The 56,806-nt window shown below is 33.4% G+C and carries 62 protein-coding genes (2 of these 62 only partly in view); 42 read left to right on the top strand and 20 right to left on the bottom strand.

The window, feature by feature from the left end; translation table 11 throughout:
* The 6 genes from AC2A1C_RS03790 to AC2A1C_RS03765 form a co-directional block, all read left to right on the top strand.
* Positions 1-325, top strand: partial view of a CDP-alcohol phosphatidyltransferase family protein gene (locus AC2A1C_RS03790; RefSeq protein WP_484023608.1) — the final stretch only. 389 nt of this gene lie to the left of the window's left edge; only the last 325 of its 714 coding nucleotides appear in the window; its start codon lies beyond the left edge, outside the window; its stop codon occupies positions 323-325.
* Between the two features lie 5 nt (positions 326-330).
* Positions 331-738, top strand: a complete 408-nt coding sequence (locus AC2A1C_RS03785) for a hypothetical protein (RefSeq protein WP_484023607.1) — start codon at positions 331-333, stop codon at positions 736-738.
* 3 nt (positions 739-741) lie between these two features.
* Positions 742-1,506 (top strand): exonuclease domain-containing protein, encoded by a 765-nt coding sequence (locus AC2A1C_RS03780; protein WP_484023605.1) that lies wholly within the window; start codon positions 742-744, stop codon positions 1,504-1,506.
* A gap of 18 nt (positions 1,507-1,524) precedes the next feature.
* On the top strand, positions 1,525-1,896 hold the full coding sequence (locus AC2A1C_RS03775; protein ID WP_484023603.1) for a putative signal transducing protein: 372 nt from the start codon (positions 1,525-1,527) through the stop codon (positions 1,894-1,896).
* An 11-nt stretch (positions 1,897-1,907) separates the two neighbouring features.
* The gene (locus tag AC2A1C_RS03770) at positions 1,908-2,513 is read left to right on the top strand and encodes a fumarylacetoacetate hydrolase family protein (RefSeq protein ID WP_484023601.1); all 606 of its coding nucleotides are present in this window, start codon (positions 1,908-1,910) and stop codon (positions 2,511-2,513) included.
* Between the two features lie 71 nt (positions 2,514-2,584).
* On the top strand, positions 2,585-3,022 hold the full coding sequence (locus AC2A1C_RS03765) for a universal stress protein (protein ID WP_484023599.1): 438 nt from the start codon (positions 2,585-2,587) through the stop codon (positions 3,020-3,022).
* A 54-nt stretch (positions 3,023-3,076) separates the two neighbouring features.
* On the opposite strand, the gene AC2A1C_RS03760 is transcribed toward AC2A1C_RS03765, so the two are convergent.
* Entirely contained in the window at positions 3,077-3,310 is a 234-nt protein-coding gene (locus AC2A1C_RS03760; RefSeq protein WP_484023598.1) for a hypothetical protein, read from the bottom strand.
* Between the two features lie 42 nt (positions 3,311-3,352).
* Here AC2A1C_RS03760 and AC2A1C_RS03755 point away from each other — a divergent pair, with 42 nt between their 5' ends.
* Genes AC2A1C_RS03755 through AC2A1C_RS03745 form a run of 3 tightly spaced genes read left to right on the top strand, consistent with a single transcriptional unit; the run spans position 3,353 to position 5,528 of the window.
* Positions 3,353-4,258, top strand: a complete 906-nt coding sequence (locus AC2A1C_RS03755; RefSeq protein ID WP_484023596.1) for a DUF6427 family protein — start codon at positions 3,353-3,355, stop codon at positions 4,256-4,258.
* Positions 4,259-4,271: 13 nt separating this feature from the next.
* Complete coding sequence (locus AC2A1C_RS03750) at positions 4,272-4,856, top strand: DUF3109 family protein (protein WP_484023594.1); 585 nt, start codon at positions 4,272-4,274, stop codon at positions 4,854-4,856.
* Between the two features lie 18 nt (positions 4,857-4,874).
* The gene (locus tag AC2A1C_RS03745) at positions 4,875-5,528 is read left to right on the top strand and encodes an MgtC/SapB family protein (protein ID WP_484023593.1); all 654 of its coding nucleotides are present in this window, start codon (positions 4,875-4,877) and stop codon (positions 5,526-5,528) included.
* Between the two features lie 54 nt (positions 5,529-5,582).
* On the opposite strand, the gene AC2A1C_RS03740 is transcribed toward AC2A1C_RS03745, so the two are convergent.
* The 4 genes from AC2A1C_RS03740 to AC2A1C_RS03725 form a co-directional block, all read right to left on the bottom strand.
* A complete protein-coding gene (locus AC2A1C_RS03740; RefSeq protein WP_484023591.1) occupies positions 5,583-6,917 on the bottom strand; it encodes a trigger factor in 1,335 nt (444 codons plus the stop codon).
* A 180-nt stretch (positions 6,918-7,097) separates the two neighbouring features.
* Complete coding sequence (locus AC2A1C_RS03735; RefSeq protein WP_484023589.1) at positions 7,098-7,664, bottom strand: hypothetical protein; 567 nt, start codon at positions 7,662-7,664, stop codon at positions 7,098-7,100.
* Between the two features lie 84 nt (positions 7,665-7,748).
* Positions 7,749-10,133: a TonB-dependent receptor gene (locus tag AC2A1C_RS03730; protein ID WP_484023588.1), complete on the bottom strand. Its 2,385-nt coding sequence runs from the start codon at positions 10,131-10,133 to the stop codon at positions 7,749-7,751.
* Positions 10,134-10,220: 87 nt separating this feature from the next.
* The gene (locus AC2A1C_RS03725; RefSeq protein WP_484023586.1) at positions 10,221-10,577 is read right to left on the bottom strand and encodes a hypothetical protein; all 357 of its coding nucleotides are present in this window, start codon (positions 10,575-10,577) and stop codon (positions 10,221-10,223) included.
* Positions 10,578-10,685: 108 nt separating this feature from the next.
* On the opposite strand from AC2A1C_RS03725, the gene pfkA reads away from it, so the two are divergent.
* Positions 10,686-11,672 (top strand): 6-phosphofructokinase, encoded by a 987-nt coding sequence (pfkA, locus tag AC2A1C_RS03720; protein ID WP_484023584.1) that lies wholly within the window; start codon positions 10,686-10,688, stop codon positions 11,670-11,672.
* 24 nt (positions 11,673-11,696) lie between these two features.
* The gene (gene gap / locus AC2A1C_RS03715) at positions 11,697-12,701 is read left to right on the top strand and encodes a type I glyceraldehyde-3-phosphate dehydrogenase (RefSeq protein WP_484023582.1); all 1,005 of its coding nucleotides are present in this window, start codon (positions 11,697-11,699) and stop codon (positions 12,699-12,701) included.
* A 74-nt stretch (positions 12,702-12,775) separates the two neighbouring features.
* On the opposite strand, the gene AC2A1C_RS03710 is transcribed toward gap, so the two are convergent.
* Positions 12,776-13,177, bottom strand: a complete 402-nt coding sequence (locus AC2A1C_RS03710; protein ID WP_484023581.1) for a thiol-disulfide oxidoreductase DCC family protein — start codon at positions 13,175-13,177, stop codon at positions 12,776-12,778.
* Positions 13,178-13,431: 254 nt separating this feature from the next.
* On the opposite strand from AC2A1C_RS03710, the gene der reads away from it, so the two are divergent.
* Positions 13,432-14,742, top strand: a complete 1,311-nt coding sequence (der, locus tag AC2A1C_RS03705; RefSeq protein WP_484023579.1) for a ribosome biogenesis GTPase Der — start codon at positions 13,432-13,434, stop codon at positions 14,740-14,742.
* A gap of 83 nt (positions 14,743-14,825) precedes the next feature.
* The gene (upp, locus tag AC2A1C_RS03700) at positions 14,826-15,476 is read left to right on the top strand and encodes a uracil phosphoribosyltransferase (protein WP_484023577.1); all 651 of its coding nucleotides are present in this window, start codon (positions 14,826-14,828) and stop codon (positions 15,474-15,476) included.
* Positions 15,477-15,585: 109 nt separating this feature from the next.
* Here upp and AC2A1C_RS03695 read toward each other — a convergent pair whose 3' ends face one another.
* Positions 15,586-16,239: a ComF family protein gene (locus AC2A1C_RS03695; RefSeq protein ID WP_484023575.1), complete on the bottom strand. Its 654-nt coding sequence runs from the start codon at positions 16,237-16,239 to the stop codon at positions 15,586-15,588.
* Between the two features lie 298 nt (positions 16,240-16,537).
* Between AC2A1C_RS03695 and queD the strand changes: the two genes are divergently transcribed.
* The 5 genes from queD to AC2A1C_RS03670 all read left to right on the top strand — a co-directional run bounded on the left by queD (position 16,538) and on the right by AC2A1C_RS03670 (position 20,235).
* Positions 16,538-16,981 (top strand): 6-carboxytetrahydropterin synthase QueD, encoded by a 444-nt coding sequence (gene queD, locus AC2A1C_RS03690; protein ID WP_484023573.1) that lies wholly within the window; start codon positions 16,538-16,540, stop codon positions 16,979-16,981.
* A 157-nt stretch (positions 16,982-17,138) separates the two neighbouring features.
* A complete protein-coding gene (locus tag AC2A1C_RS03685; protein ID WP_484023571.1) occupies positions 17,139-17,897 on the top strand; it encodes a UDP-2,3-diacylglucosamine diphosphatase in 759 nt (252 codons plus the stop codon).
* A gap of 76 nt (positions 17,898-17,973) precedes the next feature.
* Positions 17,974-18,354 carry a GxxExxY protein gene (locus tag AC2A1C_RS03680; RefSeq protein ID WP_484023569.1) on the top strand — a complete coding sequence of 127 codons (381 nt, stop codon included), beginning with the start codon at positions 17,974-17,976 and terminating at the stop codon, positions 18,352-18,354.
* An 88-nt stretch (positions 18,355-18,442) separates the two neighbouring features.
* Positions 18,443-19,459: a LuxE/PaaK family acyltransferase gene (locus tag AC2A1C_RS03675; RefSeq protein ID WP_484023648.1), complete on the top strand. Its 1,017-nt coding sequence runs from the start codon at positions 18,443-18,445 to the stop codon at positions 19,457-19,459.
* Positions 19,460-19,689: 230 nt separating this feature from the next.
* Positions 19,690-20,235, top strand: coding sequence for a hypothetical protein (locus AC2A1C_RS03670; protein WP_484023567.1), 546 nt, complete (start codon positions 19,690-19,692; stop codon positions 20,233-20,235).
* Between the two features lie 47 nt (positions 20,236-20,282).
* Here AC2A1C_RS03670 and aqpZ read toward each other — a convergent pair whose 3' ends face one another.
* The gene (gene aqpZ, locus AC2A1C_RS03665; RefSeq protein WP_484023565.1) at positions 20,283-21,008 is read right to left on the bottom strand and encodes an aquaporin Z; all 726 of its coding nucleotides are present in this window, start codon (positions 21,006-21,008) and stop codon (positions 20,283-20,285) included.
* Positions 21,009-21,163: 155 nt separating this feature from the next.
* Here aqpZ and AC2A1C_RS03660 point away from each other — a divergent pair, with 155 nt between their 5' ends.
* The 3 genes from AC2A1C_RS03660 (at position 21,164) to AC2A1C_RS03650 (ending at position 24,917) form a co-directional block, all read left to right on the top strand.
* Complete coding sequence (locus AC2A1C_RS03660) at positions 21,164-21,886, top strand: DUF4230 domain-containing protein (protein WP_484023563.1); 723 nt, start codon at positions 21,164-21,166, stop codon at positions 21,884-21,886.
* Between the two features lie 62 nt (positions 21,887-21,948).
* Positions 21,949-22,566 (top strand): DUF5715 family protein, encoded by a 618-nt coding sequence (locus tag AC2A1C_RS03655; protein ID WP_484023562.1) that lies wholly within the window; start codon positions 21,949-21,951, stop codon positions 22,564-22,566.
* Positions 22,567-22,754: 188 nt separating this feature from the next.
* On the top strand, positions 22,755-24,917 hold the full coding sequence (locus AC2A1C_RS03650; protein ID WP_484023560.1) for a chitobiase/beta-hexosaminidase C-terminal domain-containing protein: 2,163 nt from the start codon (positions 22,755-22,757) through the stop codon (positions 24,915-24,917).
* A gap of 75 nt (positions 24,918-24,992) precedes the next feature.
* Here the strand turns inward: AC2A1C_RS03650 and AC2A1C_RS03645 are convergent, their stop codons facing one another.
* Positions 24,993-26,423, bottom strand: coding sequence for an alpha-amylase (locus tag AC2A1C_RS03645; protein ID WP_484023559.1), 1,431 nt, complete (start codon positions 26,421-26,423; stop codon positions 24,993-24,995).
* 196 nt (positions 26,424-26,619) lie between these two features.
* On the opposite strand from AC2A1C_RS03645, the gene AC2A1C_RS03640 reads away from it, so the two are divergent.
* Together AC2A1C_RS03640 and murA are read left to right on the top strand one after the other, a co-directional pair.
* A complete protein-coding gene (locus AC2A1C_RS03640; protein WP_484023558.1) occupies positions 26,620-27,246 on the top strand; it encodes a DUF4290 domain-containing protein in 627 nt (208 codons plus the stop codon).
* A complete protein-coding gene (gene murA / locus AC2A1C_RS03635) occupies positions 27,246-28,553 on the top strand; it encodes a UDP-N-acetylglucosamine 1-carboxyvinyltransferase (RefSeq protein ID WP_484023556.1) in 1,308 nt (435 codons plus the stop codon). The genes AC2A1C_RS03640 and murA overlap by 1 nt, the downstream gene beginning before the upstream one ends.
* A 134-nt stretch (positions 28,554-28,687) precedes the next feature.
* On the opposite strand, the gene AC2A1C_RS03630 is transcribed toward murA, so the two are convergent.
* Entirely contained in the window at positions 28,688-29,143 is a 456-nt protein-coding gene (locus tag AC2A1C_RS03630; RefSeq protein WP_484023555.1) for a DUF1801 domain-containing protein, read from the bottom strand.
* 119 nt (positions 29,144-29,262) lie between these two features.
* On the opposite strand from AC2A1C_RS03630, the gene AC2A1C_RS03625 reads away from it, so the two are divergent.
* The 7 genes from AC2A1C_RS03625 to AC2A1C_RS03595 all read left to right on the top strand — a co-directional run bounded on the left by AC2A1C_RS03625 (position 29,263) and on the right by AC2A1C_RS03595 (position 35,201).
* Positions 29,263-30,471, top strand: a complete 1,209-nt coding sequence (locus AC2A1C_RS03625) for a pyridoxal phosphate-dependent aminotransferase (RefSeq protein WP_484023554.1) — start codon at positions 29,263-29,265, stop codon at positions 30,469-30,471.
* Positions 30,472-30,486: 15 nt separating this feature from the next.
* Entirely contained in the window at positions 30,487-30,957 is a 471-nt protein-coding gene (locus AC2A1C_RS03620; protein ID WP_484023552.1) for a hypothetical protein, read from the top strand.
* The gene (murB, locus tag AC2A1C_RS03615) at positions 30,957-31,970 is read left to right on the top strand and encodes a UDP-N-acetylmuramate dehydrogenase (RefSeq protein ID WP_484023551.1); all 1,014 of its coding nucleotides are present in this window, start codon (positions 30,957-30,959) and stop codon (positions 31,968-31,970) included. Before AC2A1C_RS03620 ends, murB begins: the two co-directional genes overlap by 1 nt.
* A 119-nt stretch (positions 31,971-32,089) precedes the next feature.
* Positions 32,090-32,893, top strand: coding sequence for a pyrroline-5-carboxylate reductase (gene proC / locus AC2A1C_RS03610; RefSeq protein ID WP_484023549.1), 804 nt, complete (start codon positions 32,090-32,092; stop codon positions 32,891-32,893).
* A gap of 10 nt (positions 32,894-32,903) precedes the next feature.
* Entirely contained in the window at positions 32,904-33,359 is a 456-nt protein-coding gene (locus AC2A1C_RS03605) for a GNAT family N-acetyltransferase (protein WP_484023548.1), read from the top strand.
* 197 nt (positions 33,360-33,556) lie between these two features.
* Complete coding sequence (gene ribB / locus AC2A1C_RS03600) at positions 33,557-34,681, top strand: 3,4-dihydroxy-2-butanone-4-phosphate synthase (RefSeq protein ID WP_484023647.1); 1,125 nt, start codon at positions 33,557-33,559, stop codon at positions 34,679-34,681.
* A 19-nt stretch (positions 34,682-34,700) separates the two neighbouring features.
* A complete protein-coding gene (locus tag AC2A1C_RS03595; RefSeq protein ID WP_484023546.1) occupies positions 34,701-35,201 on the top strand; it encodes a TPM domain-containing protein in 501 nt (166 codons plus the stop codon).
* A gap of 14 nt (positions 35,202-35,215) precedes the next feature.
* Here AC2A1C_RS03595 and fmt read toward each other — a convergent pair whose 3' ends face one another.
* Positions 35,216-36,163, bottom strand: a complete 948-nt coding sequence (gene fmt, locus AC2A1C_RS03590) for a methionyl-tRNA formyltransferase (protein ID WP_484023544.1) — start codon at positions 36,161-36,163, stop codon at positions 35,216-35,218.
* A gap of 108 nt (positions 36,164-36,271) precedes the next feature.
* Complete coding sequence (locus tag AC2A1C_RS03585; RefSeq protein ID WP_484023542.1) at positions 36,272-36,727, bottom strand: VanZ family protein; 456 nt, start codon at positions 36,725-36,727, stop codon at positions 36,272-36,274.
* 56 nt (positions 36,728-36,783) lie between these two features.
* On the opposite strand from AC2A1C_RS03585, the gene lnt reads away from it, so the two are divergent.
* From lnt to AC2A1C_RS03545, 8 genes are all read left to right on the top strand, one after another.
* Positions 36,784-38,442 (top strand): apolipoprotein N-acyltransferase, encoded by a 1,659-nt coding sequence (gene lnt / locus AC2A1C_RS03580; protein WP_484023540.1) that lies wholly within the window; start codon positions 36,784-36,786, stop codon positions 38,440-38,442.
* Positions 38,443-38,611: 169 nt separating this feature from the next.
* On the top strand, positions 38,612-39,445 hold the full coding sequence (locus tag AC2A1C_RS03575) for a sulfite exporter TauE/SafE family protein (RefSeq protein WP_484023538.1): 834 nt from the start codon (positions 38,612-38,614) through the stop codon (positions 39,443-39,445).
* Positions 39,442-39,819 carry a DUF1634 domain-containing protein gene (locus AC2A1C_RS03570; protein WP_484023536.1) on the top strand — a complete coding sequence of 126 codons (378 nt, stop codon included), beginning with the start codon at positions 39,442-39,444 and terminating at the stop codon, positions 39,817-39,819. Before AC2A1C_RS03575 ends, AC2A1C_RS03570 begins: the two co-directional genes overlap by 4 nt.
* Positions 39,820-39,920: 101 nt before the next feature.
* Positions 39,921-40,157 carry a 50S ribosomal protein L28 gene (gene rpmB / locus AC2A1C_RS03565; protein ID WP_484023535.1) on the top strand — a complete coding sequence of 79 codons (237 nt, stop codon included), beginning with the start codon at positions 39,921-39,923 and terminating at the stop codon, positions 40,155-40,157.
* Positions 40,158-40,169: 12 nt separating this feature from the next.
* A complete protein-coding gene (gene rpmG / locus AC2A1C_RS03560) occupies positions 40,170-40,352 on the top strand; it encodes a 50S ribosomal protein L33 (protein WP_484023533.1) in 183 nt (60 codons plus the stop codon).
* A 22-nt stretch (positions 40,353-40,374) separates the two neighbouring features.
* Positions 40,375-40,527: a DUF4295 domain-containing protein gene (locus AC2A1C_RS03555; protein ID WP_484023531.1), complete on the top strand. Its 153-nt coding sequence runs from the start codon at positions 40,375-40,377 to the stop codon at positions 40,525-40,527.
* Between the two features lie 116 nt (positions 40,528-40,643).
* Positions 40,644-41,597: a signal recognition particle-docking protein FtsY gene (gene ftsY / locus AC2A1C_RS03550; protein ID WP_484023529.1), complete on the top strand. Its 954-nt coding sequence runs from the start codon at positions 40,644-40,646 to the stop codon at positions 41,595-41,597.
* Between the two features lie 108 nt (positions 41,598-41,705).
* Positions 41,706-41,966 (top strand): GlsB/YeaQ/YmgE family stress response membrane protein, encoded by a 261-nt coding sequence (locus tag AC2A1C_RS03545; RefSeq protein ID WP_484023527.1) that lies wholly within the window; start codon positions 41,706-41,708, stop codon positions 41,964-41,966.
* Between the two features lie 66 nt (positions 41,967-42,032).
* On the opposite strand, the gene sppA is transcribed toward AC2A1C_RS03545, so the two are convergent.
* Positions 42,033-43,787 carry a signal peptide peptidase SppA gene (gene sppA / locus AC2A1C_RS03540; protein WP_484023525.1) on the bottom strand — a complete coding sequence of 585 codons (1,755 nt, stop codon included), beginning with the start codon at positions 43,785-43,787 and terminating at the stop codon, positions 42,033-42,035.
* A gap of 21 nt (positions 43,788-43,808) precedes the next feature.
* Here sppA and folK point away from each other — a divergent pair, with 21 nt between their 5' ends.
* The 4 genes from folK to AC2A1C_RS03520 all read left to right on the top strand — a co-directional run bounded on the left by folK (position 43,809) and on the right by AC2A1C_RS03520 (position 49,252).
* On the top strand, positions 43,809-44,237 hold the full coding sequence (gene folK / locus AC2A1C_RS03535; RefSeq protein WP_484023524.1) for a 2-amino-4-hydroxy-6-hydroxymethyldihydropteridine diphosphokinase: 429 nt from the start codon (positions 43,809-43,811) through the stop codon (positions 44,235-44,237).
* A 15-nt stretch (positions 44,238-44,252) separates the two neighbouring features.
* Positions 44,253-45,749 (top strand): OmpA family protein, encoded by a 1,497-nt coding sequence (locus AC2A1C_RS03530; protein WP_484023522.1) that lies wholly within the window; start codon positions 44,253-44,255, stop codon positions 45,747-45,749.
* 51 nt (positions 45,750-45,800) lie between these two features.
* Positions 45,801-47,279 (top strand): OmpA family protein, encoded by a 1,479-nt coding sequence (locus tag AC2A1C_RS03525; RefSeq protein ID WP_484023520.1) that lies wholly within the window; start codon positions 45,801-45,803, stop codon positions 47,277-47,279.
* Positions 47,280-47,350: 71 nt separating this feature from the next.
* Entirely contained in the window at positions 47,351-49,252 is a 1,902-nt protein-coding gene (locus AC2A1C_RS03520) for a RecQ family ATP-dependent DNA helicase (RefSeq protein WP_484023518.1), read from the top strand.
* Between the two features lie 30 nt (positions 49,253-49,282).
* Here AC2A1C_RS03520 and AC2A1C_RS03515 read toward each other — a convergent pair whose 3' ends face one another.
* The 7 genes from AC2A1C_RS03515 to rpoC form a co-directional block, all read right to left on the bottom strand.
* A complete protein-coding gene (locus AC2A1C_RS03515; protein ID WP_484023516.1) occupies positions 49,283-50,029 on the bottom strand; it encodes a T9SS type A sorting domain-containing protein in 747 nt (248 codons plus the stop codon).
* A gap of 3 nt (positions 50,030-50,032) precedes the next feature.
* On the bottom strand, positions 50,033-50,560 hold the full coding sequence (locus AC2A1C_RS03510) for an ankyrin repeat domain-containing protein (protein ID WP_484023514.1): 528 nt from the start codon (positions 50,558-50,560) through the stop codon (positions 50,033-50,035).
* A complete protein-coding gene (locus AC2A1C_RS03505) occupies positions 50,557-51,102 on the bottom strand; it encodes a YceI family protein (protein WP_484023512.1) in 546 nt (181 codons plus the stop codon). The genes AC2A1C_RS03510 and AC2A1C_RS03505 overlap by 4 nt, the downstream gene beginning before the upstream one ends.
* An 11-nt stretch (positions 51,103-51,113) precedes the next feature.
* Positions 51,114-51,470, bottom strand: a complete 357-nt coding sequence (locus tag AC2A1C_RS03500; RefSeq protein WP_484023510.1) for a c-type cytochrome — start codon at positions 51,468-51,470, stop codon at positions 51,114-51,116.
* Between the two features lies 1 nt (position 51,471).
* Complete coding sequence (locus AC2A1C_RS03495; protein ID WP_484023508.1) at positions 51,472-52,311, bottom strand: DUF5777 family beta-barrel protein; 840 nt, start codon at positions 52,309-52,311, stop codon at positions 51,472-51,474.
* 344 nt (positions 52,312-52,655) lie between these two features.
* Complete coding sequence (locus AC2A1C_RS03490; RefSeq protein ID WP_484023506.1) at positions 52,656-52,961, bottom strand: DUF3467 domain-containing protein; 306 nt, start codon at positions 52,959-52,961, stop codon at positions 52,656-52,658.
* Between the two features lie 90 nt (positions 52,962-53,051).
* A protein-coding gene (gene rpoC, locus AC2A1C_RS03485; RefSeq protein WP_484023504.1) for a DNA-directed RNA polymerase subunit beta' crosses the window boundary here: on the bottom strand, positions 53,052-56,806 show its 3' portion. It continues 511 nt past the right edge of the window; only the last 3,755 of its 4,266 coding nucleotides appear in the window; the start codon falls outside the window, past its right edge; its stop codon occupies positions 53,052-53,054.

Genomic DNA, 56,806 nt, shown 5'->3' with positions numbered 1-56,806 from the left:
TTTCAAAGGATTGAATACACCAACCAATACAGTTCTTATTTTCGGAATTTTTTATGTAACAAAAGTTTTGGGCGAATTTAATTTTTTGATGACTAACGTTCCGTTTTTAATTGGCCTTACCATCATAAGTTCTTGGTTATTGATCAGTCCAATAAAAATGATTGCGATGAAATTCAAATCAAAAAAATTGAAAGACAATTATCCGAAAATTGTTTTATTGTTGGGCGGAATTGCAATTCTTATTATTTTCAAACTTACTGGTATTCCATTACTTGTCGTTTATTATATTTTGGTTTCAATTTTGTTTCAAAAACAATTAAATTAATTGTTATGAAGAAAAAAATTAATCTTTTTTTAGTTCTTATATTTTGTTTTTCCTCTTATTCTTGTGAAGGTATTTTGAGTGATATTTTGTTTCCCGAAGATGATAAAGAACAGGAACAAGATGTTTCACCTTATAAAGGCGTTTGGAAAGGCAGCTATGGTGGCGCAGAAATCGGTTTTTTAACAGTATTTATATACGAATCAGGAAGAATTGAGGTAAACCGAACCATACTTAATACTGATTATCAGGAAACTTTCTATGGAAATGTCTCAGATATTGGAGATTTAAGTTCTGTAAAATCCGAAGAATCCAATTTTGAAATTTTGGGAAATCTTAATTCGCAAAACAATAATCCTTCCGGAGAATGGAAAAAAAATGAAACATTCGGAACCTGGAAATTAAAAAAACAATAAAAAATGAATTTAAAACTCCATAAACCTCTCTGTATCTTTGATCTGGAAACTACCGGAATTAATATTGGCAAGGATAGAATTGTAGAAATATGTATTCTAAAAGTAAATCCCGATGCTTCCCGTGAAAGCAGGACCTGGCTGGTAAATCCCGAAATGTATATTCCGAAAGAATCTACGGAAATTCATGGGATTTCAGATGAAGATGTGAAGGATGCTCCCACTTTTAAAGAAATTGCTCCAAAAATTATGGAAATGATTTCCGGAAGCGATTTGGGAGGATTCAATTCTAATCGTTTTGATGTTCCACTTTTGGCAGAAGAACTTTTGAGAGCAGGTTTTGATTTTGATTTGAATAAATTTAAACTAGTAGATGCGCAAACTATTTTCCATAAAAAAGAACCTCGACATTTAGTTGCTGCCTATAATTTCTATTGCGGAAAAACACTGGAAAATGCTCATTCTGCGGAAGCAGATGTTTTAGCCACTTTTGAAGTTCTGGATGCGCAGGTTGGTCATTATGAAGATCTACCGAATGATATTGCAAGTTTAAGCGAATTTTCTTTTCACAATAAATTTGCAGATTTGGCAGGTTTTATAGGTTTTGACGAAGATCAACATGAGATTTTCACCTTTGGGAAATACAAAGGTCAGAGAGTGAAAGATATTTTTCAGAAAGATTTGGGCTATTACGGATGGTTGCAAAATGCTGATTTTCCGCTATATTCCAAAAAAGTCTGGACAGCTATACAACTTAGAAGCAGGTTTTAAAATTTAAAAACCATTCATATGGATAATCTTGTTCTTTTAAAAAATTATCAAAGTAATATTGAAGCTGGTCTTTATCAACAGATTTTGGCAGAAAATAATATAAAAAGTTTTATTTGTAATGAGTTTTCATCTTTAGTTTTCCCTTTTCAAGGAACCAATTTGATGGTTTTTGAGAATGATTTACAGAAAGCGTCTGAAGTATTGGAAAATTTTCAAAAAGAAAGCGTTGAGCTTGAGGTGGAACATACGATAGACTCTTATCTATATATATTATGTCCAAAATGTAATTCAAATAATATTTATACTTCCATCGGTGGTCAATATATTTGTTACTATTGTTCAAACGAATGGTATATTAAATCGGATCCTTATTATACTACTGGAATTTAAACAAAAACTCAATGAAAATCATCTGCATCGGAAGAAACTACAGCGAACACGCAAAAGAATTGGGAAACGAAATCCCTGAAAATCCGGTTATTTTTATGAAACCGGACACCGCATTACTAAAAGGAAATGATTTTTACATTCCGGAATTTTCAAACGAAATCCATTACGAAACAGAAGTCGTTCTGAAAATTTCCAAAGGCGGAAAATACATCCAAAAAGAAAATGCTCATAAACACTATGAAGAAATAGGTTTGGGAATAGATTTCACAGCGAGAGATCTACAAAACAAATTGAAATCCAAAGGTTTGCCTTGGGAATTGGCAAAAGGTTTTGATGGTTCTGCAATTGTGAGTCCGTTTTTTAGCAAAAATCTTTATCATCTTGAAAACCTGAATTTTTCCTTACTAAAGAATAGCGTAAAAGTACAAAACGGATTTACCAAAAATATGATATTCAGTTTTGACGAAATTATCACTTTTGTTTCGCAATATTTCACATTGAGAGTCGGAGATCTTATTTTCACCGGAACTCCTGAAGGTGTAGCCAAAGTGGAAGAAAATGATATTCTGCAAGGTTTTCTGGAAGATCAGAAAGTTTTTGATATACGAATTATGTAAAAAATCATAAAAACATACAAAAATGATTAATGATAATTTTGTAACTTTAAAAGACAAAAAAATCAGAAATCATGTCAAATATTGTTCTTCCCGTAGATTTTGGTGAATCTACAGATGTTTTGGTAGATGCAGCAATAAAGTTTGCAAAAGAAATAAATGGAAAAATTTGTCTGATACATGTAGCTCCTACTGATATAGGATTTGCAATTGGCGATATGGGATTTCAATATTTTCCGGAAGTGGAGCAAAATGAAATTCGACAGGAGCTTATCCAACTTAATAATATCCATCAAAGGATTCTTGCTTATGGTATAGAATGCGAGCATCTTTTGAAGCAAGGAATTGCTGGTGATACAATTTTAGATTATGCTAAAGAAAAAAAGGCAGACTATATAGTTTTAGGCTCACATGGAAGGAGCGGAATTTATGATGTTTTTGTGGGAAGTCTTACAAAGGAAATCACGCGAAGATCTAAAATTCCGGTGCTTGTAATTCCGGTTCATGAATAAAAAAATAAAACCCTGACCATAATTCAGGGTTTTACTTTATATAAATATCAATTATTAACCTTCCTTTTTATAGATTTTAGGATCATAATATGGATGCTTTCCTTCTGTTGGAGAGAAGTATTCATTATCTTTGTCACCACCTAAATCTACTACCAATACATAACACCAATAAATGAATAAAGCCGTTGCTACTAAAAACAAAACCCAGTTTAGATAATCTCCCAAAATATCAAAAAACTGGAAAGACCATTTGAAAACTTTACTCAACAATAACCAGAATCCCGTCATTATTTTCCCTTTTTAAATTAACTTTGCACAAATTTATAAAAAATGTTTAAATTACTTTCAAAAGAAAGCAATATTTTTTCAATTCCGGTATATTTAGGTTTTCTTTTATTTATCGTAATATCTTTTAATATATTCAATTTCAATACTTTAAGTGTAATTTCTGCAATTATTACATTTTCAGGCATTGCATTGGGATATTTTCTTTTCAATAAAATTAATCTCACCTATCAGACTCATTTGCCTTTATTTCTTTATACATTTTTTGTATTTGGAATCTATCCCGGATATTTAGATATTGGAATTGCGGTTTCGCTACTTACCAATTCATTTTTGCTGTTATTATTGACCGATCAGGATAATGCTTCCAAAAACAGCTCTTATCTTTTGGTAGGCTCTATTCTTGCGATTAATTTTATTTTTCTTCCCACTACTTTTCCATTAACTGTTTTTGTGATCCTCCATATCATAAGTACTGCTGAAAGAATTGCTTTGAATATTTTCAGGCTTTTTTATGGCATGTTTCTCATAGGAATTACATATTTCAGTATTGCTTATTTTTTAAATCTCAATAGCTGGAATCCTAATTATTTGCCGATTGTAGATCTAAAACCCATGACTGATCTTCATCAGCTTTATTTTTTAATACCTGTTTTTTTAATGATGATCTATGCTGTTTTCGATCATTTCAGTAATTATAATAAAAAAAGTCCGGCTAGCCGATATAAGTATACATTCCTTCTCATATTTACATTATCACAATTTGTAACTCTATTTTTGTACATGGGAAAAAATTATGAATATCTTTTGCTGATGACATTTCCTGCAAGTATCATTCTCAGCAGAATGCTTCGCTTCCTTCCCAAATACTGGATGAGTGAGGCTTGTTTATGGATATGCTTTTTCTCATTAGTATTATACAAAATTTCCGGCTACTTCGGTTTTTTATAACTAACTTTGAATTATGATTCAGATTGATGACAAATTAGTCTCCGAAGAGATTTTTTCCGAAGAATTCGTTTGCAATCTTAGCAAATGTAAAGGAGCATGTTGTGTAGAAGGCGATGTAGGTGCACCTCTTGATAAAAGTGAAACCGAAATTCTAGAAAAGTTGTATCCAAAGATAAAACCCTATCTCACAGAAGATGGTATAAAATCTATTGAAAAACATGGGACTTGGACTACAGATCCAATAGACGGAGATTTCGTAACACCAATGGTGGAAAACAGAGAATGTGTATATGTAACGTTTGATGAAAAGGGAATCACCAAATGCGGAATTGAAAAAGCATACGAAGATGGCGCTATTGATTGGCAAAAACCTATTTCCTGTCATCTTTATCCAATCCGCGTTACAGAATACAGAACTTTTACAGCCTTAAATTACCATGAATGGCCTATTTGCAATGATGCCTGTGTTTTAGGAAAAGAACTGAAAGTTCCCGTTTATAAATTTTTGAAAACACCGCTCATCCGTAAATATGGAGAAGAATTTTATCAGGTACTTTCCGATGCCGCGGATGAATGGAAAAAGGAATTCGGGAAATAATTTTTAAACTATTTTCCTATGGAATTTGCTGAGCATTTAGAAATTTCAGATGTATATAAAGTTTTGTTTTCATTACTTGCAGGACTTATTTTAGGTTTTGAGAGGGAAATGAAAGTAAAATCCGCAGGTCTGAAAACCATTACCATCATTTGTCTTGGCTCTACCCTTTTCACTTTGCTGTCTTACAAATTTGTCGGAAATTCCGGAGATCCTACAAGAATTGCTTCTTATATTGTAAGCGGAATAGGATTTTTAGGAGCTGGTGTCATTTTTAAAGAAGGTTTTACGGTTCATGGTCTCACTACTGCCGGAATTATCTGGATGGCTGCAGCAATAGGAATGTCGATAGGATATGGAGAAATTGCTCTTGGTTTTATCTTTCTTGCGGTCTCGCTGATTGTGATCTACACAGGTCAGTTTGCCAATAATCTTTTCCTTCCTCAAAGTATGAGTAAAATTCTAAAATATGAAGTCAATATTGAGGAAAAAGAAATACGGGAAGAAATTTTTTCAAACGTGACAAAAATTGCCAAAGAAGTACACAAAGTGATTACCGAAAAAAAGGGAAATCAACTTTTCATAACGTTAGACATCCACATTAGTGGAAAAAAAATAAAAGAACTGGAAGATTATTTTCTTAATAATCCTAGTATAAAATCTTTTACTTTATAAAAAATCCGCTGAATTAATTTTCAGCGGATTTTTAGTTTATAACTTCAAGAAAAACTACTTTTTAAGCTCTTCCAAAAATTCGTCGTGAGAGATTTTAGTTTCCTTTTTTGTAGCTTTTTCCAAGATTACGTCTTTTAATTTTGCCATTGCTACTTCAGAAGAAATTTGTCTTACTTGCTCCTGATCTTTCAGCATTTCTACAGCATATTTCTGGATTTCTTCATCAGATAAATGGTGAATTCCGTACATTGCCAATTGATTTCTTACCAATTGTTCCGCTTGAGCCAAAACATCTGAATAATCCAATTTTATTTCGTTATCATTCATCAATTTTCCTTCGATGATCTGATACTTCAATTGGCTTTTCTCAGCTTCAAGAACTTGTTTTGCCTGTTCTTCGCTCTGGATATTTTGGTTGGAAAATACTAACCATTTTGTAAGGAAAGTCTCCGGAAGTTTCACTTCTTCTTTTTCAGTGATTTGTTCCAAAACTTTGTTCACGAAATGTACATCAGCATTTTGCTGGAAATATTCATCCAATTCAGATTTTACTTTTTCTTTAAGTTCTTCTTCTGATTTGATGTTTCCTTCTCCGTAAACTTTATCGAATAATTCCTGATTAAGCTCATGAAGATTCAGTCCATAGATTTCTTTTACAGAAACTTCTACTTCATTATGGTGAAGATGTTCAGCTTCAGCTTTTGAAAAGCCTAACTGTTTTGCCAATTCTTCACTTCCCTGAATATCTTCTTTAGAAACTTTTACAGATTCTCCGTTTTTAAGTTTTTTAACTAAATCGTATGCTTCTTTTTGCTCTTTAGAAACTACTACATTTTTTGGATGATGATGGTGTTCTCCTTCTGCATCTTCTTCTACGACCTGAGAAACCTGAAGCGCTACATAAGAATCTTTTCCTATTTTTTCCTGAGCTTCTTTTTCTGCAAATCTTTTTTGCATATTCTCAATAGACTGGCTGATTTCTTTATCAGAAGCCTCTACTTTATAATGTGGAGCTTCATATTTTGCAAGATCAATTGTGAAATTTGGTTCATATCCAACTTCAAAAGCCACAGAAAGTTGTTCTGCATTATGATTGAAATCATCAACAGGTTGAGGAACCGGCTGTCCTACCAATCTTAATTTATTTTCATTGACATAATTGTTCAAAGCATCAGAAACCTGTCTATTAATTTCCTCAAAAGCAATTCCTGCTTCATATTGTCTTCTTACCATGCTCAATGGCACTTTTCCTTTTCTGAAACCTGGAACTTGTGCATTTTTAGCATAATTCAAAAGTTGTTTTTCTACTTTGTCTTTGTAGTCCGACTTATCTAAAGTTACTGTAAGTAGTGCACTTACATCATCATGGTTTTGCGCTGTAACGTTCATTAATTGAAAATTTTAGGTTGCAAAAATAGAAAATTTTAAACAATTGAAAAAATTAAATACATCATAAATATTCATAAAAAATATCTTCCGTCATAAGGATAAAACTTTGTCAAAGATTTTCAACTTTGACAAAGCTGAGTCCCATATTTTTAAAACTCCGGATTTTTTTTTCAAAAAAAATTAATTACTCAGTCCGAAAACAGCTTCTGCATCAGTTTCTCCACCTGTTACTTTCCCCCAAACTGTACCATCCAATTCTTCACTGGCTGTAGCAGGCTCATGAACCAGAGTAATTTTTAAAAGTGGAGATGATGAATTTTCAACTTTAGTTACATCCCATTTTGTAATCAAGCCTACTTTTCCAAGCACTCCGGTAGATTCACTGGTATCCAATCTTGTGAGAGCGATAGTAGATTTTGGAAAGTCAAAAAGTAAGAAATGTTCGTCTTTGGCATCTTTTATTTCCTGCGTTACATCTTCATCTCCATTCATAAAAACAGTACGTACTTCATACGATTTACCATTTTCAAGTTTAATAACAGGAGAACTTCCTGCTCCGACACTGTAGTCGTAGGAAAATGTTTCGCCGGTTTCCAGATTTTTTACATTCAAAACAACATTGGTAAGTTCTTCTTGAGGAAGATCGTCTTCCGCAGAATCATCTCTTTGACAAGAAGATACAGCAATACTTAAAGTGATTAGAATAAAAAATAAAACAGATAATTTTAGGTTAAATATATTTTTCATTTTGATTTAAATTTAAATTTTGTTATTAATTAATTGATTATTAAATTCTTAAATAAAAATTAAGAATATGATTGAAATACAGTTTTAAAATTTGTATCTGAAATTTACAATGATATTGGTTCCGAGATCTTGTGCAAAAAACCTCATTCTGTTCAGATAATCCCGATAAGAAATATTGAATATATTACTTACCGTAATTCCGGCGGATAGATTTTTTGCAACATCCATTCCTGCCTGCAAATTCCATAAAGAATATCCTTTTGGCGGTGTGCTGAAGTCTACTGTTTTTTCCACTTCTACACCATTTTCATAAAACGTAACTGTCGCATTATAAATAGGATATCTTTCCTGATACAGAAAAATTCTATTTTCTACATTCAGGTAAAATCCTTTCCATGATTTGATATCCAGTTGCAAAGCATTGGAAAAATTGATCGGCATCATTAGAATCAGTGGTTCATCATGCGTTCTATCTTGTCCATAAACATAACTTCCCCTTCCTTTATAGCTTACAAAATCGTTGATTTTGAAATGAACATCTATGTCCGCCCCAAAAATTAAAGCATCAATTTGCTGATATTTCCAAACCGGAAATACTCCACGAATGGTATTTTGGACACCAACAGGAATTTGGTTGATAAAATTTTTGTTGATGGAAAAATATGGATTTAAAGAAACCTGAAGTCCACCCAAAACATCCATCTTTGCATCAGAAATTAAATTAAATTGATGACTTGTCTCATTTTTCAGGCTCAAATCTCCGATCTCAATAACGGCTGCAGAATGGTGCAATCCATCAGAAAATAATTCTGCAATATTGGGAGTTCTTGAGGCTTTCGAATAATTGAATTTCAAATTAAAATTTTCGGAAGGATGATATTCCAATCCTGCATTAAATGAGAAATTCTGAAAATCCAGCTTCGGCCTTGTTAAAACTCTGTTTGCATTGGTTCTTCTGTAAAATTGAGGATACAAATCTGCATAACGGTTTTCCCAATCACTTTTGTCGTACCATTTGGTGACATCATAATAATGATAATCAAATCTTGCTCCGGTTTCGGCAGTTAATGACGGCGTCAGCTTGTATTTGAAAATGGAATAAGCTCCCACAGAATATTTATCGTAATTCGGGATCAGCCTTCTTGCTTTGGTTTCCGGATCGGAATAATTATTTTGAAAACCGGCATCTATACCTGTCTCCAAAGAAAATTTACCTCTTTCCAGCAAATCATTGATATTGAACTGATGAGTCATCAAAGTCAGATCTAATGAAGGAATCTCTCTAAGTGTACCTCTTCTAATATCATATTCCTGACGATGATTGTACTGAAAGCTATATATTGCCGATAATTTACCAATACTTTCAAAACGCCTGAATCCCGATATTTTTGCTATATGATGTTGTATAACTTGTTTAGGATTATCTATTTCATACGAAAAATTTCCGGTGTATGCAGGAATTTGAGCATTGATGGCATCGTAAAAATCCTGTGTATTTCCAATGTGGGAACCTCTGTAAATTCCTATATTCTGATCCGTAAGATAATAATCGAACGAAAACCCATTTTTGAAGGAGTTTTTCTGCACTGTAAAATTAAAAGAAGAAAAATCGATTCCCGTATTCATTAGGTTATAATCAGGAGTATGTTGGTCGCCAAGTTTTTTAATACTTCCTCCTGATTTTACCGCCCATCCGTTTTTCCAAGTTTTGGCAAGTTCCATATCTATTCCTAAACCTCGTCCATTGGAGATTCCTGAAAGATTAACAGAACCTTTCAATGTATCTTTTTTTGCAAAAATTTCCGGTTCCATTACAATTACTCCGCCAATTCCGTCGCTTCCGTATTTCAAGGCAGAAGCTCCTTTTATTACATCAATATGTTCAAAATTATTGATGTCTACATTCGGAGAGTGTTCTACTCCCCATTCCTGTTCAGCAAGTTTCACTCCATTGTTCAGAATGGAAATCCGGCTTCCGTATAATCCGTGGATAATAGGTTTTGCGATATTATTGCCCGTTTTTAGAGCTGCAACTCCGGAAATATTGGATAGTATATTTCCAAGATTTTCTGTGGCATTTCTTTCAATTTCAGATTTATCAAGAGTTTTCACCACCATTGATCCGTTATTTTTATGGCTTCCGTGGATGGTAACCGTTTCAATATCATGAGCATGATGCTCCAATTGTACGGTGAGTTCCATATTTTTTTCCACATCCAATTGTTCCGAAAAAGGCTCACAATCAGGATGGGAGATTACTAATATATAGCTTCCTTTTTTTACATTTTTTAGTATGAAACTTCCTTTATTATCTGAAACTGTGGAGTAACTTCCAAGTTGCACTTTAGCATTATTGAGCATTGTTTTATCATGAAAATCCTGAACAGTTCCGGAAATGGTAAAACTATTTTGTGCATGAATGAATGTAATTCCCAAAAGGAAAAACATTACTTTAAACATTGATTTCATTAAAGTTTTGAGATTACAAAGCAGAAACGATTCTAATTTTCAAAAAACAGAATTTGCTGCCTGAAATTATACATTATTTAAATTGATTTAAATAAAGTTTTGAGGTGGTCCCCGAAGAAATGAAATCTGAAACTGCGATGAGACAAAATCGAAATGATACCCGAAAGTTTTTTCGATTTCAGATTGAAAATTTTTAAAATCAAAACTGAATTCCTGAGAAACCAGAGAATTTCCGGTATAGAAAAAATGACAGGAAAGACAATTGGATTTATCTAACTTAAAATTCGATTTGGAAACTTTTTTTTCAGTTTTTTCCGAACTGAAATTTTTAAGCAAAGCAATACTTCCGTGGCTATGAAAATCCTGAGAAAATAAAACCACGAAAAGATATAACGCCGAAAGAAACGTTGAAAAAAACTTCTTAAAAGTATTTTTACGAAACATCGGAACAAAGGTAAAAATTTATATTTAAAAATTAATTATATACATCGCATAAAATCATTATTAAATTAACTGATATTTTGTAAATTTGCATTTGAAAATTTTTAATGTATGAAAGAAAGTGCGGTTAAAAGAATTGCAGTTTTCACATCAGGAGGCGATTCTCCGGGAATGAATGCGGCCTTAAGAGCTGTAGTAAGAACAGCAAATTTCTATAACATCGAATGTTACGGAGTACGAGAAGGGTACAATGGACTTATCAATGATGATTTTCTAAAAATGGGACCTCGTTCCGTAAAAAATATTATCACTCAGGGTGGAACAATTCTAAAATCTGCCCGTTCCAAAGAATTCATGACCAAAGAAGGACGACAAAAAGCATACAACAATTGTATAAAATACGGCATTGATGCTTTGGTTTGTATTGGTGGTGACGGAACTTTTACCGGAGCAAAAATTTTTAACGAAGAATTTGGAATAAAAGTAATCGGTGTACCGGGAACTATCGACAATGATATTTTCGGAACCGACAATACTATCGGATATGACACCGCTCTAAATACAGCAATGGAAGCCATTGATAAAATCCGCGATACCGCTACTTCTCATAATCGAGTATTCTTTGTAGAAGTAATGGGAAGAGATGCAGGATTTATAGCCTTAAACAGTGGACTTGCTGCAGGAGCTTTGGATATTTTGATCCCTGAAAGAAAAGACAGTCTTGATGAACTTTTTACTACTTTCAGAAAAGCTGAAAAAGCCGGAAAATCTTCCAGCATTGTAGTGGTAGCAGAAGGCGAACAATTGGGAGGAATATACGATCTTGCAAAAGCTACTAAAGCTGAATTTCCGGATTTTGATATCCGTGTTGCTATTTTGGGACATATCCAAAGAGGAGGTTCTCCAAGCTGTGCAGACAGAGTATTGGCAAGCAGATTAGGTTATGGTGCAGTAATAGGATTAATGGATGGACAAAACTGCGTAATGGCAGGACTTCGCTCCAACAAGCTCGTTTATACTCCTATTGAAGAGGCCATTAAAAAACATAACGAAATTGACAAAGATCTATTGGCAATTTCAGAAATTTTAGCAATTTAAACTAAACTTAATAAAGAAAATATTATGTCAACAATCAAAGTAGGTATCAACGGATTTGGTAGAATCGGAAGTCTAGTATTCAATGCTATGCTTGAAAGAGACAATATCGAAATCGTTGGAATCAATGACCTTATCAATGCAGAATATATGGCTTACATGATGAAGTATGATTCTGTACATGGAAAATTCAATGGTGAGGTAAAAATAGAAGGTAATAATCTTGTAGTAAATGGAAAAACAATCCGTATAACTTCTGAGAGAGATCCTAACAATTTAAAATGGAATGAAGTAGGCGCTGATTATATTGTAGAATCTACAGGTTTATTCCTTGATAAAGAATCTGCTTCTTCCCACCTAAATGCTGGTGCTAAAAAAGTTATTCTTTCCGCTCCTTCCAAAGATGATACTCCAATGTTTGTAATGGGAGTGAATCATAAAACTTTGACAGACGATGTTAAAATTTTGTCTAATGCTTCATGTACTACCAACTGTCTTGCTCCATTAGCAAAAGTAGTTCATGATAATTTTGGAATTGTAGAAGGTTTGATGACGACGGTTCATGCTACTACAGCTACACAAAGAACAGTTGATGGTCCTTCCATGAAAGACTGGAGAGGTGGACGTTCTGCTTTATTGAACATCATTCCTTCCTCTACTGGTGCTGCAAAAGCGGTAGGAAAAGTAATTCCTTCATTGAACGGAAAATTGACAGGTATGTCTTTCAGAGTACCTACTGCTGATGTTTCTGTAGTAGATCTTACGGTAAGATTAGAAAAAGGAACTTCTTACGATGAAATTTGTGCTGCTATTAAAGCTGCTTCAGAAGGTGAATTAAAAGGAATTCTTGGATATACTGAAGATCTTGTAGTTTCTCAGGATTTTGTAGGAGATAAGAGAACTTCTATCTTTGATAAAGATGCTGGTATTATGCTTTCTCCAAATTTTGTGAAATTAGTTTCTTGGTATGATAATGAAACCGGTTATTCTAATAAATTAACTGACATGTTAATTCACGCCGCTTCTTTATAATCAGATAGATATCTTTCAAAAATAAAAAACCTTCCAACTAATTTGGGAGGTTTTTGCTTTAATACAACTCATTCTTATTGTATAAATTTCTTTCGTTCTTCAGGAGTTGGCAAAAGGCAATTTTGAGGTGCCAAACTCAATCTTCTTGCTGCAATCTGATCGTAAATTTTATCGGAAATAAATCGTGGGAAAATATTGAAATTGCTCAACAAACAATACTTTCCACCTAAAAGTTTGGCAATCTTAGTAATTGCTTTAGATTTGATAAAATAAAACTCTTTTGGCTTCCATAGATAAATAGTATTGAACTGATCTGTTTTCAGGCCTCTCTCTTTCAGAAAATTTTGCCCAAATTCTGATTGCAATGCAGCAAAACGGAACAAATCTTTTTTGTCATTCTTCAAAATCCATTGTACCCAGTGGTTGCAAAATCCGCAATCGCCGTCATAAAAAACATAATATTTAGAATTGTCCATTATTGTTTTTATCGTTTTTCTTTCCCGGAAGAAGTTGATCTGAAATTCCGGTTTCTTACTTTATTTTTTTAATAACCCATTTTTATACAAATCAATTTGCTTACTGTACAAGGTCAATATTTCAATTATAAAAATACTACTTTTTTTACTAAATTTCAAAAACCTATCTTTGCAAAAAAATTGGGCTCCAAAAGTTGGAGATACTCATTAATAAATTTATCCTGAGCAAGACGAAGGATTATTAAACATTTTTTATGTCAAATATTGTTGCAATTGTTGGTCGCCCCAACGTAGGAAAATCCACACTATTTAATCGTTTATTGGAAAGAAGGGAAGCTATTGTAGATTCCACAGCCGGAGTTACTCGTGACCGTCATTACGGAAAATCGGAATGGAACGGAGTAGAATTTACCGTAATTGATACCGGTGGTTATGATGTAGGAACGGATGATATTTTTGAAGAAGAAATCCGTAAGCAGGTTCAGCTTGCAGTAGATGAAGCCACTTCCGTTATTTTTATGCTGAATGTAGAAGAAGGACTTACCGATACCGATCATGAAATTTTCCATATTTTAAGAAGAGCCAATAAAAAGGTGTACATTGTTGTAAACAAAGTAGATTCTGCAAAAGAAGAATTGGCAGCAACAGAATTTTATCAATTGGGAATTGAAAAATATTACACTCTTTCTTCCGCAACAGGTTCCGGAACTGGAGATTTATTGGATGATGTTGTAAAAGATTTCCCGACTACAGAATATAAAGATCCTTTTGAAGGACTTCCAAAAATTACAATTGCAGGTCGCCCAAATGTAGGAAAATCCACTTTGACGAATGCACTTTTAGACAACGAGAGAAATATTGTAACCGATATTGCAGGAACTACAAGAGATTCTATTCAAAGTCTTTACAATAAATTCGGACACGAATTTGTTTTGGTAGACACTGCCGGAATGCGTAAAAAAAATAAAGTTTCTGAAGATTTGGAATTTTATTCCGTAATGCGCTCTGTTCGTGCAATTGAGAATTCTGATGTGGTGATTATTATGGTAGATGCAACTTTAGGTTGGGAATCTCAGGATATGAATATTTTCAGTATTGCACAAAGAAACCGAAAAGGAATTGTAATTCTGGTGAACAAATGGGATTTGGTGGAAGATAAGAAAACCAACACAATGCGCGATTTTGAAGCCGCCATTAAAAATAAAATCGGACAGTTTTCTGATGTTCCCATTCTTTTCGTTTCAGCATTGACGAAACAAAGAATCCTGAAAGCAGTAGACACGGCAATGGAAGTCTACGAAAACAGAAAGAAAAAAATAAAAACTTCAAAACTAAATGAAGTTATGCTTCCAATTTTTGAAGGAACACCACCTCCTGCTATCAAAGGAAAATATATTAAAATTAAATATTGCGTTCAGTTACCGACTCCGTCTCCGCAATTTGTATTTTTCTGTAACCTTCCACAATATGTGAAAGAGCCATATAAAAGATTTACAGAGAATCAGTTGAGAAAAGAGTTCGGTTTTACCGGAGTTCCGATTGAAGTGTATTTTAGACAAAAGTAAATCTTGCCTTTTAGAATTTTCTTTCTGAAGGATTTTTTATAAAATTAAATTTTTTACGAACTTTACAAAATACTCAAATAAAAATGGTAACAGTTTTATCCCAAAATTTTTCCCTTGTTAATTCATGGATCAATGATTTACGAAATATAGACGAACAAAACGACCGTATGAAATTCCGTAGAAATATGGAGCGTATCGGCGAAATTGCAGCTTTCGAAATCAGTAAAGGATTGGAACAAAAAGAATTGGAAATTACCACTCCGTTAGATAAAATTACGGTTAAGGAAATTGCAGTTCAGCCGGTAATTACTACTATTTTGAGAGCCGGAGTTCCTTTATTTCAGGGAATTTTGAATTATTTTGATAAAGCGGATTGTGGTTTTGTTGCAGCATACAGAAAACATGATGCAAATGATTATTTTTCCATAAAACAAGATTATCTTACTTGCCCGAATATTGATGGAAGACCTTTGATTGTTGCAGATCCAATGTTGGCAACTGGTGCAAGTTTAATAGAGGCATTGAAAGATTTATTGAATCACGGAACGCCTTCACAACTTCATATTGTTTCAGCGATTGCTTCTAAGCAAGGTGTTGAAACTTTGGCAAAAGCATATCCTGAAGCAAAAATCTGGATCGGAGCATTAGATGAAAAACTTACACCAAAAGGTTACATTACACCAGGTTTGGGAGATGCGGGAGATTTAAGCTATGGAGAAAAACTTCAACGATAATTTTTTAAGAAAGATTTCAAAAATCTTTTGTCAAATACATGATTAATTTTGGCCGATTTCTTTCGAATGGATGTTTTGCATTTGGAAGTACGGCCAAAAATATTCAAAATTATTCATCTGTTGCCATTACCAGCACACTTACTTTGTTGGTTTCATTTTTAAGAATTTCCCAAGCTGCATCAGAAATGGTATTTCCGGTTGTAAAAACATCATCAATAAGCAAGATATGTTTCCCTGAAATTTCTCTATTAAGGGAGAATTTTTTCTCGGATTTCAATCGTTGTTGTTTACTTTTTAAAGCCTGCGCTTTCGAATGAACATTTCTTTTGAGAACTTCATGATCAAAAGGAATTTCAAAATTTTTAGAAAGAGTCTCAGCAAATGAATGGAGCTGATTATATCCTCTTTTTTTCAGCTTTCTTTTATGCAACGGAATCGTAACCAACAAATCGGGCTTTTCTTTTTTTAATTCTATCATTTCTGATGTCCAACTTGCCAGTATTTTTCCAATTTTTTCACGATTTCCATATTTTAGTTTATGAATAATCTGCCGGCTCAATGTCTCTTTTCCAAAGAACATTAAAGAGTAAGCATTTTCTACAGGAAAAAGAAGTTTGCATTTTTCTTTCAAAATATGTTCTCCGGAAAAATCAGAATGAGAAAATTGTATTTGTGTGAAGCAGATTTCGCATACCAAATCATTTCCGGCGATTATAGTATTACATTTCAAACATCTGTTCGGGAAAAACAAATCCAGCAGCATCAAAAGAAATTTTTATAAATATAGAAATTTTCAGTACAAGGAAAAAATTTAAAAATGTATATTTTCAACCACAAAAGCCGCAAAAAAATTGATTTAAATAGTAAAAGTAAATCAAAACAAAAAATATATGAAATATTTTTACAGCATATTTTTTTGGACTTTTGAGAAACTGAAAAACTGAAAAAAATTCTTTTGTGTCTTTTATGGTTCATTTTTTTCATGTCAGAGAGAAATTTTATGAAACAACATGAAATTCTACTTTCAAAATTAATCACATTAAAAATTCTATCTTTGCACAATGATTCGTATTACCAAAATTTTCACTTTCGAAACAGCTCATGTTCTGTACAATTACGACGGAAAATGTAAAAATATGCATGGACATTCCTACAAACTTTTTGTTACCGTGAAAGGAAAACCAATCAATGATCTGGAAAATCCAAAAAACGGAATGGTAGTCGATTTTGGAGACATCAAAAAAATTGTAAAAGAGGAAATTGTGGATGTTTGGGATCATGCAGTGTTGATTAATGCAATTTCGCCACATAAAGAATTGGGAGAAGATTTGGAACAGAAAGGTCATAAAGTGATCTATTGCAGTTTTCAGCCAACGTGCGAAAATATGTTGTATGCAATTGCAGCAAAAATTAAATCAAGACTTTCTGATGATATTTCTTTGGCATATCTTAAACTTCACGAAACCGAAAATTCTTACGGAGAATGGTTTGCAGAAGATAATTGATTAACCACAAGAGTAACAAGAAATTCTTTTGAAAATAAATTGTTAAAAAAAATAACAAAAACGCATTCACTTTTTAAATAGTATCATTTGTTGCTTTTGCCTACTTTTGTATCATTAAAAAATTAAAATCTTTTGCGATTTTTGTGGTTTAAAAACAATGAAAATACAACTTCAACCCAACAAAAAAATATATTTTGCTTCTGATCAACATTTTGGCGCTCCAAATCCTTCTGAAAGCAAGAAACGCGAAGAACGCTTCATTCGTTGGCTGGATTCTATAAAATCGGATGCACAGGTTTTGTTCTTGATGGGTGATCTTTTTGATTTCTGGCACGAGTGGAAACATGTTGTTCCAAAAGGTTTTATCCGTGTTTTGGGAAAAATTGCCGAGCTGAAAGATTCCGGAATAGATATTTACTTTTTCGTAGGAAACCACGATTTGTGGATGAAAAATTATTTTGAGGAAGAGTTAGGAATTCCCGTTTATTTTGAGAAAAAATATTATGAAATTTCCGGTAAACAATTTCTTCTTGCTCATGGAGATGGTCTTGGTCCTGGAGATAAAGGCTATAAACGGATGAAAAAATTATTTACCAATCCTGTTGCGCAGTGGTTTTTCAAATGGCTACATCCTGATATTGCAATGAAAGTGGCGATATATTTTTCTCAAAAAAACAAAATGATTTCCGGTGAGGAAGACAAAGAATTTTTGGGTGAAGATAAAGAGTTTCTGATCTTATATTCAAAGCAAAAACTGAAAACAGAAAATGTTGATTATTTTGTGTACGGACATCGTCATCTTCCCATGATTTTGGAATTGGAAGGAAAAGCTAAATACATCAATCTCGGAGATTGGATCTCCTATTTTACATATGGTGTCTTTGATGGAGAAAATTTTGAATTGAAAAATTTTTGAAAATTTATTTAAACACAAAGACACAAAGAAATTCTCAAAGACATAAAAAATAATAATAGCTTTATGACACAAGAATATGAATGAAAATGAGTTGTCAAGAATTATATATGAATGTGGATTAAAAATTCATAAAACCTTAGGATCCGGACTTTTAGAAAGTGCATATGAGGAATGCTTATTTTATGAACTTACAAAAGAAGGGCTTTCCATTGAAAGACAAAAACCTATGCCTCTGATTTATGAAGAGGTAAAACTAAATGTAGGTTACAGAATTGATATTTTAGTAGAAAACAAAGTAATAATTGAAGTTAAAGCATGTGATGAATTGGCAAATATTCATCTTGCTCAAGTTCTTACATACTTAAAATTAAGTGGCTGTAAATTAGGAATGCTCATAAATTTTAATGCCTTTCTTTTTAAAGATGGTGTTAAAAGGGTTATAAATGGAAAACTTTAATGGTGTCCTAAAATAAAAAAGCGAAAATTCATTGTGAAATCTTTGTGTCTTCGTGTTTTTTATTTAAACTAAGTATTAATTTGTAATGATAGATTCAATTTTCAACATACAAACCGAAGAAGAATTCCAAGCTATTTGTCTGGAAACATTCCGCTATCAATATGAAAATGTGGAAGTTTACCAAAAATTTGTAGATTATTTGGGAATTACAAAAGATGAGGTTCGGGAAATTGAACAAATTCCGTTTCTTCCTATCGAAATGTTTAAAAATCATTTGGTTTTGGATAAAAATACAAAAGCAGAAAACTTTTTTCAAAGTTCCGGAACTACACAAATGAATCTTTCCAAACACTGGATTGCCGATTTTAATTTGTACGAAGAAAGTATCTATCGAAGTTTTGAGAATTTCATAGGGAAACCCGAAGATTTTATTTTTTTAGGTTTGCTTCCGAGTTATCTGGAAAAACAGAATTCATCTTTAATTTATATGGTGGATTTTCTGATGAAAAAATCTGGAAAATTGGAAAATGGATATTTTTTGTATAATCATTCGGAATTATTCGATTTACTGAAAACCATAAAAAATAAAAAAGTAATTCTTTTTGGAGTTTCTTTTGCGCTTTTGGATTTTCTGGATTATTGCAATTCTAAATCTGTCATGCTGAGCGAAACAGAAGCATCAAATCTCACCATCATTGAAACTGGTGGAATGAAAGGGCGAAAAGAAGAAATGACGAAAGACGAACTCTTACAAATTCTTCAAAAAGGTTTCGGAACAGAACGGATTCATTCCGAATATTCTATGACGGAATTGCTTTCTCAAGCCTATTCTTTAGGTAAAAATATTTATGAAAGTCCAAATTGGATGCGAATCTTAATCAGAAATGCGGAAGATCCGTTTTCGTATGTTGAAACAGGAAAAACTGGAGCAATTAATATTATAGATTTGGCAAACAGACATTCCTGCAGTTTTATCGCAACTCAGGATTTAGGAAAAATTGTTTCAATGAATGAAGAGTTTCAACCAATTCAGAAAAACAAATTTCAGGTTTTGGGAAGGATAGATCATTCGGATATTCGTGGTTGCAGTTTGTTGGTTTCTTGATTTTAAAACGTAAATTCGATAGCATTTTATTGAAAATGAGCTGTTTGAATACATTGTTTTTGAAAAAATAGATAAAGAGTTATTTTTGAAATAAAAATCTTTGATTTTTTGCCTTGCGAACTTTGCTAAGCAAAGCACCTTAAAATATGACAGTCTGAAAAGTAATACTTTGCGTTAAATTATATTTGTTATTTTCCGCCGAGTTCACGTTAATTTTATTAAAAAAAATCATGCTAAAAATAGAAGAACTGGTTCATGCATTTATCAATACGAATTGCGATTTTGAAAAAGAAATTGTACTTACCAATCATTTTCATGCCGATTGGGAAGCCGATATTTTGATTATTAATTCCGATGGTTTCAGCCATGAAATCGAAATTAAATTTTCCAAAAGTGATTTCAAAAATGATTTTAAAAAATCTTATGTTAATGCAACTACAGGAGAAAAATTTCTGAAACATGATAAAATTGGTTGTGGAGATTATGTTTGTAATGCGTTCAGTTTTCTTTTGCCGATGGGAATGATCGACCATTCTTTGATTCCCGAACATTGTGGAATTATTGAATTTTATCATAATGCAGATACTTGGGAAACAGAATTTTATTTTATCCGAAAACCAAAAAAAGTTCACGAAGAAAACTATTGGAAACTAAATGATAAAGATCTTTTCATTCGGAAAATGGCTCTGAATTTACTCCAGCGCAAAATGGAAATCAAAGGAAAACATGAAGAATTTATCTTTAAAAATCCTTTTGAAATAAAGAAACTGAAATAAAAAATCCTGCCGAAAAGACAGGATTTAATTTTTATATATTTTGCAAATTATGCAGCTACTTCGCTATCATTTCTCTGAAGCAAAAATTTGTAGATCAATCCGCCCACAACTCCACCTAAAATTGGAGCTACCCAAAACAGCCAAAGCTGAGAAAGAGCATTTCCTCCTACAAAAACAGCCTGAGAAAGCGATCTTGCAGGATTTACAGAAGTATTGGTAATAGGAATGGAAATCAAATGGATCAGTGTTAAACAAAGACCAATTGCAATTCCTGCAAATTTTCCATTAGCAAATTTATCCGTAGTTCCCATTATCACGATTAAGAAAAATGCAGTCAAAAGAAATTCTGTTAAAAATGCAGCTCCCATAGAATAACTTTTCCCAAAATAAACCGCAGAATCATAAAAATTGGTAGCAAATGCGCCTGCTCCGTCTCCACCAGTTCCACCATTGATGAAATATAAAGCTCCCGCTGCTGCAACAGCTCCTACACATTGTGCAGCAATATAAGGAACAAGCTCTTTCCCGGAAAATCTTCCTCCTGCTAAAAGCCCGAAAGAAACTGCCGGATTAAAATGTCCACCGGAAATATGTCCGACTGCATAAGCCATTGTAAGAACTGTAAGTCCGAATGCTAAAGAAACTCCTAATAAAAGGATTCCCAATTGTCCATTTTCTGCTGCTGCAATTTGAGAAGCAAAAAGAGCACTTCCACAGCCACCGAATACTAACCAGAATGTACCGAAAAATTCAGCAAATAATTTTTTTGTCATGATGTATTTTTTTGAAATTTGTCAAATTTAGAATTTATTTAGATAAAAATTCTCTCTTTTTTCAGTTTTTTAAATGCTATTCTTCTTTTTGCATATATTTTGTTAAAACAATCTCAGTATAAAATGCTTATATTTAATGCTATAAAAAGACAAATATGAATATTGGAAAATTTAAAACTATACTTTGGATTCTTGGAATTTTGATGGCTGCTTTCTTAGGATTGCTTCTTTTTCAAATGACAAGATCCACCTCTGCAAATTCCTTTCTCATTGTTTTAATGCTGATTTTAGGTCTTGTTTTAGGAAGCGTGATTGCTTTTCTTGCTTCAAAAAATTTAAAATCAGAACCGGCTGTTATTACTGAAAGTTCTCACAGTATTGCAGAAAGTATGCGGAAGGTTTTCAAAGTAGTTTGTGCGGAAGGGCACTTCAACGAAATTTATAATTATGAAGAGACATCCAAAATTTTCCACTTTATACCTTCTAAAAAGAAAGCTCTTGTTATTGTACAGGCAAAAATTCTGGTAGGCTATGATTTTGAAAAATTCAAATGGGAAGTAGATGAACAAAACAGAAAAGTTCGTTTGCTCAACTTTCCTGCTCCTGAAATTCTTTCTACCGAAACAGATTATAAATATTACAATATAGAAGAACAGTTTTTTAATCTTTTTAGTAAAGAAGATTTGGCTAAAATTCAGGAAAATAGCAAAAAACAGGTAATTGAAGCTGCCAAAAAATCTCATCTTCCGGAAGTGGCTGCAGAACAAATGCGAATGCTACTTACCGAACTTTTGGACACTAAAAATTTTGGTTTGGAAAATGCTTCTAAAATCTCCGAAAGCAAATACCTGATTGAAGATAAACTTGAGAAAACCTAAATATTTGATTTGCTTTAAATAACAAAAGTTTATTTTTGCACGTTCTTTTGAAAAAGTGAAAAATGTTTAAATTTCTTCTAGGATTTTTTCTTCTTTTTATTTTTAATATAGCTTTCTCTCAAAGTTTATCAAAATCAAAATGTTATGATTTAGATGAAATACTGAAAGTGGAGCCAACTCCTTTATACAAGCCACATCTGGAAGCCTCCGAAAGTTTTGGTATTAAAGTTTTGAAAGACAATCAAAGTATCCAGAAATATATTGATAAAGGAAAGCTGAAAAAAATTAAAAAATCTGGAAAAGGCTATAAAATCCAAGATTTGGATTACAGCAGGGCTTATCTCACATCAAAAGCTAAATTTTCTTTAGAAAAAATCGCAGCAAAATTTACCAAAAATACTAATGGAAGCATATTTACTATTTCTTCTGTCACCCGAACTTTAGAAGACCAATGCAAATTGAGAAAAGTAAATCCGAATGCATCATTAGGTTTAAGTTCTCACAACTTTGGAAATTCTTTTGATATTTCGTATATCCGTTTCAATAATATTCTAAAAAATAATCCAAAGTTGGAAACAGCATTGGAAAAAGTACTCGACTATTATTCAAAGGCAGGTAGGATTTATTATATTAAAGAAAAACAACAGGCTTGCTACCATGTTACAGTTAGAAATTATTAAATTTAGCTGTATAAGTGATATTAATTTTAAAACAATTGTTTAATTTTTGAACTCATATTGTTTTATTTTTAAAATCTAATATCTTATAAATCTTTTATTTAAAATATTTTCAATAAAAATTTCAGAATTGTTTTGGAGTTCTGAAATTTTGTTTAATTTACTTCCCTTTAAAACAGATTTTTTATAATATGAAAAAAGAATTATTTTTATTTTTATCCATTTTCATGTTTTCATGGCAAGTGAAAAGTCAGGATTATTTGGATGATATCATGTTCCAGTCTTTTGGATGGGATGAGCAAAACCAGACCAGAATAACTTCAGAAGGTGGACTTTATGAGTATTACGGTTCTAGAGCCGGAAACCTTCGAGCTTTAGGATTTGATATGATTTGGCTTCCACCACCAAGCGTGTCTTCCGGAGGAGTAGGATATATTCCTACAGAATTGTACAATTTTTCTCAAACTTCATGGGGATCGCAAGCACAACTCACAAAGATGCTTACCAACATGAATACGAGAGGCATCTATCCGATTGCTGATATTGTAGTAAACCACAGAGGTGGTAATACATCATGGACAGATTTTTCAAATCCAAACTGGGGTTGCGAAACTATTTGTATCAATGATGAAGCCTCTTCTGCAACTTATACAGGATGTAAACCATCAGGAGCTCTTGATACTGGTGAAAACTTTAGTGGAGCCAGAGATTTGGACCATACAAATGTAACTGTACAAAATGGGGTGAAACAATTTTTGACTCTACTCAAAAATTTAGGGTATAAAGGTTGGAGATGGGATGTTGCTAAAGGTTTTTCTTCAACTTATTTTGGAAATTACATTGCAGCAAGCCAACCGTATTATTCTGTTGGAGAATATTGGGATGCAAATATAGGTTTACTGAAAGGATGGATAGATGGTACATATAGTGGCGGAGCAAATGTTTCAGGAGCTTTCGATTTTTCGTTATACTATACTCTGTCGAGTGCTTTGAGTTCAAACAATTATTCAAGCATGAATTCTTCCGGAGCAATGCCAGGTTTATCAGGACAATTCGGATATAGTGAAAAAGCAGTAACATTTGTAGATAATCATGATACTTTTTCTTTAAGTTCTGCAATTTTAGGAAATAGTATTCCGAAAGCCTATGCTTATATCCTTACACATCCTGGTATTCCTTGTGTTTTTGGCCCTCATTATTATGGTGGTACTTATACAAAAGATGGTACTACAAGAACGTACTCCAGCTATGCTTCTGCTATTAATTTATTGATGGCAATACGAAAAGCTAATGGTATTGATGCTTATAGTAATACAACAATTGATAAATCAACTTTTGGGCTTTATGCTGCTTATATTAAAAAAAGATCAAGTGATACAGATCCTGTTGTAGCGGTTAAGTTAGGTAGTGGTTCGTGGACTCCAACTGGTTCAGGCTGGAATTTGATAGCTTCAGGAACTGAATATGCAGTTTGGTCTAAAGCTGCTGTAAATGTAGCTCCTGTCATTAATATTACACCAGCAAGCGGAACGTTTGTAGCTGGAACGCCTCAATCTGTTACCATTTCTGCTACTGATAATAGTGGTCTTGCTCCGACAATCAGATATACATTAGACGGATCCGATCCTACTACAAGTTCTACAGTTTATACTGGTGCTATAAGTGTTTCTACTAATACTACAGTAAAAGCTATCGCTATTGATAATCAGGGATTATCTTCTGGAGTAGTAGAAAGAACATACAATTTTGAAACCCTTAAAAATATTGTAATCCGTTTCAAACCGCCTACTAGCTCGCCAAACTGGCCGCTACCTAAAATTCACTATTGGGATTATGTTCCTACCTCTTCTCTGCCTGCTGCAAATTGGAATACTCCAATTAATATGACAGCTGATGTATATAATCCAGGATGGTTTAAATATACTTTCCCAAATATCATCAAAGTAAGTTTTCTATTCAGAGATGGTAATGCTACCGGAACTTTAGGAGTAACTAAAACAGGAGATATTGTAGGAGTAACAAAAGATAGTTGGTATCAATGGGATCCTACAAGCTCGACATTTGTGAAGGATGTTACATTAGGAGTTGATGAAGTTAATACAGAAAAGAATACTGCATCTTTGGAAATTTTACAAAATCCTATTTCTAGTTCTGTTGCACAAATCCGATACAAAAATGCTAAAAACGGAACGCTATCAATATTTGATCTTTCCGGGAAAATAATAAAATCAGTAAAAGTATCTAAAGAAAATGGAGATGATACAATTTCCGTGAATGGACTAAAAGCTGGTATTTATATTTTGCAGTTAAAATCTGAAAAAGGTTCTGCTACTGCGAAAATGGTGATAAAGTAATTTCTCTTTATATCATTAAATAAAAAAACTCTTCCAAGAATTTGGAAGAGTTTTTATTTTTTCTCATCTAGTATTTTACTGATTCAAAGACCACACAGAATAACTATTTGGTGGACACTGAATTTTCACCCATTTATCTCCTTGAGTTGTAGGATACCATGATGAATGACCTGTAAAATCTTTTATTTGTTGGCTACTCCAGTTTGTTTGAATCCATCTTTCTTGCCAATAATCTGAATTATTCAGATAAACAACCAATCCCGGATTTCCGTTATATCCATTTCTTCTTGCAATATATTCGTCATTATCCGTATAAAGAATAGATGTTGTTCCTGTGGCTTTGTTATTATGTATCCAGATAAGATTATTAAGTCTTTCTTTGTTTAACCATTCCTCATAATCTCTATAGAATATTGTAGGATATCCTTCGTGTGTCAAAATATAAGCATAAGCCAACATTTTTTTCCACATAATATTCGTATCATGGTTTGAAACAAAAGTTACTGCTTTGAAAGGATTTCTTTTCCACATCATGTCATCATTCAGAATATTTAGATTGTTTCCATCAAAAGCGTCATGCATTTTATAATAAGCTGCAAAATCAAATACGGAACTATTCGCATTATTAGCCCACCATTCAAGAGTATTTACGTTAGAATCCCACAATTCTCCAACGGAAAAACCACCTACATTTGCATTCCAATTATTTACAACCCATGGACCGAATCCTTTCACGTAATCAAATCTCCAACCATCAAAATGCATTACATTTTTATAATATTTCCCCATAGAATCAGCACGTCCCCAAAGCCAATCCTGAACATAAGGATTAGCATGGCAAAGATCAGGATAGCCTCCAAATGCACCTTCATCATTATTTCCATAAGAATTTTTATAAAAATCGTTATAATTTCTTGGAAATTTTCCGGAAGCAACACCTGAAAAATTAGTCCAAGTACTTGTTCCTGTATAAGGATTATACTCGGACTGCCCACCACTATTGTGGTTGATTACAATATCAGCATATACTTGCATATCTTCTTCATGTGCTTTAGTAATTAATGCTTCTAATTCTGCTCTTGATCCAAAACGAGTTTCCACACTCCCGTTCTGATTGTAATTTCCAAAATCATAATAATCTGCTGGGTCATATCCCATAGAATAAGCTCCATTTTGCGCTTTTGAAGCCGGAGGTAGCCATACAGCACCAATTCCTGCATTAGACCAGTCGGTCAGCTTACTTTTCACAGTATTCCACCAGTTCCCTCCATCCGGAACATCCCAATAAAACCCTTGCATCAAAACACCACCACCAGCTCCCGCAGTAAATTTATTGTTTACTGAACCATTTCCTACATTGAAGGGTCTTCCGTCGTGCGTAACATTGACAATTTTGTCATGAACTTCTGTTTTTTTCGAATCATCATTAGCAAAATCATCATTAGATTGACATGAATTAATAAACATTAATCCAATAGCATAAAGCAATACCTTCGTTTTTTTCATAAAATTTAAAGTATTTAATTGTTGTTTTTAATTTTCAACCAAAATACAATTTTTTTTAAAAATATATTCTTTTTTATTTATATATAATTTATTTTTTTAATAAATCACCCTGAATTCAACTAACATTACTTTTAGCTCACAAAGGAAATTACAAGTTTTTCAGGAGAATTTTCTTATAATCCATATATTTGCAATTATGGAATACAATACACAAAGAACTCATCTTAATATGCCTGAATATGGCAGAATTATCCAGCAGTTGGTAGAACGTTGCAAAGAGCTTTCTTCTAAAGAAGAACGTAGCGAAATGGCAGTGGCAATTGTAGATTTTATGGGGCAAAGAAATCCCCAGCTTCGTGATGAGGAAAATTATAAACATAAACTTTGGGATCATCTTTATATATTGGCAGGTTATGAGTTGGATGTACATTCACCATATCCGTTTCCCACTCCCGATGAATTGGCAGAAAAGCCAAAACGGATGGAGTATCCAAAACTACAGGGAGATTTCAAATTTTATGGAAAAAGTATACTCCAACTTATTGAGAAAGCTATTGAATTGGAAAATGGTGACGAAAAAGAAGCTCTTATTGAAGTAATTGCCAACAATATGAAAAAATCGTACAATGTTTATAACAAAGAACATGTTACGGATGATGTAATTTTCAGGCATCTCAAAGAGCTTTCGGAAAATCGACTGGATCTAACGGGAATTGACTCTCTTGAAAAGAGCAAAATTTATTATTCCAGCAATAGAAACAATAAAAATAACAAAAACCAGAATAACAATAAAAAAAGGCATAACTATAAAAACAGAAAATAATGAGCGGAACATTTCAAATAAGAGGCGGAAAACAGTTGCATGGCGAAATAACTCCGCAAGGTGCAAAAAATGAAGCATTGCAAATTCTGTGTGCCGTCCTTCTGACTGATGAAGAAGTGAGAATAAAAAATATTCCGGATATCCATGATGTCAATAGATTAATTGAAATCTTAGGAGATTTTGGAGTAAAAATCACCAAAAACGGAAAAGGAGATTATACGTTCAAAGCAGATGATGTAAACTTCGACTATATTAAATCTAAAGAATTTAAAAAAGATGGTGCAAAACTGAGAGGTTCCATTATGCTTTTAGGTCCTATGCTTGCAAGATTTGGAGAAGCATATATGCCAACTCCTGGTGGTGACAAAATTGGAAGAAGAAGATTAGATACTCATTTTCAAGGATTTGTAGAATTAGGAGCAGAGTTTCATTATGATGACGAAGAGTTTTTCTATTCCTTAAAAGCCAAAGAACTTCAGGGAAAATTCATATTATTAGAAGAAGCCTCTGTAACTGGAACTGCCAATGTAGTAATGGCCGCAGTATTAGCAAAAGGGAAAACAAGAGTTTATAATGCTGCTTGCGAACCTTATCTGCAACAGCTCTGCAAAATGCTGAACAGAATGGGTGCCAATATTTCCGGAATCGGTTCAAATTTATTGACAATTGAAGGAGTTTCCCATCTTCGTGGAACCGAGCATACAATGCTTCCTGACATGATAGAAATCGGCTCATGGATTGGTCTTGCAGCAATGACAAAATCCAATATTACAATCAAAAATGTACATTGGAATCAGCTGGGTGTAATTCCGAATACATTCCGAAAATTAGGAATTCAATTGGAGCAAAGCAATGATGATATTGTAATTCCTGCTCAAGAATATTACAAAATTCAAAAATTTATAGACGGTTCTATTCTCACTGTTTCAGATGCGCCATGGCCGGGTTTCACTCCGGATTTGCTATCCATTATTCTGGTAGTTGCAACACAAGCAAAAGGAACTGTTCTTATTCATCAAAAAATGTTCGAATCCAGATTATTCTTTGTAGATAAGTTGATTGATATGGGAGCTCAAATTATTTTATGTGATCCACACAGAGCGACGGTTGTAGGTCTAAACCATGAAAATCCTTTACGTGGAACAGTGATGACTTCTCCTGATATCCGTGCAGGAAATGCTTTGCTTATCGCTGCACTTTCCGCAGAAGGAAAATCTCTCATTCACAATATCGAACAAATCGACAGAGGATACGAAAATATCGACGGAAGATTAAAAGCACTTGGTGCTGATATTGAAAGGCTGTAAAATACAGCCTTTTATATTTTTCGCAATTTTTTCAGATATTCAAGATTTTTTTTTGTTTAATAGAATCTATTTTTGAGTTTTTTTGGCCAAAGCCCGTTCTAATGAATTATTTAATATTCGAAATCAAGTCCTTATTATTTTTTGAATGCTGATTCATAAGTTTTGATCCAATCTTTTGGTGACATTCTTTTGCAAAGCTCGCCAATCAAATCAAAAGGAATATCATCCATTTTTTTAAAGCGGATACAGGATTTTCCCATATCAAGTTTTGTTCTGCAATGTTTTGGATATTCATTTACAAACCAATTATATAATTCAGGTTCCGCATAAATTCCCATGTGATACAATGCTATAAAATTTTTCTGGGAAGCCAGTCCTATAAATGGAAGTGGAGAGCCCGGTGTACAATGATAACCAGCAGGATAAGTTTTTAGAGGAACACCCCAACCAATCATTCCATAGCTTATATTCTCTTCAAAACCTTTCGGAAGATTTTTAATAATGGTATCTGATAGCTTTTTAAAAACCACTTGTCTTTCTTCAGGAATTTTTGAAATATAATCTTCGATAGAAATTGCCGGAATTTGCATTTTTAATAATTTTTGACAGATAAAAATAAGAAAATTTATAGATACCCAATCTTAAATCCTTATAATTTTACTATTGGAAAATTTAATCTTATTTTTGCCCTTATAAAACTATTTTAATAATGCCAAAAATATCAGAAAGAGCGCAGCATATGCCAGCTTCACCGGTAAGAAAACTTGTACCATACGCAATTAAAGCAAAGCAAAAAGGAATAAAGGTATACCATCTTAATATTGGACAGCCCGACATTGAAACGCCGGAAACCGCACTTAATGCTATCAAAAATATTGACCTCAAAGTTTTAGATTATGCTCTTTCCGAAGGAAATATTGAATACAGAAACGCACTAAGAGACTATTATCATTCTTTAGGTTTTGCGGATTTAACTACCGATAACTTTATAGTAACCAATGGCGGTTCGGAAGCATTAAATTTTGCAATTTCTACATTGTGTGATGATGGTGATGAAATTATCATTCCTGAACCGTATTATGCGAATTACAATGGATTTGCCGGTACATTTAATATCCATGTAGTAGCAGTGCCTTCTTCTATTGATACAGGTTTTGCCTTACCTCCGATTGAAGAATTTGAGAAAAAAATCACGGAAAAAACCAGAGCGATCATCATTTGCAATCCCGGAAATCCAACCGGATATCTGTATACAAGAGAAGAATTGAAACAGCTCGCCGATATTGCCCTGAAATACGACATTGCCATTATTTCCGATGAAGTCTACCGAGAATATGTTTATGATGGAAAGCAACAGGTTTCTATGCTCGAATTTCCGGAAGCATCGGAAAATGTTATTATTATAGATTCAGAGTCCAAAAGATATTCGATGTGCGGAGCAAGAATCGGATGTATGATTACCCGTTCCAAAAAAATACATGATGCTGCCATTCTTTTTGCGCAAGCAAGATTAAGTCCCGTTCTTTTAGGACAAATTGCTGCTGCTGCTGCTCATGTGAATGATGGAGACTATATCAGAAAAGTTCGTGAAGAATATACACACAGAAGAAATGTATTGGTAGATTTACTCAACGGAATTCCGGGAGTGATCTGTCCAAAACCAAAAGGTGCATTTTATTGTGTTGCAGAATTGCCAGTAGATGATTCTGATAAATTTGCTCAATGGCTTTTAGAAAAATATTCGCATAATAATGAAACCGTAATGGTAGCACCTGCAGGTGGATTTTACAGCAATCCTGAATTAGGAAAAAAACAAGTGAGAATTGCGTATGTATTGAAAGAAGAAGATCTAAAAAGAAGTGTTGAACTCCTAAACGATGCTCTTCAAAAATATAGAATAGAATTCGGCTTGAATTAATTAAAATTCAAAATTATGATCCAAAAAATCAGACATTTATTTTCTTTATCTGCGTTACTTTTCTTGCTATTTCAATGCAATAGTTCTGCACAACAGACAAAGAAAAAAAATACCGAAAACAATGATATCCAATCCGTTACTTACTCCGAATCATTCGGAAGAGGTGGCACTTTCAGTTTTACAGCGACTAAAGATTCGCTGGAATCAGTTTCCAGAGGAGGAAAAATGACTGATATTCCAAATTTTAAAATAAAAATAAAACCGGAAGATTGGGAAAAAATAATTTCTGTTTTGGATTTAGATATTATTGAAAAAACAAAAAGTGGTGAAACTCATGGTCAATATGACGGGCAGGATGAAAAATTTAACATTGTTACTTCAAAAAAGGAATACAATATTGTAAATGCTTCAGAAGATTCCGCAAACTATAAGCAATTGAATTCTCTCAAAGAAATATTAAAAAAATTGGTATCACAGGAAAAATAATGCAGCAAAACATTTCTTTAAAACCGTATAATACTTTCGGAGTGGATGTTTCTGCAAAATATTTTGCTGAAGTTTCTACTATTGAAGAATTGAAAGAATCTCTCAATTTCTCAATCTCTCAATCTCTTAATCTCTTAATTTTAGGAGGAGGAAGCAATATTTTGATGACGAAAGATTTTGATGGAGTTGTTATTCATTTGGATTTAAAAAATATTTCCGAAAAAAATATAGATGAAAATACGGTCTTCATCACTGCAAAAGCCGGAGAAAACTGGCATCAGTTCGTCATGTATTGTCTGGAAAAAAATTATGGCGGACTCGAAAATCTTTCTCTAATTCCGGGAAATGTAGGAACTTCCCCAATGCAAAACATCGGAGCTTACGGAACGGAAATAAAAGATGTTTTCGAAAGCTGCAATGTTTTGAATTTGGAAACCATGGAAATCGAAACATTCGATTTGGAAACGTGCAGATTCGGATATCGTGATTCCATTTTCAAGCAGGAAGGAAAAGGAAAATATGTGATTCTGGAAGTTACATTCAGGCTTACCCGAAAAAATCACCTTATCAAAACCGAATATGGCGCTATAAAATCTGAACTGGAAAAATTAAATATTCAAAATCCAACAATTCAGGATGTTTCTAAAGCTGTTATTGCTATAAGACAAAGCAAACTTCCCGATCCGAAAGAAATAGGAAATGCAGGAAGTTTTTTTAAAAATCCGACAATTCCTTTAGTTCAATTTGAAGATTTGAAGCAAAAATTTGAAAACATTCAGGGTTATCCGAACGGAAATTTTGTAAAAGTTCCGGCTGGCTGGCTCATTGAGCAATGCGGTTGGAAAGGAAAACAAATCGGAAATGTAGCAACACATCATCTGCAATCTTTGGTGATCATCAATAAAACCGGAAAAGCAACCGGAAAAGAAATTTTCGATTTTTCCACGGAAATCATCAATTCCGTAAAAGAAAAATTTGGGGTAGAGTTGGAAAGGGAGGTGAATATTGTTTAATAGAAACTAATACACAGATGCTTTATGACAATGAAAAAAATGCAACGATTAGTATTAGAAATGTCATGCTGAGCGAAGTCGAAGCATCTATAAAATAAAAAATTAATTTTTAAAAATTTATGAAAATCACTGTTCTTGGAGCAGGAAAAATGGGCTTATCTTTTTCAAAATCTTTTTTGAAATATGAGCTCATCAAACCTCAGAATCTACACCTCATCACTAGAAACCAACAGAAAAAAGCAAAAATTCTGGAAACATTTCCCGATTCTCAGATTTCCTCTTTTGATGAAGTGAAGAATTTGGATTCCGATTTAATTATTGTTGCTGTAAAACCTCAGGATTTTGCTTTTGTAGCACAAAATCTTCCTTTTCAAATTCCTGAAAAATCGTTGGTTTTATCAATCATGGCAGGAATTTCCATCGAAAAAATTCAGAAAAATTTGAATCATGATCTGGTGGTTCGTGCAATGCCCAACTCTCCTACTCTTCTCGGAATGGGAATCACCGGTTACACTGCTGCTCCCGGAATTTCTTTTAATCAGCTGATTCAGATAGAAAGACTGATGAACAGTACCGGAAGATCCGTTTATCTGGAAGAAGAAAATCTTTTGGATGGTGTTACTGCACTTTCAGGAAGTGGACCCGCTTATTTTTATTATATTGTGGATGCGATGATAAAAGCCGGAACTGAAATGGGAATTGATGAAAATCTTTCCAAATTATTTGTGAAACAAACCATGCTTGGAGCCTATCATTTAATTAATAATTCTGAAAAATCTTTGGAAGATCTAATCAAAGATGTCGCTTCAAAAGGCGGAACTACAGAAGCCGCTCTGAAAACTTTTGATGAAAACCATTTAAAGAAAACGCTCCAAAAAGGAATTCTCGCTGCGGAAAATCGGGCAAAAGAACTGAACAATTAATTTTCATTAAATGGAAAATATATCTTTCTACAAAAATGGTTTTGAAATTTCTACGGATAAAGCTAAAATAAATATAGAATCTGTTCATCATTTTCTTTCTACGAAAGCCTATTGGAGCAAAAACATTCCGTTGGAAACTGTAAAAAAATCCATTGAAAATTCCTTTTGTTTTGGTGTTTATAAGAATAATGAACAAGTTGGTTTCGCAAGAATTATTACCGATTTTGCTACAATTGCTTATTTGGGCGACGTTTATATTTTGGAAGAATACAGAGGTTTGGGTTTATCCAAATGGTTAATGGAAATCATTTCCAATCATTCTGAACTTCAGGGTTTAAGAAGATGGATTTTACTTACTGGTGATGCTCACGAATTATATAAAAAATTCGGCTGGACGGAAATCGCTGATTCTACAAAATGGATGGAGCGACATACAAAAGATATTTACAAAAACGTAGAAGACTAAGCCTTTTTCATTTATTTTTCGACAAAGAAAGCGGAAGCATTAAGAAAATTAAATTTTGGGCTAGGTTTTATGGTCTTGAGCTTTTGGTTCTTTTGTTTCAAGGCAAAGGAATAGAAAACAATCATTTGCGAAATAAATCAGAACTCATTGTCCAATGCAAGCAATTGCTCTATCTTTGCAAAAAATTTAAAATAAAAATGACCGATATACAACTTAATACCATTCCGGAAGCGATCGAAGATCTGAAAAACGGAAAAGTCATCATTGTAGTGGATGATGAAGACCGTGAAAACGAAGGCGATTTTCTTTCTGCTGCTGAACTTACAACTCCCGAAATCATCAATTTTATGACCATTCACGGACGTGGATTGATCTGTACTCCACTTCCTGAAAAACGTTGTGACGAGCTTGGTTTGGATATTATGGTAACCAGAAGCAGTGATCCGAAAGAAACAGCTTTCACAGTTTCCGTAGATTTATTGGGAGATGGTGTTTCTACCGGAATTTCTGCAAGTGACAGAGCAAAAACCATTTTAGCTTTGATGGACGAAAAAACAAAACCAACCGATTTTATGCGTCCCGGTCATATTTTTCCGCTTCGTGCAAAATCCGGTGGTGTTTTGAAAAGAGCCGGACATACGGAAGCTGCAATTGATTTAACAAAATTAGCCGGACTAAAAGAAGGTGGTGTTATTTGTGAAATTATGAACGAAGACGGATCAATGGCAAGATTACCGGAATTAGTAGAAATGGCTCAAAGATTAAATCTGAAAATTATTTCCATTGAAGATCTGATTGATTATCAATTGAAAAAAGGAGATCTTGTGAATAAAATTGAAGAGCGAAAAGTAAAAACACATTATGGTGAATTTGATTTTCATGCTTTTCAGGAAAAACATACGGATCAGATCCATTTTGCTATCACCAAAGGAACTTGGGAACTGAATGAGCCAATTTTGGTACGAGTACAAAGTTCAAGTGCCTATTTTGATGTTTTGTCCCGACTTATAAATGGAGAAAAACCACTTTTGGAAAAAGTAACCAATATCATCAACAAAGAAGGAAAAGGCGCAATAATTTTCATCAATAATGTTTCCAATGCAGAACAAACCATGCGAAAACTTCAGCAATTTCTGGATTTTCAGGATGGACAAGAACAGCGCCCTACTCTTTCCGCCAACTATATGGAATACGGAATCGGAACTCAGATTCTGAAAAAATTAGGAATTAATAAATTTCGTGTTATCAGTCAGAATCCGAATCAGAAACCTTTGGTTTCCGGTTATGGTGTAGAAGTTACGGAAATGGTGCCTTTGTGTTGATAAATAGATAATCTGTGAAATGAAAATTTTAAAATTTTTATTACTTCTGATTATTGTTTCCTGTAAACAAGTACCAACAATTTCAACTAACGAAATTCCAAAAGAATACCGATTTGAAAATCAATCGGGATATGTCAATGATTATGACGATATTCTTTCTATAGAACAAGAAAATAATCTGGAAAAAATTTTAACGGACTTTGACAATCAAACTTCAAATGAAGTAGGAATTGTTACAGTAAAATCAATTCAGCCTTTCTCAGATATCAACATTTTGGGAGATAAAATTTTAGAAGATTGGAGATTTGGAAAAGATGATACATTTAACGGACTTATTTTCTTGATCGATAAAAATCAGCATCAGCTAAGTATCCGTTTTGGTTCAGGAATTCAGAAAAAATTATCTGATAATGAAACTAAAAAAATCATTGACAACAGTATTATTCCCAAATTCAAAGAAGGAAAATATTATGAAGGAATACTATCAGGATTTAACGAAATAAAAGAAAAACTAAAATAAACTGGCTTGAAAAATCAAGCCAGTTTTATATTCTCAAAACTTTGGAATCCATTTAGAAAATCTTTCACTTCCATTCGTTTTTTTCCTTCGAGCTGAACTTCCAGCGGAAAATAAATTCCGTCTTTTGTATAGATTCCGAATTCAGATTTTGAAATAATAATTTCTCCGGCTTGCTTCTGATGTTCTTTCACTTCATAATTTCCTCTGAAAATTTTCAGTCCTTTTTCTTCATCGCCAATTTTTAAAGAAGTAAAAGCAGCAGGATAAGGTGACATTCCGCGAATGAAATCATATACTTTTTTGGTACTTTCGTTCCAATTGATTTTCATATCTTCTTTGAAAATTTTGAAGGCATTTTTCGGATGTTCCACAAAAGGTTGCGGTTTTTCTTCAATGGAATTTTCAGCAAGTCCATCCAATGTTTTTACCACCAGTTTTGCTCCCATTTCCATCAATCGATCATGAAGACTTCCTGCATTTTCATCAGGGAAAATTTCTAAAGATTCCTGAAGAAGAATATTTCCCTCGTCAATTTTTTCGTTGATAAAAAAAGTAGTAGCTCCTGTTTTTTCTTCTCCGTTAATAATCGCAAAATTGATGGGAGCTGCACCACGATAATCCGGCAAAAGTGAAGCATGAAGGTTGAAAGTTCCGATTTTTGGCATTTCGAATAGCATTTTCGGCATCATTCGGAAAGCAACCACTACAAAAACATCTGCATCCAGATTTCTCATTTGTTCCAAAAATTCAGGATTTCGAAGTTTTTCAGGCTGAAAAACCGGCAGATTTTGTTCTACTGCATATTTTTTTACGGGTGATTCATTGATTTTTTGTCCACGACCACTCGCTTTATCGGCAACTGTAACAACGCCTACTACTTTATGATGAGACTGATGAATTGCTTCCAAAGAAGTTTTTGCAAAATCCGGAGTCCCGAAGAATAATACTTTTAATGATTTCATGCCGCAAAAATAATTTATTTTTAACCACAAAAGGTATATAAGATTTTTATTTTTTAGTTATCCTGAAGAATAAAAACATATAAAATCTTCTCGTTTTAATCTCTGAAATTATTTGTTAGCAGCTTTTTTTAACTTTTGTGACTTTTGTGGTTTAAATTTATCTATTTTCTTAAAAATCAAAAAACCAATCCAAACTCCGAAAAAATTCAGTAAAATATCATCTACATCAAAAACGCCCAATCTGGTAAAATACTGAAGAGCTTCAACAATTATTAATACCGAAAGAAAAGATAAAATCAATGATTTAAAATTCTGAAATTTTGGGGATAACCAACCTAAAAATCCAAAAGGAACAAACATTACAATATTCCCTAAAACATTGACAATTACATTTTTAAAATTATTCAATGCTATACTTTGTTCAGCAAAAGTGATCGTTGAAAAAACAGGTTCTATCCGTATTATATTATCATTCATCTGAGTTCTCCCAAATCCAAAAAACATGAGATACAACAAAAATAAAGTGTAGGGAATTATTAAAATTCTATAAATTTTCTTTAACATCAAAACAAAGATAATTCATTTCAAAAAATAGTAAATTTGCAAGTCAATTTTTTTAAATGAAATACATTTTTCTATCACTGATTTCCGCACTTTTACTGAGTGTTTCGTGGCCAACTTACGGAGTTCCGTTTTTCATATTCATTGCACTTGTTCCGCTTCTGATGATGGAACATGATATTTCCAAATTTTCAAAAATCAAAAGAAAAGGATGGGCTATTTTCGGGCTTTCTTATCTATGCTTCATTATTTGGAATATCGTAACAACTGGCTGGTTGTATGGTTCTAAAAATCCTGACGGAAGTCATTCTTTGATGGCCGTTCTGTTTCCGGTTTTGGTGAATTCTTTATTGTACTCTTTGGTTTTCCAGCTTTATCATTGGTATAAAAATGCACAGGGAACATATTGGGGACTTGCATTTTTTGTTGCAATCTGGATGAGTTTTGAAAAATTTCATTTGGGTTGGGAATTAACCTGGCCTTGGTTGAATTTAGGAAATGTATTTTCAGAATATCCAAAACTGATTCAATGGTACGATACTTTGGGTGCAACCGGCGGAAGTTTCTGGATTTTGCTTGTTAATGTTCTTGTTTTCTATACTTTCAGAATTTTTGAAGCTGGAAGAAAGAGAAAAGATTTAATTAAAAATTCTGCCATTGTATCAGCTTTAATTATTTTACCAATGGTTATTTCTTTGGTAAAGTATCATTCGTTTGATGAAAAACCGATTGGGCAAGTAAATGTTCTGATGCTTCAGCCTGATCTTGATCCTTACAATGAAAAATATTCTAAAGACAGTCTCACTATTGAAAACGAACTTTTGACACTCGCTGAAAAAAATTCTACCGGAAAAATAGATTTTTACATGGCTCCGGAAACTTCAATTCCCGGAAGTGGTTCTATTTCCGAAACAGGATTTGAGAAAAGTATACTTTTAAATAATGTCAAAAATTTTTTAGAGAAACATCCGAATTCTGTTTTTGAAACCGGTATTTCTTCACATCGTTTTTTTCTGAATGAAAACGAAAAACCGGATAATGCTTACGAAATCAACAACGGAGTTTGGGTAGAAAGTTACAATTCTGCAGTTCAGATCATTCCCAACAAAAAAATAGAAGTGTATCATAAAGGAAAATTAGTTCCGGGTGTAGAAATTTTCCCTTATATGAATGTTTTAAAACCAATTTTGGGCGATGCAATGCTGAATCTTGGCGGAACTGTCGCATCTTTAGGAATTGATAAAGAAAGATTGGCATTTTCCAACCCTTATAATAAAGGAAAGATAGCTCCGATTATTTGCTACGAAAGCATCTATGGAGAATTCACCACCGAATATGTAAAAAAAGGTGCTAATTTTTTAGGAATTATGACCAATGATTCTTGGTGGGGAGTAACGGAAGGACACCGACAACTCCTTTCGTATGCAAGATTGAGAGCCATAGAAAACCGAAGAGAAATTGCACGGTCTGCCAACAGCGGAATTTCTGCACATATTGACGCAAAAGGTGAAATTTTGGAAGATACTTTGTATGGCGATAAAACGGCTCTTTTTGCGAAAATAAATCTTTATGAAGGCAAAACTTTTTACACAAAAGCAGGAGATTTGCTTTCACGGATTTCTATTTTTTCGTTAGGATTTTTACTTTTTTATTTTTTGTTCCAATGGATACAGAAAAGACAAAACAAAAGCACTTTACCCCATCCGAAAAGAAAATGATTTTTATTAAAAAACAACTTTTTTTGGATTTTTATTTAAAAATTCATAATTGAAATTTTACCAGAAAAATTTGAAAAATCTATTACTATACTAATTTTATAGACTTTTATGTTGTAAAATTTTCATTTTCTTTTTTGCACAAAAATTCCATTCTGATTATATTTGTAATATGTCAGAAATCATTATTCTATTTCTCGGTGCTGCTTTTGCAGGACTGTTGGGTTCACTTACAGGTTTAGGTGGTGGTATTATTATTATTCCGCTTCTTACATTAGGTTTTGATGTTCCGGTACATTTTGCAATTGGAGCTTCCCTGATTTCTGTAATTGGGACATCTTCCGGAGCTGCCGTTGCTTTTGTAAAAGAAGGATTTACCAATATGAGGGTGGGAATGTTTCTAGAAATTGCAACAACCATAGGAGCTGTTGGTGGTGCTCTTATTTCCGGACATCTTAATGGAAATACAATAGCCATTATCTTTGCAAGTCTTTTGATCTTTACAGTACTGATGAATCTAAAAGGCAAACCCGATCATCAAGAACCCATTATTGATGGAAGTCTGGAACAAAAATTAAAATTATATGGTACTTTTCCCGACAAAGGCGGAATTATAAAAAGCTATTCTGCCAGAAATACGATTCCAGGATTTTTGATGATGTGTTTTGCCGGAATAATGTCTGGACTTTTAGGAATTGGTTCCGGAGCTTTGAAAGTTCTGGCTATGGATAACATGATGAAGCTCCCTTTTAAAGTTTCTACCACCACCAGCAATTTTATGATTGGTGTAACAGCAGTTGCCAGTACATTGATTTATTTTCAAAGAGGAGAAATTATTCCTGCTATTACAGCCCCCGTTTTGATCGGAGTAATTGTAGGAAGCTATATTGGTTCTAAAACATTAATGATATCCAAAACCAAAAAATTGAAAGTATTTTTTGCTATTGTGGTAACTATAGTTTCTATTTATATGATGTACAACGGAATAAACAAAAACTTCAAATGAGAAGAAAACATTTTACAGATTTGGATCTGAATCGCTCTGTTGGTAATCTTTTGCGAATGGGAGTTATATTGTCTGTAACGGTTTCGCTTATTGGTTTTGTAAAGCTATTTCTGGAAGGATTCAAAATGCCCAAAAATTACGAAGATCTGGAAATAGTACACGAAAAGGTTTTTTATCATTTCTGGATCTCATTGACTCGATTTGAAGGGATGGGTATTATACAATTAGGAATTTTATTGCTTATTTTTACACCTGTTGTAAGAATAATCTTTGCATTGATCGGCTACCTCAAAGAAAAAGATTACACCTACGTTCTTATATCATTTATCGTTCTCGGAATCATTACATTCAGTTTCCTGATGGGCTATGGATAACATTTTCAAAATATTTGAAAAAATAATTTTTAAAAGTTTGTCTATCTCAAAAATTCTTCGTTATTTTGCACACTCAAATAGTAAAGTAAGAACATCGAGATATGTCAAGAATTTGCCAAATAACAGGAAAGCGTGCAATGGTTGGTAACCACGTTTCTCACGCTAACAACAAAACGAAAAGACGTTTTGAAATTAACTTATTGGAGAAGAAATTTTACCTTCCGGAGCAAGATAAGCACGTTACTTTAAAAGTTTCAGCTCATGGATTGAGAGTAATTAACAAGATTGGTATTGAAGAGGCTTTGGAAAGAGCAACAAGAAACGGATTCATTAAATAATTTTAAGAAATCATGGCAAAAAAAGGGAACAGAGTTCAAGTAATCCTTGAATGCACAGAACATAAAGAAAGTGGAATGGCTGGAATGAGCAGATACATCACCACTAAAAATAAAAAAAATACTACAGACAGACTGGAGCTTAAAAAATATAACCCAGTTTTGAAAAAGTATACTGTACACAAAGAAATTAAGTAATCATCTCTAAAGATATTTTACAATGGCAAAGAAAGTAGTAGCAACCCTACAATCAGGTCAGTCTAAAAAAATGACCAAAGTAGTGAAAATGGTAAAATCTCCAAAATCCGGAGCTTACATTTTCGAAGAAAAAGTAATGAATGCTGATGAAGTAGACGCTTATTTGAAAAAATAATTTTACTTCAGATAAAATACAAAAACTATCCAAATTTCTGGATAGTTTTTTTGTTATCTTTGCTTTGCTGTTTACAAATATTTGTAAATCATAACTTATAATTCGTAATTCATAAAATGAGTTGGTTTAAAAAAATATTCAATAAAGAAGAAAAAGAGTCTTTAGATCAGGGATTAGAAAAATCCAGAACCGGATTTTTTGAAAAAATGACGAAAGCCGTAGTCGGAAAAAGTAAAGTAGATGATGAAGTTCTTGACAATCTTGAAGAAATTCTTATAGCTTCCGATGTAGGAGCAGCTACAACAATTAAAATTATTGAAAGAATAGAAGATCGTGTCGCAAGAGATAAATATATAAATACTGACGAATTAGATAGAATTCTAAGGGAAGAAATCTCCGATCTTCTTTTAGAAAATCCTCATTCCGAAACCGGAAACATCGACGAAACCAAAAAACCGTATGTTATAATGGTAGTAGGTGTAAATGGTGTCGGAAAAACCACAACAATAGGAAAATTGGCTCATCAGTTTAAATCTCAAGGAAAAAAAGTGGTTTTGGGAGCTGCAGATACATTCCGTGCTGCTGCTGTCGATCAGCTTACGATCTGGAGTGAAAGAGTTGGTGTACCAATTATAAAACAAAGCATGGGAAGTGATCCTGCATCTGTTGCCTTTGATACCGTCCAAAGTGCTGTTGCCCAAAATGCAGATGTTGTCATTATTGATACCGCCGGAAGATTGCATAATAAAGTAAATCTAATGAACGAACTTTCAAAAATTAAAAGAGTGATGCAAAAAGTAATTCCGGATGCTCCTCACGAAATTCTTTTAGTTTTGGATGGTTCTACCGGACAAAATGCATTCGAGCAAGCGAAACAATTTACCGCTGCTACAGAAGTCAATGCTCTTGCCGTAACCAAACTTGATGGTACTGCAAAAGGTGGCGTTGTAATCGGAATTTCGGATCAGTTTCAAGTTCCTGTAAAATATATTGGAGTCGGAGAAAAAATGACAGATCTGCAACTTTTTAACGGAAGGGAATTTGTCGATTCATTTTTCAGAAAAAAATGATTTCAGTATTTATTTTTTTGTTATAAAATTTCAATAACTTTAATCTTAAAATCAGGATTACTATTTTTAACTATCATCACTAAATATTAACTTAAAAAATTTAAAACTATGGGTATTATCACTTGGATCATTTTTGGTCTTATTGCAGGAGCAATTGCTAAAGCTATTATGCCTGGAAACCAAGGAGGAGGTTGGCTTATGACCATCATTTTAGGAATCATAGGTGCATTTGTAGGAGGAGCTATCGGTGTGTACATTTTACACTGGGGAGACGTAAGTTCTTTCTGGAATTTCAGAAGCTGGATTCTTGCAATTGGAGGAGCATTACTTGTTCTTTGGCTGTACGGAATGGCTACAAAACGTGGATAACATTTTAAAATAAAAAAATCGTTTCAGCAATTTGAAACGATTTTTTTTGTGAATATTAAATATGTTTTAGAAACTCATTTTGAAAGGCATTTCCATTACCACGCTATTTTTGATTTTAGGATTAGTAAGCATTTCAAAAGTTTTATACCCATCTTCTCCCAATTTATTTTTAAGAATTTTAGCAGAAACTTCATCTTCATCCATATCTTCAAATAATTGTTCGAATACTGTTGTCTTCTTTGGATAGGAAGCGACATTATAATTGGAAAGTTTTGCCTGTTTTGCTGCATAATTAATAGCATCTTGCAATGTTCCTAATTCATCTACAAGTCCCAATTCTTTAGCTCTAGTTCCTGTCCATACTCTTCCTCCCCCAACATTATCTATCTGTTCAAAAGTTTTTTTGCGATTTTGGGTAACAAAATAAACAAAACGTTTATATGTTTTTTCAACACTTTGAGTCATAATATTCAAAGCTCCTGAAGATAGTCCATTGAGAGGAGTGTACATTGCTGAATTAGCATTAGTCTGAACGACATCGGAGCGGATTCCGTTTTTATTCGCTATATTTTTAAAATTGGGTACAACTCCAAAAACACCTATAGATCCTGTAAATGTATTGGGTGCCGAATAAATTTTATCTGCTGCCATTGCAATATAATATCCTCCAGATGCAGCATAATCACCAAAGGAAACGATGACAGGCTTCTTATTTTTTAATTGTTGAAGCTCAAAAAGGATTTCATCAGAAGCATTCGCACTTCCGCCAGGAGAATTAATCCTGAAAACGACAGCCTTTACTTTATCATCTTCAGCCAAATCCTTAATATATTTTACAAAATTTTCTGAATGAATAGCATCATAACCTTCTCCGTTACTAATACCTCCTGATGCATACAAAACAGCTACCTGATTGTCAGGATCATCTTTTTCATCCTTAAACGAATTTATATATTTAGAAAATGAAATTTTATTTAATTTATCTTTTTCGGAAAGTTTCAGCTTAGATTTAATTATTTGATGATATTCCGATTTCTGAAGCATTTTGTCCGCCAATTTATACTGAACACTAAGGTCTGGAATTGTTCCATATAAACTGTCTACGGCAGTTTTAAACTGAGCTGCATCTATTTTTCTTGACGTACTTATTTTCTGAGAGATATTCTTCCAGACATCATTTAGCAATACCGAAAGTTGTTCCTGATTTTCAGGTGAAATATCGTTACGCAAGAAAGGTTCCACCATTGCCTTATATTTACCATGACGGATCACTTCCACACCAATACCATATTTATCAATAAAATCTTTGAAAAAAGTAACTTCAGCAGCCAAACCTTTCAGATCAATTCCGCCTGCCGGATTCAGATAATATTGATCTGCAACAGATCCTAAGTAATAAGCGCCTTGTGAAACATTATTACCATAAGCATAAACAAATTTTCCAGATTTTTTAAAATCTTCAAGAGCAGCGCGAATATCATCTATTTGTGTAATTCCAGCCTGAATATTATCCGTTTCGATACTAATTCCGGCAATATCATTGTCCGTCTTGGCATTTTTGATTGCTTCTATCATATCATATACCATAACGTTTTTTGCTTTATCTTTAAATGCAAACAGCTCTTCCTGATCTTCCGATGGACTATCTATTATATTAGTATGAAAATCAAGAGTAAGGACAGAATTTTTCTTTACATTTACTTTTGATTTATCACCTGCAGCACCTACTGCAAACATCAGAACTGTCATTACTAAAAATAAAAAACAAAGAATAAGAATAGCAACAATATTAGCAAATACAATTTTTAAAAAACTTTTCATATAAAAACCAATTTTCAGAATATGTCGCAATATAATGTCATTTTGTTACTAGGATCAAATATCGGAGACCGAAAAAAAAATATTTTGACTGCAATAAAAAAGATTGAAAAAAAAGTCGGTAAAATAGTAAGAAAATCTGAATTTTTAGAAACAGAACCTGTTGAGTTTTGTAGTTCCAATTATTTTCTTAATTTTGCACTACTGATAGAAACAACTCTTTCACCCTTTAAATTATTAAAAATTATAAAGGAAATTGAAGTAAATATGGGTAGAGATAAAGATTCTTCAGTTATTGGATATTTTTCAGATAGGATTATTGATATTGATATTGTAAAGTATTCTAATCTTTTTTATAAGTGTGAAAGGCTTCAAATCCCTCATTTTAAGCACTTACAGGAAAGAACATTTTCAAAAATTTTAATTGAAGAATTAAAAATCATAAAAGCATAAATACAAGCATAAAATATGAAATTAAATTTATTATTACTGATGTCTTTGCCTATAGCAATATATGCACAAGACGGTAGTTCTGTAGCCTCTCAGGATAAATATCCGAACACATTTTCATCAGGTTCGGCCAATGTTCATGAATTTAATAATCAGGCAAGAAGATTTAATGATTGGGCAATCTCAGTAGGAGGCGGTGCAGCATTTATGACATTTTCAGATCTTACTTCCTTCTATGGAAAAGATATTAATTGGGGATGGAATGTCTATGCAAGTTTAGACAAGCAAATTACACACACATTTGGTGCAAGTCTCCAATACCAAATGGGAAAAACAAATCAAAAAGGACAGCTTCCTGGTCAATATGGTGTATTAGCAGGTGTTGCTGATGCTTGGACAAAGTACCAACAAATTTCTGTACTTGGAGATATTAATTTTTCCAATTTGCTTAGAAGAGTTGATAATCATTCAACTTACAGATGGGCGCTTCATGGATACGCAGGTATAGGACTTCAAAGCTACCAAACTTTGCTCCTAGATCAAAATAATTCCAGATGGAGCGATAATCCTAGAAGAGTTCCAATTGAAACAGATCAAAAATTGGATATTGCTTCATTTTTTTACCAAGGAGGTTTAGGACTGAAGTATAACGTCTCCAAATTAATTGATGTTGAGCTAAGAACCATGTACATGAAGAGTGGGGATGATGAATTTGATGGTGGTGGAGATTTAAGCCGTGAGGAAGTTCCGCCAAGTATTGCTTATAACCTCATCAATGACAGTAAATCTGATGATATGTTTACTGTGAATCTTGGGTTATCTTTTAAAATTGGGAAGCATGAAACTCATTTAGCTTGGCATGATCCTTTACAAGAAGCATATTACAGAGCAAACGCTCTAGAAAACAAAAAGACTGATTTGGTTGTTTGTGAAAAAGGAGACAATGATAATGATGGTGTTTGTGATGATTGGGATAGACAATTAGATACTCCAGCAGGTGCAAGAGTTGATGGAGCAGGTGTTGCTCTTGATATGGATCTTGACGGAGTTATTGATCTTCTGGATAAATGTGTAACCGTACCTGGACCTGTTGAAAATAACGGTTGTCCTGTAGCTACACCTCCACCAGCACCTTCCCCAGTAGCTTCTGTAGAAATAATAAACAAAGATTTTGAAGGAATTGAATTTGAATTGAATAGTGATAAAATCAGACCTCAATCTTTTGAAAAACTTAACCATGCTGTAGATGTTGTAAAAACTTTAGATCAGAATAGTCAATTTTTAGTAGTAGGAGCTACTGACACAAGAGGATCTGAAACATACAACAAAACCTTATCTCAAAAAAGAGCAGCAGCTGTTGTGAAATATTTGACAGACAAAGGTGTAAAATCAGGAATGCTTATAGCGGAAGGACATGGTGAAAAAGATTTGAAATACCCTGAATGCGACCCTGCTACTAAATGCCCTGAATGGAAAAATGAGGCTAACAGACGTGTTTATTTTATTCAGAAATAATAATCTAAAAACACTTCACAATTTTTTAATAAAAAAAATATTACATAAATTATGAAACTAAATTTAAAAATTGCTGCATTAGCACTAGTATTACCAGCTGCAATATATGCACAAGATTCAGTAGCAGTATCTTCTGAAGGTTATCCAAATACCTTTTCATCCGGTTCTGCAAATGTATCTCCTTTTACTAAGGAGTCGAAAAGATTTAATGATTGGTCTATATCTGTAGGTGCTGGTGTACCTTTAGTTCAGTCTGCCGATTTGACTTCACTGAAAAACGGTAATGGTAAAAACGTTTTTGGTTATTCTGCATATTTAAGTATTGATAAGGCTATTACTCATGCCTTCGGATTAAAACTTCAATATGACAGAGGTGAAACCAAACAAGGTTGGTTCAATACTAAAGATCCGATTCCCGCTGCAACTACAGCAACAGGATTTAATCAGGTAGCTGGTAGAACTCAGTATGATGCAATCTCTTTATTAGGAGATATCAATTTCTCAAATTTATTAAGAAGAGTCGATAATAAGTCTCCATTCAGATGGGCACTTCATGGTTATGCAGGTATTGGTACTTTATCATACAGAGCTTACCAAAAAAGTCAAACTTTAGGTGGACAGGCTTTGATGACAGAGACAAAACCTTTCAAAATTGGTTCTTTCTTTGGTCAGGCTGGTGCTGCTGTAAAATATAAAGTTTCCAGAAGACTAGACTTGGAAGGAAGAGTAATGTATGTTGTGACTGGTGATGATGAATTTGATGGTGGTGGTGAACAATATAGTGCTGTAAATAAAAGAGAAGAACAGATTTCTGATAACTTCTTCAATGCTACTTTAGGTCTTACTTTAAAATTAGGAAAACACCAATCTCACCTTTTCTGGCATGATCCACTTCAAGAAATTTATTATAAACTTGATGTCTTAGCGGATAAAAACCAAGATGTTGAAGTTTGTAAAAAAGGAGATGCCGACAATGATGGAGTTTGTGATGATTGGGATAGACAACTTGATACTCCTGCTGGAGCAAGAGTAGATGGAGCTGGTGTAGCTTTAGATGCTGATTTAGATGGTGTAATTGATCTTTATGATAAGTGTGTTACTGTTCCTGGACCTGTTGAAAATAATGGATGTCCACCTGCAGGAAGCAATAATAATAACGGATCTGGTTTTGTTCCTACATCTGAAACTGCTTTAGAAGGAATTGAATTTGATTTAAATTCTGACAGAATTTTACCTTCTAATACTCCGATTCTTAATAATGCTGTAAGTTATATCAATTCTACTGATGGTTCTTATAGTGTGATTGGTGGTACAGATACAAGAGCTTCTGAAGCTTATAACCAAAAACTTTCTGAAAGAAGAGCAAATAATGTTAAAAATTATTTGATCCAAAATGGTGTGAACTCTTCTAAATTGGAAGCTATTGGTAGAGGTGAGAAAAATCTTAAATATCCTGAATGTGACCCAGCTACTAAATGTCCTGAATGGAAAAACAGAGCTAACAGAAGGGTTTATTTCGAAGCTAAATAATATAAATTATTATATCTCAAAAAGTCGCACATGATGTGCGACTTTTTTGTTTTATTGCTTACTTTTATCACATGAATTCTAATGCATCTTATCAAAAAATAAAAAAAGAGGCCTTGCATAATTTTTGGGGGTTCGAAAATTTTCGTTCTCCTCAAGAAGAAATTATCGATACTATAATTTCTGGAAGAGATACATTGGTTTTGTTACCAACAGGCGGTGGAAAATCGCTTTGCTACCAGCTTCCTGCTTTATGTTTAGAAGGAATTTGTCTTGTCGTTTCTCCCTTATTAGCTTTGATGAAAGATCAGGTTAGTCAGCTTAAAAATAAAGGAATTAAAGCTGAATACTTATCTTCAGAACTTGATGATGCTACTGCAGAAGATATCTATTATCAATGTAGAGAAGGTATTATTAAAATATTATATGTCTCACCGGAAAGACTTATCCATTCCGTATTTTTACAAAATATAGAATCTATTGATATTTCATTTATAGCTGTAGATGAAGCTCATTGCATTTCGGAATGGGGGCAAGATTTTCGGCCAAGTTATCAGAACATAAAAACTTTCCGTAAAGAATTCAAAAACGTGCCCTGTATTGCTCTAACTGCAACAGCTACTCCAAAAGTTCTTGAGGAGATTATTAATAAGCTGGAACTACATCAACCACAGATTTTCAAAAAAAGTTTTAATCGTGAAAATATCAGGATTATTACAGAAGAAATTGGAGACAAATATTCCTACATCTCGGATTTTCTTACGTTCAATCCCACTTCCGGAATCATCTATACAAGAACGCGAAAAGAAGCTGAAGAACTTGCTGCATTTCTACAGAAAAGAAATTTTCAAAATGTAGATTATTTTCATGCAGGCTTACCCGCAAAAGAAAAAAACAAACGGCAGAAAAACTGGATCAGTAGTAATAATAGCGTTTTAGTCTCCACTAATGCTTTTGGAATGGGGATAGATAAAGAAAATGTAAAATTTGTAATCCACCTTTCTCCTTCCGCATCTTTGGAAAATTATTATCAGGAAATTGGAAGAGCAGGAAGAGACGGACAAAACAGCACTGCAATTTTACTTTGGAATAAACAGGAAATTAAAAATATCGACGATGTTCTTCAGCATCAAACTCCAAATAAAGTCGAATTTCTGAAAGTAATTTCTTACCTCTACTCTATTTTTCAGATTGCTGATTTTGATATTTCAGAAAAATTTCATCAATTTAATATTCAGAAAATTAAAAATCTGACTTATATTTCTATTCCAAAAATTAGGAATATTCTCACTTTTCTACATAATCAGGAAATCATTTTTTATAATCAGAATAAAACATTATCAACCCTTGAACTGAAAATCCCTTTTGAAGAATATGAAAATTTAGCCAAAAAAGATTCCTATTTTATAGAACTTTTAATGAGAAATCTGGAAGGTTTTACCAATCATAAAGTGTATTTCAATGAAGAAAAATTAGTATCAAAATTTGGAACAGAATCTTCATTACTAAAAGAACGTTTTTCAGAATTACAACAAAAAGAATATTTAGAATATATTGATGGCTCTGAAGCCAGCATTAAATTTCTTGTTCCCAGAAATGACAACAGTTTTGAAGGAAAATGGTGGCGTCTTTTTCAGCAGATTCAGAGAAATAAAATTCAGAAATGGGAGGAAATGAAATTTTATATTCAGGAAAATTCTATCTGCAAGAAGAAAATGATTTTGGTATATTTTGGAGAAAAAAACTCGAAAAATTGCCAGAATTGCAATGTATGCATCAATAAAAATGAAGACTTTTTTAGTACAAATCTTACGAATGAAATCATCACATTATTGAAACAAAAACCTTCAACTCTTGAAGAATTATTTATCAAACTAAACTTCCATAAAAAAGAAAAAATCCGGGAAAATCTTATTTTGCTTTTGGATTCGGGAAAGATTAAAATGTTGGATTTTCGTACATATATGATTCCATAAAAAAAGACCGGAAAAGTTTCCGGTCATTTGTTATTGCTTGATTAATTTTTCATACGCTGTACTACCGTCTTTCATCTTTATTTCAAAATAATAAACGTCACTTTTTAATGAAGATACATTTATGTTTTCCAGACTTGTTGTCTTTAGAGATACTTTTCTTCCAGTTGCTTCAAATAATGAAAAAGATTCGATGTTTTCAGAATTTTTAAAACTAACCACTTCTTTTGCCGGATTTGGATAAAACGATACCTTTTTGCTTTGGCTGGCTACCTCACCAGTAGCTAATACTGCGGTCATATTTAAGGTTGCATAATCTCTATTCGCGCCATGGTTTCCAATACTTGTAGTCCCTGCTCTTCTTGCATAAAAAATATCAATAGTTCCTGCTGCATTAGGAACAGCAAAATCTCCGGCTCCACCAGTACGGCTTCTTGTAGCCACTACTGTTCTAGTACTTCCAGAAACTGTGTTGGATGTTTGCGTCCAATCTTGAGCTGCGTCAGCAGAAGGAGTAACTCCCACTCCATTAAAAGAATAATCTCTATTGGCAGTAGTATTGTAAATAAAACCATCTGCTCCACTTGCCATTCCGTTACTTCCAAAACCAATTGCAAGCATAGAATTGCTGTTACCTGTTACTGTAAGTGTTACAGTGGTAGCATTTACATCCAATTTAACTGTCATGGCAGCAGTAGGAAGAGATACTGTTCCGGAAGAAAATTGTGCCCAGCCAAAATTAGCTAAGGCTATACTAAAGGCGAGTAAAGTTTTTTTCATATTTTAATTTTTTAAAAGGTTAATAATCTCTGTATTATTTGTTTTCAAAGCATATTCAAATGCTGTCATCCCCATAGAATCTTTTAATGATTTATCTGCATTATATTTTAATAGCAATTCTACCAATTCTTTATTTCCAGACTTTACAGCCCAAAATAATGGTGTAGTTCCCATCGTATCCGCAATGTTGGGATTTGCATTTTTCTTCAACAAATGTTCTGTCAGTTCCTTATTATATCTTACGGAAAGTCCTGCTAAAGCAGTACCTTCTGTACTTTTATAATTGATATCTTTCACATTATCTATAAGAAAATTGGCAACTTCCGTATTTCCTCTATAGCAAGCTAAAATCAATGGTGAAAATCCATTTTCATTAGTTTGGTTAATGACATCTGGATTTTGTTTCATCAATTCTTTAAGTTCAGTTAATGTTCCGCTTCGTGCAATATCAAAAACGGATTTTAGCTTTTCCTGTGCTGAAAAAAAACTAAAACATAACAATAAACTAAATATGCAAACTAATTTTTTCATTGTTTTACAAGAACATAATTGTATTCTACATTTATATTCTCAGCTATCTTCTTGGTTACCATTTTGGGAATTGTTACTTTATAATCTGCTGGTTTTGCAACAAATCCTCCTTGCATATATATTTTTCCATCTTTGGAATAAATAGTGGCTGAAGAAGAAACTGCTTTATCTACTCCATGAAAATTAAGAGTTCCTTGAACAGTATATTTTTGTGGTGTTGCAGTCAATTTAGATTTATCAAAATTCAAAATCTTACCTTTGAATAAAGCTTTAGGATGTTTTGCTGATTCTGCATAGCTTTCATTGAAGTGTTCTTCCATCAATTTCACCTTGAATTTAAAATTCTTAACTACTGAAATGGATGCCATATCACCTGTATCGGCATTTAGTACCATTACATTATTATTATCTTCCGCATATACATCTTCAAAAAGAGGAACTGATGCTTCAAAAGTCACTTTACCTGTTTTGGAGCTGTATTTTTGTGCCCATCCAGAAACAGAAAACAGAGACATTACTATTATTAAAACAATTTTTTTCATTTCTTATTTTTTTAGTTTTCTAAAAGTCCATCTGCTTTCCATTTAGCAAAAATATTAATTTGGCTTGCTGAAAGTGATCCACCTTGCGGCATTCTTTCCGGATCGCCATTTGGACGCTGTATTCTATCCAAAATTCCATCAATATTTCCTTTTGCCTGATCATAAGTTTCCAATGGTAAAAAAGATGCAACTCCTTTTGAAGAATGACAACTTACACAATTGTTTTCTAGTATAGGCTTTACGTCTGTAGTATACTTTACGGTAGTTGTAATTGGCGTGTTATCCGAAATTTCTTCGTAAGTTCGGCTTTCGCAAGAAATTAAAGCAATTCCTAAAATTCCTGATGTTATGAATAATAATCTTTTCATCTTAAAAAACTCTATAAAGATTAAACCCGAAATAAAAATGACCTTTTCCCCAATCTCCAGTAGCGTTAGTAAGATATCCTATATCAGAATTAAGCTGTGAATTGGTAAATAAAAGCTGAAAAATATGTCCTCCCGTTTCTATATCCAACCCTAATGAAAGAGGGTTTTTATAGTAATCATGTTCATCAAAGTTTACAAAATATTCAGCGTTAATGGATACTCTTTTAGAAATTTTATAACGACCTCCTAAACCTGCCAAAAACTGATCTTTATTCTCAATATTTGGTTCATATAAATTTTTATGAACATAAGATGGAGTAAGCTGTAATGAAAAATTATCATTAATTCTTCTGGAAATAAGAGCTTGAGTAAGATAAGACATTCTATCTCCAAACTTAATATTCGGATAGTTATCTTTATCCAACTCTGTATTTACTGCTATTACATTATAACCTACAACATCAAAAGGAAATTTATCATTCTGACGGAGCAATCTATACTTTGCACCCAACTCAAAAGTCTTCATATTGGTTTCTCTTGATAAACTCAACGAAATCCCATCAGTCACTCCATAAATAGCACCTAATTTGGTAGAAGCATCATCTAAGCCAAAAAAGTTTTTCAGACCGGAACTTACATCTCCAAAACGATGCGCCACAATAATATACCATTCCTTTTTAGCCGGAAGTTTTGTAGACTGTGCAGTTACTATTTGCAATGCTTTGAAAGCAGGTTGAAAATTTTCTGTGGTTTGTATGGTATCTATATCCTTTAGCAGGTCTTCCTGAGAGAAAGCATAACTAAATAGAATAAAGGACATAAACATAAAGATTTTTCTCATACGCAAGTATATTTTGAATTTATCTGAGAATTTTTATCAAATTTAGTAAAATATTAAAAAATGAGAAAATATTTCTCAGAGGTGAACACAATAATTTGTCGGGTTTTCATTTAGCATCAAATGAATAATTTTCGCTATTTATTTAATATTCAATGGTATAAAATAAATAAAAGAAAGATTATTGAGTCAAAAAAATAATTTTCAGAAATAAATTTTGCAGTAAATATATACTGAAACATTTTAAATTAAAAATCAATAGCACAAATTCAATAGGAACAATTTTAATGAAATTAAAAAACCCAACCTTAAAAAGATTGGGTTACGTTCAAATATTTAAAAATATTTTATGCTTGTACGTTATTTCCTCCAAGAACGAAAGGCTCAACTTCTTTGATTTCACCAAATTGTTGCTCATAATTGTTAATGTTCTGTTGCAAAGCAGCCAAAACTCTTTTTGCATGAAGAGGAGCAAGAATTACTCTGCTTCTTACTTTAGCTTGCTGAACTCCAGGCATTAACTGGATGAAATCTACTACAAATTCAGAAGGAGAGTGATTTACCAAAGCTAAGTTTGCATAAACTCCTGCTGCTACCATTTCATTAAGTTCAATGTTAATGTTTCCGTCTTGTGGATTTTGATTGTTGTCCATTTTTTTAAATTATTTTTGTTTGAAATTTGAAATTTGAGATTGTGAAAGTATAAAAATAATTTCAAACCTCAAATTCCAAATAATTAAATATTAGTTAAGGTCTTCAAATTCTTTTTTAGAACCTACGATTACGTTTTGATATTCTTTCAATCCGGTTCCTGCAGGAATTCTGTGTCCAACGATAACGTTTTCTTTCAGACCGTTCAACTCGTCTACTTTTCCTGCTACAGCTGCTTCGTTCAATACTTTTGTAGTTTCCTGGAACGATGCTGCCGACATGAAGGATTTCGTTTGAAGAGCCGCTCTTGTAATACCTTGCAATACAGGTGTTGCAGTTGCAGGAAGCGCTTCTCTTACTTCCATTAATTTCAAATCTTCACGCTTCAGTTTAGAATTTTCGTCACGAAGCTCTCTTGCAGTAATCATTTGACCAGGCTTGAATTCTTTAGAATCACCTGCTTCTACTACAACCTTCAATCCGAATACTCTATTATTTTCTTCCAAGAAATCGTATTTGTGTTCCAAAGCACCTTCCAAGAATTGAGTATCACCTCCGTCTACAATTTCTACTTTTGTCATCATCTGACGAACAATGATTTCGAAATGCTTGTCATCGATTTTCACCCCTTGTAAACGGTAAACTTCCTGAATTTCATTTACCAAATATTCCTGAACCGCAGTTGGACCTTTGATTCTTAAGATATCTTCCGGTGTAATAGAACCATCAGAAAGTGGAGAACCTGCTCTTACGAAGTCATTTTCCTGAACCAAAATCTGATTAGAAAGTTTCACAAGATAGATTTTTCTTTCTCCGGTTTTTGCTTCTACGATCAATTCACGGTTACCTCTCTTGATTTTTCCATAAGAAACTACACCGTCGATTTCCGTAACTACTGCCGGATTAGAAGGATTTCTCGCTTCGAATAATTCGGTAACTCTTGGAAGACCTCCGGTAATATCCCCTGCTTTTGCAGATTTTCTTGGAATTTTGATTAAGATTTTACCCGCTTTGATTTTTTCACCATCATTTACCATCAAGTGAGCTCCAACAGGAAGGTTGTATGCTTTTTGTTCAACCCCTTTAGAATCTACAACTTTAAGCGTAGGAACCGCTTTCTTATTTCTGGATTCTGAGATTACTTTTTCCTCGAAACCGGTTTGTTCGTCGATTTCCAATTGGAAAGAAACCCCCTGAATAATATCCTCATATTCTACTTTACCGGCAGTTTCTGCAATGATTACAGCGTTATAAGGATCCCATCTACAGATCGTATCTCCTTTTTTCACTTTATCACCAGGTTTTACCGCTAAGATTGCACCATAAGGTACGTTGGCTACCATTAACGGAGTTCTCGTTTCGTTATCAGCAACTAAACGGAATTCCGTAGAACGTGAAACCACAACTTCAGCAGTATTACCGTTTTCATCTTCAGAAGTAATAGTTCTTACCTCATCCATTTCAACGATACCGTCTCTTCTTGCTACGATTGAAGGATTTTCAGAAACGTTTCCTGCAGTACCACCTTGGTGGAACGTTCTCAACGTAAGCTGTGTTCCCGGTTCACCAATAGATTGTGCTGCAATAACACCTACTGCTTCTCCCATGTGAATTGGCTTACCTGTTGCAAGGTTACGTCCATAACATTTTGCACAGATCCCTTTCTTCGCTTCACAAGTAAGAGGAGAACGAACTTCTACAAATTCAAGTCCTGCTTCTTCAATTTTCTTAGCTAAATCTTCATTGATAATTTCATCCGCATTGATGATTACTTCATCCGTTTCAGGATCATAAACATTGTGAAGAGATACTCTACCTAAGATTCTTTCGGAGATTTTTTCAACGATTTCATCATTTTTCTTCAATGCTGAAACTTCTGTTCCTCTCAATGTTCCACAATCGTCCTCAGTAATGATAACATCTTGTGCTACGTCTACCAATCTTCTTGTTAAGTAACCTGCATCGGCAGTTTTAAGAGCGGTATCGGCAAGACCTTTACGAGCACCGTGAGTAGAGATAAAATATTCTAAGATGGAAAGACCTTCCTTAAAGTTTGCTACAATCGGGTTTTCAATAATTTCTGCCCCAACTGAACCTGCTTTTTGAGGTTTTGCCATCAAACCTCTCATTCCGGAAAGCTGACGGATCTGCTCTTTAGAACCTCTCGCTCCGGAATCCAACATCATATATACAGAATTGAATCCACCTTGATCGGTTTTCATTCTGCTCATAATCATTTCGGTAAGTCCGGCATTGGTGTTTGTCCAAACGTCGATTACCTGATTATAACGTTCCGTATCGGTAATAAGACCCATGTTATAATTAGCCTTAATTTCGTCTACAGATTCTACAGCAGCAGCAATCATCGCTTTTTTCTCAGCAGGAACTACAATGTCTCCAAGAGAGAAAGAAAGACCACCTTTGAAAGCATTGGAATATCCAAGATTTTTCATATCATCAAGGAATTTCACGGTAGTTGGGAAATCCGTATCCGCTAAAATTCTACCGATAACGTTTCTCAAAGATTTTTTAGTCAATAATTCATCGATATATCCTACTTGTTTAGGTACAATCTGGTTGAACAAAATTCTACCAACAGTAGTATTCGTAAGTTTAGTTACCAATTCTCCATCTTCTTTGATTGGAAGTCTACATCTTACTTTTGCGTTAAGAGAAACTTGACCCTCTGCATAAGCGATTTCCACTTCTTCCGGAGAATAGAACGCTAAACCTTCACCTTTTACTTTGTAATCTTCTGTAGAGCTGGCTTCTTTGGTCATAAAATAAAGACCCAAAACCATGTCCTGAGAAGGTACAGTAATTGGAGAACCATTTGCAGGGTTCAAAATATTTTGAGAACCAAGCATCAATAACTGAGCTTCCAAAATTGCTTCCGGACCAAGCGGCAAGTGAACCGCCATTTGGTCACCATCGAAGTCAGCGTTGAATGCCGTTGTTACTAATGGGTGTAGTTGGATTGCTTTCCCTTCAATCATTTTTGGCTGGAAAGCCTGAATTCCCAATCTGTGAAGCGTAGGTGCCCTGTTCAAAAGAACTGGGTGTCCTTTCATCACATTTTCAAGAATATCATATACAACTGGTTCTTTTCTGTCGATAATTCTTTTTGCAGATTTTACCGTTTTTACAATTCCTCTTTCAATCAGTTTTCTGATGATGAACGGTTTGTAAAGTTCCGCAGCCATATCTTTAGGAAGACCACATTCGTGAAGTTGTAAGTTCGGGCCTACAACAATTACGGAACGTGCAGAGTAGTCTACCCTTTTTCCTAATAAGTTCTGACGGAAACGACCTTGCTTCCCTTTCAATGAATCGGAAAGAGATTTTAATGGTCTGTTAGATTCAGATTTAACAGCAGAAGATTTTCTTGTATTATCGAACAATGAATCTACTGCTTCCTGAAGCATACGTTTTTCGTTTCTCAAGATTACTTCTGGAGCTTTGATCTCTAAAAGTCTCTTCAAACGATTATTTCTAATGATTACTCTTCTGTAAAGGTCATTCAAATCCGAAGTTGCAAAACGACCTCCATCCAACGGAACCAATGGTCTCAATTCTGGTGGAATGACAGGAAGAACACGCATAATCATCCATTCCGGACGGTTAATCATTCTTGTGTTTGCTCCTCTTAATGCTTCTACAACGTTTAATCTTTTTAAAGCCTCAGTTCTTCTTTGTTTAGAACCTTCATTGTGAGCTTTATGTCTTAAATCGAAAGACAATGCGTCCAAATCGATTCTTCTCAACAATTCTTCAACAGCTTCTGCTCCCATTTTTGCAATGAACTTATTAGGATCAGAATCATCAAGATATTGATTTTCAATAGGAA

Source organism: Chryseobacterium sp. HNCC26DJ241 (assembly GCF_057180505.1).
The sequence above is the reverse complement of the archived record's forward strand: the minus strand, read 5'-3'. Positions and strand labels throughout refer to the sequence as shown.

Excerpts from the sequence above, each read along its gene's own strand:
- AC2A1C_RS03785 (WP_484023607.1), top strand. The coding sequence starts at position 331 with ATGAAGAAAAAAATTAATCTTTTTTTAGTTCTTATATTTTGTTTTTCC.
- AC2A1C_RS03780 (WP_484023605.1), top strand. The coding sequence starts at position 742 with ATGAATTTAAAACTCCATAAACCTCTCTGTATCTTTGATCTGGAAACT.
- AC2A1C_RS03775 (WP_484023603.1), top strand. The coding sequence starts at position 1,525 with ATGGATAATCTTGTTCTTTTAAAAAATTATCAAAGTAATATTGAAGCT.
- AC2A1C_RS03770 (WP_484023601.1), top strand. The coding sequence starts at position 1,908 with ATGAAAATCATCTGCATCGGAAGAAACTACAGCGAACACGCAAAAGAA.
- AC2A1C_RS03765 (WP_484023599.1), top strand. The coding sequence starts at position 2,585 with ATGTCAAATATTGTTCTTCCCGTAGATTTTGGTGAATCTACAGATGTT.
- AC2A1C_RS03760 (WP_484023598.1), bottom strand. The coding sequence starts at position 3,310 with ATGACGGGATTCTGGTTATTGTTGAGTAAAGTTTTCAAATGGTCTTTC.
- AC2A1C_RS03755 (WP_484023596.1), top strand. The coding sequence starts at position 3,353 with ATGTTTAAATTACTTTCAAAAGAAAGCAATATTTTTTCAATTCCGGTA.
- AC2A1C_RS03750 (WP_484023594.1), top strand. The coding sequence starts at position 4,272 with ATGATTCAGATTGATGACAAATTAGTCTCCGAAGAGATTTTTTCCGAA.
- AC2A1C_RS03745 (WP_484023593.1), top strand. The coding sequence starts at position 4,875 with ATGGAATTTGCTGAGCATTTAGAAATTTCAGATGTATATAAAGTTTTG.
- AC2A1C_RS03740 (WP_484023591.1), bottom strand. The coding sequence starts at position 6,917 with ATGAACGTTACAGCGCAAAACCATGATGATGTAAGTGCACTACTTACA.
- AC2A1C_RS03735 (WP_484023589.1), bottom strand. The coding sequence starts at position 7,664 with ATGAAAAATATATTTAACCTAAAATTATCTGTTTTATTTTTTATTCTA.
- AC2A1C_RS03730 (WP_484023588.1), bottom strand. The coding sequence starts at position 10,133 with ATGAAATCAATGTTTAAAGTAATGTTTTTCCTTTTGGGAATTACATTC.
- AC2A1C_RS03725 (WP_484023586.1), bottom strand. The coding sequence starts at position 10,577 with ATGTTTCGTAAAAATACTTTTAAGAAGTTTTTTTCAACGTTTCTTTCG.
- pfkA (WP_484023584.1), top strand. The coding sequence starts at position 10,686 with ATGAAAGAAAGTGCGGTTAAAAGAATTGCAGTTTTCACATCAGGAGGC.
- gap (WP_484023582.1), top strand. The coding sequence starts at position 11,697 with ATGTCAACAATCAAAGTAGGTATCAACGGATTTGGTAGAATCGGAAGT.
- AC2A1C_RS03710 (WP_484023581.1), bottom strand. The coding sequence starts at position 13,177 with ATGGACAATTCTAAATATTATGTTTTTTATGACGGCGATTGCGGATTT.
- der (WP_484023579.1), top strand. The coding sequence starts at position 13,432 with ATGTCAAATATTGTTGCAATTGTTGGTCGCCCCAACGTAGGAAAATCC.
- upp (WP_484023577.1), top strand. The coding sequence starts at position 14,826 with ATGGTAACAGTTTTATCCCAAAATTTTTCCCTTGTTAATTCATGGATC.
- AC2A1C_RS03695 (WP_484023575.1), bottom strand. The coding sequence starts at position 16,239 with ATGCTGCTGGATTTGTTTTTCCCGAACAGATGTTTGAAATGTAATACT.
- queD (WP_484023573.1), top strand. The coding sequence starts at position 16,538 with ATGATTCGTATTACCAAAATTTTCACTTTCGAAACAGCTCATGTTCTG.
- AC2A1C_RS03685 (WP_484023571.1), top strand. The coding sequence starts at position 17,139 with ATGAAAATACAACTTCAACCCAACAAAAAAATATATTTTGCTTCTGAT.
- AC2A1C_RS03680 (WP_484023569.1), top strand. The coding sequence starts at position 17,974 with ATGAATGAAAATGAGTTGTCAAGAATTATATATGAATGTGGATTAAAA.
- AC2A1C_RS03670 (WP_484023567.1), top strand. The coding sequence starts at position 19,690 with ATGCTAAAAATAGAAGAACTGGTTCATGCATTTATCAATACGAATTGC.
- aqpZ (WP_484023565.1), bottom strand. The coding sequence starts at position 21,008 with ATGACAAAAAAATTATTTGCTGAATTTTTCGGTACATTCTGGTTAGTA.
- AC2A1C_RS03660 (WP_484023563.1), top strand. The coding sequence starts at position 21,164 with ATGAATATTGGAAAATTTAAAACTATACTTTGGATTCTTGGAATTTTG.
- AC2A1C_RS03655 (WP_484023562.1), top strand. The coding sequence starts at position 21,949 with ATGTTTAAATTTCTTCTAGGATTTTTTCTTCTTTTTATTTTTAATATA.
- AC2A1C_RS03650 (WP_484023560.1), top strand. The coding sequence starts at position 22,755 with ATGAAAAAAGAATTATTTTTATTTTTATCCATTTTCATGTTTTCATGG.
- AC2A1C_RS03645 (WP_484023559.1), bottom strand. The coding sequence starts at position 26,423 with ATGAAAAAAACGAAGGTATTGCTTTATGCTATTGGATTAATGTTTATT.
- AC2A1C_RS03640 (WP_484023558.1), top strand. The coding sequence starts at position 26,620 with ATGGAATACAATACACAAAGAACTCATCTTAATATGCCTGAATATGGC.
- murA (WP_484023556.1), top strand. The coding sequence starts at position 27,246 with ATGAGCGGAACATTTCAAATAAGAGGCGGAAAACAGTTGCATGGCGAA.
- AC2A1C_RS03630 (WP_484023555.1), bottom strand. The coding sequence starts at position 29,143 with ATGCAAATTCCGGCAATTTCTATCGAAGATTATATTTCAAAAATTCCT.
- AC2A1C_RS03625 (WP_484023554.1), top strand. The coding sequence starts at position 29,263 with ATGCCAAAAATATCAGAAAGAGCGCAGCATATGCCAGCTTCACCGGTA.
- AC2A1C_RS03620 (WP_484023552.1), top strand. The coding sequence starts at position 30,487 with ATGATCCAAAAAATCAGACATTTATTTTCTTTATCTGCGTTACTTTTC.
- murB (WP_484023551.1), top strand. The coding sequence starts at position 30,957 with ATGCAGCAAAACATTTCTTTAAAACCGTATAATACTTTCGGAGTGGAT.
- proC (WP_484023549.1), top strand. The coding sequence starts at position 32,090 with ATGAAAATCACTGTTCTTGGAGCAGGAAAAATGGGCTTATCTTTTTCA.
- AC2A1C_RS03605 (WP_484023548.1), top strand. The coding sequence starts at position 32,904 with ATGGAAAATATATCTTTCTACAAAAATGGTTTTGAAATTTCTACGGAT.
- ribB (WP_484023647.1), top strand. The coding sequence starts at position 33,557 with ATGACCGATATACAACTTAATACCATTCCGGAAGCGATCGAAGATCTG.
- AC2A1C_RS03595 (WP_484023546.1), top strand. The coding sequence starts at position 34,701 with ATGAAAATTTTAAAATTTTTATTACTTCTGATTATTGTTTCCTGTAAA.
- fmt (WP_484023544.1), bottom strand. The coding sequence starts at position 36,163 with ATGAAATCATTAAAAGTATTATTCTTCGGGACTCCGGATTTTGCAAAA.
- AC2A1C_RS03585 (WP_484023542.1), bottom strand. The coding sequence starts at position 36,727 with ATGTTAAAGAAAATTTATAGAATTTTAATAATTCCCTACACTTTATTT.
- lnt (WP_484023540.1), top strand. The coding sequence starts at position 36,784 with ATGAAATACATTTTTCTATCACTGATTTCCGCACTTTTACTGAGTGTT.
- AC2A1C_RS03575 (WP_484023538.1), top strand. The coding sequence starts at position 38,612 with ATGTCAGAAATCATTATTCTATTTCTCGGTGCTGCTTTTGCAGGACTG.
- AC2A1C_RS03570 (WP_484023536.1), top strand. The coding sequence starts at position 39,442 with ATGAGAAGAAAACATTTTACAGATTTGGATCTGAATCGCTCTGTTGGT.
- rpmB (WP_484023535.1), top strand. The coding sequence starts at position 39,921 with ATGTCAAGAATTTGCCAAATAACAGGAAAGCGTGCAATGGTTGGTAAC.
- rpmG (WP_484023533.1), top strand. The coding sequence starts at position 40,170 with ATGGCAAAAAAAGGGAACAGAGTTCAAGTAATCCTTGAATGCACAGAA.
- AC2A1C_RS03555 (WP_484023531.1), top strand. The coding sequence starts at position 40,375 with ATGGCAAAGAAAGTAGTAGCAACCCTACAATCAGGTCAGTCTAAAAAA.
- ftsY (WP_484023529.1), top strand. The coding sequence starts at position 40,644 with ATGAGTTGGTTTAAAAAAATATTCAATAAAGAAGAAAAAGAGTCTTTA.
- AC2A1C_RS03545 (WP_484023527.1), top strand. The coding sequence starts at position 41,706 with ATGGGTATTATCACTTGGATCATTTTTGGTCTTATTGCAGGAGCAATT.
- sppA (WP_484023525.1), bottom strand. The coding sequence starts at position 43,787 with ATGAAAAGTTTTTTAAAAATTGTATTTGCTAATATTGTTGCTATTCTT.
- folK (WP_484023524.1), top strand. The coding sequence starts at position 43,809 with ATGTCGCAATATAATGTCATTTTGTTACTAGGATCAAATATCGGAGAC.
- AC2A1C_RS03530 (WP_484023522.1), top strand. The coding sequence starts at position 44,253 with ATGAAATTAAATTTATTATTACTGATGTCTTTGCCTATAGCAATATAT.
- AC2A1C_RS03525 (WP_484023520.1), top strand. The coding sequence starts at position 45,801 with ATGAAACTAAATTTAAAAATTGCTGCATTAGCACTAGTATTACCAGCT.
- AC2A1C_RS03520 (WP_484023518.1), top strand. The coding sequence starts at position 47,351 with ATGAATTCTAATGCATCTTATCAAAAAATAAAAAAAGAGGCCTTGCAT.
- AC2A1C_RS03515 (WP_484023516.1), bottom strand. The coding sequence starts at position 50,029 with ATGAAAAAAACTTTACTCGCCTTTAGTATAGCCTTAGCTAATTTTGGC.
- AC2A1C_RS03510 (WP_484023514.1), bottom strand. The coding sequence starts at position 50,560 with ATGAAAAAATTAGTTTGCATATTTAGTTTATTGTTATGTTTTAGTTTT.
- AC2A1C_RS03505 (WP_484023512.1), bottom strand. The coding sequence starts at position 51,102 with ATGAAAAAAATTGTTTTAATAATAGTAATGTCTCTGTTTTCTGTTTCT.
- AC2A1C_RS03500 (WP_484023510.1), bottom strand. The coding sequence starts at position 51,470 with ATGAAAAGATTATTATTCATAACATCAGGAATTTTAGGAATTGCTTTA.
- AC2A1C_RS03495 (WP_484023508.1), bottom strand. The coding sequence starts at position 52,311 with ATGAGAAAAATCTTTATGTTTATGTCCTTTATTCTATTTAGTTATGCT.
- AC2A1C_RS03490 (WP_484023506.1), bottom strand. The coding sequence starts at position 52,961 with ATGGACAACAATCAAAATCCACAAGACGGAAACATTAACATTGAACTT.